Below are 57,671 nucleotides of genomic sequence, written 5' to 3'. Positions count from 1 at the left end.
AACATGGGGCAAACGATTGTTGATAATATGAAAAAGACATCAAAATCAGAGGAAGAACCTGCGGTGAAGTGGGTAGAAGTGAAAAATAAAGAAGCAGTTCAAAAAGGCTTAAATAATCAAGAGTATTACGCAGCGTTAGTTATTCCGAAAGACTTTAGTACAAAGCAGGCATCATTACGAACACCACAGCCATCTTCGCCAGAGGTGGAAATATTCATAAATCAAGGAATGAATACAGCGGCATCAACTATGGCAGGACAAATGTTAAATGCTGTAGTTGATAATATGAACAATACTGTTCGCACGCAATTATTAGAAGGATTGAAAGCAAAAGGAGCTACAGTAACAACAGATGAGGTTTCAAATGTAGTCACACCGATTGCAAAGAAAGTGAAAAATGTAAATGAAACCGGCAAAAATAGCGCGAACGGTAACTCGCCTATGTCTTTATTCCAGCCGTTATGGATTGCAAGTTTAGCGAGCGCAGCAATTATTTTTATTGCGATAAGTAAAATGCCAGTAAGTACAAGAAAAGAAAGCTTCGTATTAAAACTAAAACAAATAGTAACTGGAGCAGTGGCGACAATTGTCATTGGGTTTGGTCTTACATGGATCGCAGATGGCATGGTAGGTTTAAGTATTTCGAATTTCACGGATACAGCGTTGTTCTTATCTATTACATCCTTTAGTTTCTTCTTAATGATATCGGCGGTACTTTCAATAGTTGGACTAAAGGGAATCGGTGTATTTGCTCTCTTACTATTTTTCGGTGCACCGTTATTATCATTAGCACCTGAAATGTTATCACCATTTTATCAAGACTGGGTGTACGCATGGTTGCCAATGCGATTTATGATTGAAGGACTTAGAGAAATCTTCTTCTTCGGAAAAGGGTTAAGCTGGAGTACACCTGTAACAGTGCTCGTTTGGATTGGCGTAGTAAGTATGATGATTATTTTATCGACGGCATTCAAACGTAGTGCAGTAAAGGAACATAAACCGGAAGTAAATGCATAAAAGATGAAAACGTTTCACTAGGAGTGAAGCGTTTTTATCTTTTATTAACTTATAGCTTAAAGGAAATAGAAGAGTTCGGATTTGTGTTTTCCTGTTATATACATGCTCCTGCTATTTCAAATTGCATAAAATGTTATGCGGAATAATGGAGGGGATACGATGTATAATTCGAATTATTATGATTGGTATAGGCAAAATGATAAGTTGATTCGTGATATTGAGAAAGCAATTAATGGAGAATTTAGTGCAATAAGTTGCTATGCGAAATTAGCTAACATGGCTCCGAATGAAGCGGAACGAAATCAAATTCTTGAAATTCGTAATGATGAAATAAAGCATTTTCATCATTTTGTACAAATCTATACAAATTTAACTGGTCAGCAGCCAAAACCACAAATTACGGAAGAATGTCCAAATACGTACTTACAAGGATTAGAATTTGCGATACAAGATGAACAGAAGACAGTAGATTTTTACTTGGAAATTTCAGATGAAACATCGGATGCACATTTGAAAGAGTTGTTGCGCAGAATAGCTGCAGATGAACAAAATCATGCGGTGTGGTTTTTATATTATTTTGTGAAGACGAAGTGAATACCTAGGGGATTAAGACCGTTTCACTAGTAGTGGAGCGGTTTCTTTGTGGAATACAAGCTGTAAAATAGAAATCTTGAAGTGGTGGTGATTAATTTTGGTATATAATGTATAAAACGAAAATGAATAAAGAGAGAATTAAGTTTTGAAAGGGGAACGGCAATATGGATCGAAACATAGTTAAAGAATATACAATTCGAACTGCTACTGAAGCGGAAAGTGATAGCATAATCATTCTATTAAAAGAAGTAGCAGAGTGGCTACAACATAAAGAAGTGGATCAGTGGCAGTATCTATTAGGCGGAGAAGCTAAGGCTGAAATACTAGAATGTATAAGAGAGAAATATACATATGTGGTTATGAAAGAAAATGAAATTGTCGGTACAGTTACAGTATCTCCTAAACAAAATGAATGGGATGAGCGTATTTTTGGTAAGGCGGAAGTTTCTGATTCTTTATATATTCATAGATTTGCGGTGAAACGAAAGTATAAGGGGAATGGAATCGGAGAGTGGCTTTTACAGTGGATAGACGAGAATGTACAATGTGATAAAGAGTACTTGAAGTTAGATTGTGTGGGACATAATCGTACGTTGAATGACTTTTATAAGAGTAATGGTTTTGATTATATTGGAAGTACGGAGGGACTTAGTAAGTTTCAAAAGAAAAGGAGAAATTAAATGACTCAAATACATACAGATTTAGCTAAAAGGTTGATAGGGGAACAGTTTCCAAAATGGGCACATTTAGAAGTGAAGCCTGTAAAGTTTAGTGGGCATGATAATAGAACGTTTCATCTAGGAGATGAGATGAGTGTAAGATTGCCAAGTGAAGCGGCATATGCACCGCAAGTAGAGAAGGAAAATAAGTGGCTACCTATATTAAGTAAGGAGCTTTCTTTACCGATTTCTGCACCAGTTGCGAAAGGAAATCCAACTGAAGAGTATCCGTTGCCTTGGTCTATTAATAAGTGGATAGAAGGAGATACTGTTACGAAACAAAATGTCCGTGACCTAAATGAATTTGCGGCGGACTTAGGCTCATTTTTAGTGGAATTGCAAGCTATTGATGCGAGTAACGGACCGGTCGCTGGAGCACATAATTTTTACCGAGGCGGGCTTATATCTATATATGATGAAGAGGCGAGAGGTGCGATCGAAAATAATAAGGACGTTTTTGATGAAACAGTATTAAAGCATCTTTGGAATTTAGCCCTTCAGTCAACGTGGGAGCGTAAACCAGTTTGGGTTCAGATGTTGCACCAGGAAACTTACTCGTTAAGGACGGAAAGCTTTGTGCCGTAATTGATTTTGGTATTTTAGGAGTAGGCGATCCGGCTTGTGATGCAGCGATGGCATGGACATTTTTTGATAAGAATAGCAGAACCGTATTTAAAGAAGTATTGCGCATAGATGAAGAAACATGGAATAGAGCAAGAGGATGGGCGCTTTGGAAAGCGTTAATTACATATGATGCGAATAAGACTAGTAATAAAATAGTGGCAGACGAATCGTATCGTGTCATTCAAGTGATTGTGGATGATTATGAGAAGTAGTAGAAAAAGCCTATTTTAAAATAGGCTTTTTTATATGCTGAAATATTAGAAACTGAAAGAAGGAATCTAACATAATTATACAGAATATTTAGATAATAGGAGGTGTCGAATTTTGAGTGAAATTGAATTAAAAAGGAATGTAATTAAGACAGGCAGTGAGAAGGGGACCGTTCTTCGGTTTATACTCGCTAGTCTAGTTGGGGTGTTTATGTTTTTCGTACCAGTTACGATAAACGGTGCTTCTTCCATTATGATTGATCATATCGTATCATGGATCAGGACTTCGGTTCCGAGCGTAGTACCTTATTACGCTCTACTCGTTATGATAATGGGTGCAATCTATCCGTTTTATACGAAAAGGTGGAATGCATCTATCGTAGATATTTGTTTTTCTATTTTAAAAGTAGTTGGCGTCGTTTTTGGTGTATTATATTGTTTGAAAGTAGGGCCGGCTTGGTTCTTTGCACCAGATGTAGGGCCGTTTTTGTATGAGAAACTAGTCATATCGGTAAGTTTACTCGTGCCAATTGGTTCGGCTTTTTTAGCGTTATTAGTCGGGTACGGATTACTTGAATTTATCGGTACGTTTTGCCGTCCCATTATGAGACCGTTATGGAAAACACCAGGACGATCAGCAATTGATGCGGTTGCGTCCTTTGTGGGGAGTTATTCACTTGCTTTATTAATTACGAACCGCGTATATAAAGAAGGAAAGTATACGACAAAAGAAGCAGCTATTATCGCTACAGGTTTTTCTACAGTATCCGCAACATTTATGATCATCATCGCAAAAACATTAGACATTATGCATTTATGGAATGTTTATTTTTGGACTACTCTCGTTGTAACATTCATCGTAACTGCTATCACCGTAAGAATCCCACCACTTAGTAGAAAACCAGATACATATGTAACGAAAGAAGGGTTCCCAGAGCCTGTTTATAAAGAGAAAATGTTAGAACGTGCTTGGGAAGATGCGCTAGAAGTATCAAAATCTGCACCGAGTATTATGAAAAATATCGCAGTGAATTTAAAAGACGGTTTTATTATGACGATGGGAATTTTGCCATCTATTATGTCAGTAGGATTAATTGGTATCGTCTTAGCGAAATTTACGCCAATATTTGATTGGATCAGCTATATTTTCTATCCATTTACGTGGGCTTTACAATTACCAGAAGCAGAACTAGCTGCTAAAGCCGCATCTGTTGGTATTGCGGAAATGTTTTTACCTTCTCTTTTAGTTGTAAGTGCACCACTTGTGACAAAGTTTGTCATTGCGGTTGTTTCGGTATCATCCATATTGTTTTTCTCAGCTTCCATTCCTTGTATTCTATCAACAGACATTCCGCTAAAAGTATCGGAACTTATTATTCTCTACGTACAAAGAACGATATTAACGTTACTTATTGTTACACCGATTGCTTATTTGTTGCTGTAAATTTTTAGAAGATAAAGTTATAACAAAAGAAGCCTTCTGTAAAAAGAAGGCTTCTTTTGTTTAAAAGCGGGTATTCCCACATCACTATCAAGCTAAGAAAATCAAATATCCTAAAACGTAAAAATGTACTATTTTCTGTTTTTGGGATGTTTTTATTTGTTTTTTGAATATGACGTCATGCTTCTTAAGAAGATTCCTAGTCCTGCAAAAAAGAATCCTAAGCATAATAAGCTGCCAGGTGTTCCCCAAGTAATTTGATCTAGCATGTTTATCCCCTCCCGTTTATTATTATATAGTATTTATTGGAAAATATCTAAATTTTCTTTTTAAGAGGTGCGATATTAACGATTATTGATGAGCCTTCCTACCATATAACGGAAGAGTATATTCGAAAAGTAATTCTATCAATTACATTCTTTTATTCTTATAATCTGTTTTTGTTTCGTATGATATAGTAACAACAAAGGGGGCTTACAAATGGAAATGATTCATGAAAGAGTAAAGTTACGGTTAATAGATAGTGATGATGTCGAAACTTTGTTTTCGATTGTAGAAGGAAATCGGGATATTTGGGCGTATTTAATCTCTAAAATGGATAGTGTGCAAGATATGCAGCAATATGTTCAAAAAGCGATTCAGGGTTATGGGAAGGGAACTCAAATACCTTTCGTTGTAGTAGATCAACAGACGAATACGATTGTAGGAAGTACACGTCTATATAATATTTCAGTAGAAGATAAAACAGTCGAATTAGGACAAACGTGGTATCATCCAAGTGTGCAACGTACGAGTATCAATACAGAGTGTAAGTATATGCTTCTCCAGTATGCTTTTGAAAAACTGCATATGCTGAGAGTACAAATTAAGACGGATGCAAGAAACGAAAAGGCACAACGAGCAATTGAAAGGTTAGGTGCAGTAAAAGAGGGTGTGCTTAGAAATGAAAGGAAATTGCCAAGTGGTCATGTGAGAGATGCGGTTGTGTATAGTATTATCGCAAGTGAATGGCCAGTTGTGAAAGCTCGTTTATTGGAAAAATTAGAATTGTATAAAGAAAAGTTATAATTCGTGTTTTGAAAGGTATATTGTTCGTGATGTAAGAAAAATATACCTTTTTTCTTACAAAATGCTACTTTATTTTAATTCCTTTTGTTTCATCGTTCCCTTCTGAGAAAAAATTCGTTACAATGTAGTTGTATGGTAATAAACTTATGAATTTAAAACATGTAATGAAAACCGCAAATAAAAATGAATTGATAATCCTCAATTTTAAATGAAAACCCTTTTATACATAAATAACAAGTAAAGTTCCTTCTTTTAAATAAACTCAAACAAAACGATTTGATATAAATGTTTTTTTATAGAAGTATGGATGATGTACGGAGGCAATTACAAATGAAAGAAAATAAGAAGAGTAAGAAAAGACGAATCTTTCAAGTATTTTTACTAATGATTTGTTCTGCTATTTTATATGTAAGTTATGCAGCTTATGATATTTGGAGTTATCGTTTTAAAACAAATGATGGCGTGAAAACGGATGCTGGTATCGTACTAGGAGCAGCTTCTTGGAACGGAAAACCATCTCCTGTATTTAAAGAAAGAATTAATCATGCGATTTCTTTATATAAGAACGGAGACATTAAAAAGATTATTTTTACAGGTGGTACAAAGTTCGAGGCAGAACTTGAGGAAGCGCGTACTGCAAGAGTATATGCAATGAAACAAGGTGTAAAAGACGAAGATATTTTAATTGAAACAAAATCCCTTTTCACTGAGGAAAACTTAAAGAATGCGAAGGAAGTTGGACTAGAGAACGGAATACGCACATACACGATTGTAAGTGATCCACTTCATATGAAACGCGCAATGAGAATCGCAAAACATATTAATATTGAAGCGTATGCTTCACCAACGCCGACATCAGCATATAAAACGCTAGACACAGAAATACCATTCTTCTTTAAAGAATTATTCTCGTATATTGGATATGTAACCTCTTTGCCATTAAAGGCATTGAAGGGAGACTAATATAAGAAAAGAACCTATCTTAAAATAGGAACTTTTCTTATTGGTCAAAAACATTGTATTTTTATCGGAATAGTGAAACAATAGAGAGGTAGCTTCATATAATCATAATGAAAAAGTGAGCGGTTGATGAATCGAACATAAAGGAGATTATAGTATGGCACTCTCATTTGTTGAAACAGAAGAACAATCCTTCATTATTGCACAAATAAATAAATTGATTCCAAAGTTCATGGAAAGGGAGCATCAACTAAGTGAATTAGGATCATTTCCGTATGAAAATATAAGTGATTTGAAAGATATCGGATATACGAAATTAACGTTACCGAAAGAATTTGATGGTAGTGCGATTTCTTTATATGACTTCGTTTTATTTCAAGAAAAAATTGCAGAAGGCTGCGGAGCTACTGCATTATCGATTGGCTGGCATCTTGGTATTGTGAAAGAGTTAGCGGAAAATCGCTCTTGGAATGATGAGATGTTCAAATGGTTTTGCGAAGAAGTGCGTAAAGGTGCACTCTTTAACCGGGCAGCAACCGAGCCAAAAACAGGGAGTCCGACGCGTGGCGGTAAACCAGAAACGATAGCGGTTCAACAAGGCGAGAAGTGGATTATAAATGGAAGAAAAACTTTTACAACGATGGCGCCAATACTTGATTATTTTATTATTTCAGCAAGTATGGAAGGCCGAGAAGAAGTTGGTGAGTTTGTCATTCCAAGAAATACGCTCGGTGTATCCATTGAAGAAACGTGGGATAGCGTTGCGATGCGAGGGACTGCAAGTCACGACCTTGTCTTACAAAATGTAGAGATAGAAAGTCGCTTTTTTACGAATGTATTGGGCGGGAAAGTAAAACAAAAGGGTATTGGCTGGTTGCTACATATACCAGCATGTTATTTAGGAATTGCACAAGCAGCAAGAAATTATGCAGTTCAGTTTGCGGGATCATACAAGCCAAATAGTTTAAATCATTCTATTAGTTTATTGCCGAATGTTAGAAGATTAGTTGGAGAATTAGAACTTGAGCTTATGCAAGCTCGCGTCTTTTTATATCAAATTGCGAAAAAGTACGATGAGGCAGAGGATAAACTATCATTGCAAGCCGAATTAGCAGCAGTGAAATATGCCGTAACGAATGCGGCAATATCAATTGTAGATAAAGCAATGCGCATCGTAGGAGCAAAAAGTTTATCAGAAAAAAATCCACTTCATCGCTACTATTTAAACGTCAGAGCAGGATTGCACAATCCGCCGATGGATGATGCAACACTGTCTATATTAGCGGATGCGGCGTTTCGGTCGTAGTAATTTTAAACTTGCATTTTATTGTTTGTGAGTAATATAGTTGTTTTGAAAGCACGTGTTTGAGTAGTAATCAAACACGTGCTTTTTATGTGTTTAATATACTAGTTTAAAATGAAGCGTTGTAAACATTTGTCATATCTAATCCCAAATTAAAGGTCTTTCCAAGTTTACCATTCGTAAATATTGTAAAAATTGACCTGCATGGACCGCATCATGATAGGCAATTCGTAATAGCATGTCGCCTAAATATCTTTCATAGCCAACATCACTTCGATCAATAAGGCGTGAATCTAGCTCAGCGATGCTTATGGATTGAACGTATTCTATGAAGTCAGTAAAGTATAGTTGTGCCAATTCAATTTCTTTTTTTACACAAGTAATTGGCTCGTTATCATACGGGATATGTATGTCATGTATTGAGCCGTTGTTTTTTAAAATCATATGATAGTAAAAAGTTGAGGTACAAACATGACGAATCATCTCACCAAAGGACATAGCCTCATGATCAGGCTTCCAATTAAGAAAATTATCAGGAAGAGAATTCCATAATTTTTCTGAGCGCCTTCTCGTTTCTTTCAAATTTAATATACTAAGATCAATTGCATTCATAATACATTCTCCTTTACTATTAAGCTTAAAATAATTGTATCAATTTAACAGTTAGGGTATCATCGAAATATGAATGTATATCCGAATATCTCATATATAGCTAAACTAATTGCTGAACCTACAAGAGCGATTATCTTAGATTGTTTAATGAACAATCAGGCACTACCTGCTAGCGAATTGGCTTATAAGGCAAAAGTGTCACATCCAACGATTAGTTCTCACCTTTCTAAATTAGTAGAGGGGAATCTACTTACAGTTGAACAACATGGTAGACATCGTTATTATCGACTTGCTAATCAAGAGGTAGCAGAAGTTCTTGAAAAGTTAGGAACAATTGCACCAACAGTCCAAGTTCGTTCTTTAAAACAATCGGATCAACTAAAACGAATTCGTTATGCTCGAACTTGTTATGATCATCTTGCAGGCAGACTCGGTGTAGAGATAACTGAAAAATTACTACATAGGGAATTTATAATTTTAAAGGAAGGAGAATACATTGTAACGGAACAAGGTAAACAATGGTTTCTGAATTTTGGGATAAATATTGAAACGGCAAATATAAAGAGAAGGATATTTGCAAAACCTTGTCTTGATTGGAGTGAACGACGCTACCATATTTCTGGTTGGTTAGGATCTGCAATAGCAAAACTATTTTTTGAACAGGAATGGATTACAAAAACGGATAAAAATCGGGCTGTCCATCTTACAAAAAAAGGTATGAAGTTATTGAAAGACCAATTAGGCATTGACATGGAAGATAAAAAAGTCCATCAAAATGCAGTGCCTCCTGTCGAGTAAACAGTATGAAATAACCTGAGTTCTATATTTATATAGACTCAGGTTATTTAATTTCTTTTAAAATCTTTGATAATATTTGCGCACGGCAACTTTAACCTCATTTGCCTTACGGAAAGAGGTTAAATGAAAACATAGTAGTTGAGGCAATTCTATTAAATTAGTAATCATATTACTTAAAAATTATGCGTAAGAATATAGTAAATGAAGGGAGATATAAAATGAATAAAATTAAACTGAAAGTATTAAATGTAAGATATGTAGTGATATGTATTTTATTCACTATTATATGTATCCTCACTTCATTCTTCATTTCTAGTAATTCCAGCGTATTTAAATCATTTTATATGAATCAGTTATTAGGAACGAATTCTACTAAAGGTCTTATGTACATGATAGGAAGTGAAAATCGTTATTTTGCAGAAGAATTTCATAAAGAAAAAGGACGAGCGTCTTTGGAATCTTTTTTACTGTCACTTTCTACAAACATTAATGTAAATGATCTTCGAAGTTTATTAACTCGAGAACTTCCTAATATGAATCAATTTTATTCGGAAATATTAATTGCTGGGGAAGGGACAGATTATACGAACATTCCGGAAGAATCCAGTATTCCTTTAGATAATATTAAAGATAAAGGTACTGCTATTGAACACCCAAAGAGTGGGAAAGAAAACAATTCTACTGGTGAAAATTCAAATACACAAAATAACGGTGAAAATAAAGTTTTTATTTATCATACACATAGTTGGGAAGCGTTTATTCCTCTCATTCCAGGTGCTACTATACCCGATGATGCTTCCAGTACAAATAATGAAGTGAATATTACGTTTGTTGGAAACTATTTAAAACAAAAGCTAGAAGAAAAAGGTATAGGTGTTTCACATGATACGACAAATATGAGGGATTTTCTACGAAATAAAAATTTAAATTGGGCCCAATCTTATAAAGGGTCCCGTCAAATATTACAAGATAAATTGGCACAAGATAAAAATATTATGTTTCCGATGGACCTTCATAGAGATGATGCACGAAAAAATATTACAACAAAAAATATTAACGGAAAGAATTATGCTCGGCTCTATTTTATTTTAGGGCGAGAGAATCCTAACTTTGAAAAAAATAAAAAAATAGTAACGGCAATTAATTCATATTTAGACGAGAAGTATTACGGTTTAAGCCGAGGGATTTTTATTAAAGATCGTAAAAGTGGGAACGGAGTATATAATCAAGATCTTTCTCCCAATGCATTACTTATTGAAATGGGAGGGGTAGATAATACACCAGAAGAATTGTATGCGTCAGTTGACGCATTAGTAGAAGCATTTAGCCACTATTATAATGGAGTGACTAAGAAAAATAACTAAAATAAAAAGGAGTGATACCCAGTCAGAAGTGCTAGGGGATTACTCTTTTTTTTGTAGAATATAAAATCACCAATGAACGTCATCGATTGAAAAAATCTTTCTTTTCATTCTTCTTTTTACAGTTTTATAGGAGAAAGCTAGGTTTCTTATTTTTACTAATGTTATAATAAGAAAAAAGCACGAAAAGAGGTTATCTCATGCTAGAGGTTATTGCAACATGTTTAGAAGATGTGAAACGAATTGAACGAGCTGGCGGGAAGCGAATTGAATTAATTACATCTTATACAGAAGGCGGTTTAACGCCGAGTTATGCATTTATAAAAAAAGCGGTAGAAGCAGTACAAATACCGATTCACGTGATGATTCGTCCGCATGCGAAGTCTTTTATATATACAGAAGAAGAAATTGAAATGATGAAGGAAGATATTATCATTGCGCAGAAGTTAGGTGTAGCTGGTGTTGTGTTAGGCGTATTAAACGAACAAAATGAAGTGGATGAAGAGAAATTAGCGAATTTACTATCTGTTGTAGAGGGAATAAATGTAACGTACCACCGTGCGATAGATGACATAGAAAATCCAGTAGAAGCGATGAAAACTTTAAAGAAGTTTCATAAAGTGACTCACGTTTTAACTTCAGGTGGACAAGGAAATATAGTAGATAATATTCCGGTACTTGCAGAAATGCAAAAGGTAAGCGATGGCCAAATTCAGCTTGTAGTTGGAGCTGGCGTGACGAAAGAAAATATAAAGCGATTGTTAGATGAAACTGGAATTACGCAAGCGCATGTCGGCACAGCGGTAAGAGAAGGGAAATCATGTTTTTCTGAAATTGATCTTAATTTAGTACAAGAATTAGTTCAAATCATACAATAAACACGTAAGAAAGAGGAGAAACGATGAAGGAAAATACGAAGAAAGAATTATTCTCATGGGCTAAAACGATAGGATTTACTCTTGTATTAATTGCTATTATTCGCGGTGTTTTATTTACACCTTCATTAGTACAAGGTGAATCGATGATGCCTACTTTAGAAAATAACGAACGAGTGCTCGTGAATAAGATTGGTTATAGTATAAGTGGATTAGATCGCTTTGACATTATCGTGTTCCACGGTAAAGAAGGATACGATTTAGTAAAACGAGTAATTGGTGTACCAGGCGATACAGTTGAGTATAAAAACGATGTTTTATATGTAAATGGAAAAGCGATGGAAGAACCATATTTAAAAGAGTTTAAAGAAAAAGCGGCAGGCCGTGTATTAACTCCAGACTTTACGTTAGAACAAATCACAGGAAAAACGAAAGTGCCAGAGGGCCAAGTGTTTGTTTTAGGAGATAACCGTGAAGTTTCAAAAGACGGTCGTATGTTCGGATTTATTTCAGAAGATGAGATTGTCGGAAAAGGACAAGCTGTTTTCTGGCCATTGAAACAAGTAAGAGCGTTATAAAGCATATATGGGAGAAATATTCTTCCGGTGGATTTAAATTACATTTTTTATAAAACTGAATGTTCATTTAAGAAAGACAGAGGTCATTTTGATTATTATTTTTCAAAATGGCCTCTGTTTATTTGAAGATAGTATTGCAAGGAGGGAATTTAAATGATAATGAAAGAAACAGAAGTTATCTTAAACAGGAAAGGAGCCAGGAAAGTAAACGAAATTCCTAAAGAGGTCTTACAATTACTACAGCAAGGGAAAGTAGAAAGTGTAAATCTAACAGAATGGCTAGCAATAAATCATATTGAACTACTTAAAAATGTCTTACCTTCAATAGGACTCAAGAAAAGTTTGGAATGTATAGTAGCTGAATTAGAAAAACAGAACGTTGAAACAGGAATGAAAGCCATACGAATAACAGGAACTTTATTGGATGAAATTATACTCAAAGAGTATGAAGGAAAGAAGGAAGACATACTGTTAAAATTATCTGATCATATTTCAGATAGTGTACGATGTTGGGCAGCGTTTATGAATAAAAAATCAAATAGCACATTAAAAGATACATTAACGTACATTCGACCTTTTGCGGCGGATCATCATTTTGGTGTTCGAGAAATTGCTTGGATGTCTATTAGAGAAGATCTTTCACAAAATATAGAAGAAAGTGTGGAATTGTTAGTAGAATGGGCAAAAAGTGAGGATGAGAATATTCGTAGGTTCTCTGTAGAATCTATTCGTCCTCGAGGTGTATGGAGTAAACATATTGAAGTATTAAAACAAGAACCTGAAAAAGCACTTCCCATTCTTAATTTACTTAAATCAGATCCATCAAAATATGTACAAGATTCGGTTGGGAACTGGTTAAATGATGCAAGTAAAACGAAACCAGATTGGGTATTGAACCTGTGTGAAGAATGGGAAAAGGATACTGATATAAAATCAACTAGTAGAATTATTAAAAAAGCTAAAAGAACGATTTTGAAAAATAAGTAATATGTAACTAATAGATTTGTTAGTTGTAAGAAGGAACAATCAATCATGTTAAAAAAGAATATTTTGAATAACTAGGAGAAGAGCATGTATTAATCAATACATGCTCTTTATATATTCTTTTATATTAGTGTTATGAATGAAAGGTGATCAAATTTCATTTTAAATCTAAACTTCCGTACTTTTTATTTACGTTTTTTAAGTTACTGACAAATATATCGGATTATGAGCTTGAAAAAAATATTGATAGAATTGAAAGAATATTTTATAATTTTAAATTATACATTTGTTTCGAAATACGGAATTAAAGTTCCGAAATTCGGAACAAGAGGGAGATAGAATGAGTATAAATAAAACGGCAGTTAAGACAATGGATATTTTAGAGTTGTTTTATGAGCATGAAGAGCTAAGTTTAACAGAGATGGTTCAGCTTACGAGTATGCCGAAAACATCTGTTTATCGTTTAATTGGCTCGTTAGAAGAAATGGAGTTTTTACAAAAAAACGAGAAGGGGAAATATCGTCTCGGAGTCGTTTTTTTACGATTTGGACAACTTGTTTCACAAAGATTATCAGTAAGAAATATTGCGATTCCTTATATGAAAGAGCTTAGAGATAATTTAGGGCAGGCAGTTAATTTAATTATTCAAGATGGTAATGATGCGATTTATGTGGAAAAGATGGAAGGGGCTCAGCCTGTACGCGTGTATACAGCGGTTGGTAGAAGAGCTCCACTTTATGCGGGTGCATGTCCGAGAATTTTACTATCGTATTTCTCTGAGGAAGAGAAAAGAAAATACATAGAGGAAACGGATTTAAAACAGTTTGCGGATGGAACAATTGTGGATAAGGAGCAATTGCTAGAAGTGTTACAAATGGCGAAAAAGGAAGGACACACGATTAGCTACTCTGAGTTAGAAAATCATACAGCCGCTATAGCAGCTCCCATTTTTGCAAGTGATGGAGCGGTTGTAGCAGGTATTAGTATTTCGGGATTAGCAATTGAGTATAGCGAAAGTAACATTTCATATTTTGTTGCGAAGGTGAAAGAAACAGCACATCGCATTTCGAAAGAACTCGGCTTTTTGGCATAGAAAGAGGGAGTGGGATGAAATTTTCTGCGTTAGGGGATCAAGCAATTCTTGTTACATTTGGTGAAGAAATTGAGATGGAGACATACGAAAAAGTGCAGCGATTATTTCAAGCATTGAGACGGCACCCGTTTACAGGAATGGTTGAGTGTGTGCCGTCTTTCACTTCATTAGCGGTCTACTACAATGTATACGAAGTATGGAAGCGAAATGGGAGAAGTGAAGGGCCGTATCATTACGTTTGTCAATATATACAAGAGTTGTGTGATTCATATAAAGAAGAAGTGAATCAAGATGTGAAACATATTTCCATACCTGTTTGCTACGGGGGAGAATATGGACCTGATTTAGAAGAGGTCGCGCATTATAGAGGATTACAGGTAGAAGATGTCATTCGTATACATAGTGAAACAACATATTTTGTGTATATGTTAGGTTTTACACCAGGATTTCCGTATTTAGGAGGGCTATCAAAAGAACTAGAAACACCTAGAAAAGAAACGCCAAGATTGCAAATATCTCCTGGTTCGGTAGGTATTGGCGGAAATCAAACAGGTATATATCCGCTTGAAACACCAGGAGGATGGAATATTATTGGCCGAACCCCAATCTCCTTATTTAATCCAGAAGAAGAAACACCAACCTATATTCAAAGCGGTATGTATTTACGATTTATCCCAATAACGAAGGAAGAGTACGTATCACTTGAGGGGGCTAAAGAATGGATGTAGAGGTTTTACATGCAGGAATGTTTACAACAGTCCAAGATTTAGGGCGATCTCATTATCAACAATACGGTGTACCAGTTGGCGGGGCCATGGATCAAAATGCACTTCGAATGATCAATATGTTGGTCGGTAATGAAGAGAATGAAGCAGGACTTGAAATGACGATTATGGGACCTAAATTGTTAATAAAGAAAACGACCTTACTTGCGATTGGCGGAGCGGATATGGAACCGTTACTGAATGGAGAGCGTATTCCATTATGGCGTCCCATTTTAGCAGAAGAAGGTAGCATGCTTTGCTTGGGAAAAGTGAAAAGTGGTTGCAGAGCGTATGTAACTTTTGCAGGTGGTATACAGATTGATCATACGATGGGAAGCAAAAGTACTTACATACGTGCAGCGATTGGTGGTATTGAAGGGAGAATGCTGAAAAAAGGCGATTATTTTCAAATTGGTACGCACTCAGAAATAGCGAGTCGATTCATTCAAGGCTTACAAAAGAGAGAGCGAATCAAAACGAACTGGGCAATTATCAGCAGTGTACTGCCAAAGTATAAGAAATATCCTAAGCTTCGCGTCATAACTGATTTTGAATATGATCAATTTACAGAAGAAAGTATAAGGGCATTTTTTACGAAAGAGTATAAAGTATCTAATTACGCTGACCGTATGGGCTATAGAGTTGAGGGAGAAGTTTTAAATAGAGTGGAAGAAAAAGAGATTTTATCGAGTCCCGTTACATTTGGGACCATTCAAGTTCCGAATGGTGGACAGCCAATTATATTAATGGCAGATAGGCAAACGACAGGTGGCTATCCGAGAATGGGCAATATTATTTCAGTAGATTTACCACTTCTTGCTCAATTAAAACCGGGGGACTACGTTTCTTTTGAGAGAATTACGCTTGAAGAAGCGGAACAATTGTACATAGAACAAGAAGTAAATATGAATCTATTAAAGAAATTCGTCGCTTTACGAGGCTGACAATAGGAGGGAAACATCGTGACGAAAATCGATTTAAACTGTGATCTAGGAGAAAGTTTTGGAGCTTATAAAATGGGGAATGATAATGAAATTCTTCCGTTCGTTTCCTCTATAAACGTTGCTTGTGGTTTTCATGCGGGTGATCCGACTGTAATGAGGAAAACGGTCGAAAAGGCACTGCAGCACAACGTAGCAATTGGTGCGCATCCTGGTTTTCCTGATTTAATTGGATTCGGAAGAAGAAATATGAACGTTTCACCAAATGAAGTATACGACTATGTATTGTATCAAATCGGTGCATTAGATGCTTTTGTGAAAGCAGCAGGCGGGAAAATGCATCATGTAAAACCACACGGTGCTCTATATAATATGGCGGCGACTAATCCGGAAATTGCAGATGCAATCGCAAAGGCAATTAATCATAGTAATCCAAATCTATTACTTTACGGATTAGCAAATAGTGAGGCGTTTATACAGGCTGCGGAAAAATACAATATAACTCTCGTACAAGAAGTTTTTGCTGATCGGACGTATAAGCAAGATGGGACATTAACGAGCCGGACAGAAGAAAATGCACTCATAAAAAATGAAGACGAAGCGATAAAGCAAGTGATTCAAATGGTGAAAGAAGGCTATGTAAGAGCGGTGAATGGAGAGAAAGTGACAGTTCAAGCGCAAACGATTTGTTTACACGGTGATGGAGAGAAAGCGGTCCAATTTGCGGAAAGAATATACAGAACATTCGAACTTGATGGTATTTCAATTTGTGCATCGAAATAAAGTGAAACTTTAATCAGTGGGGAGGTTCATCCCCCGCTGATTATTAGTTGAACCAATCGGGCAGTTGACTTCCCATCTAAATTTTTTTGACTTAGTTGAATTTTGAGGTGGGAGTTTTACTGCCCGTTAAAGTGGGATAAAGAATAGGGGGAAGTGCTGGAATGATTAAATTAATCGGGATACTACTTGTTGCAGTGGGCTTTTTATTTAGATTAAATACACTTTTAGTAGTTATGGTAGCAGGTATTGTTACTGGTATGGTTTCAGGATTAAGCTTTTATGATGTGATTAGCATGTTCGGTAAATTTTTCATAGAAAATAGATATATGTCTATGCCGATAATACTAACTTTACCGGTAATCGGAATTTTAGAGCGTTACGGTTTAAAAGAAAGAGCAGAAGCACTAATAACGAAATCAAAAGGAGCAACAACTGGAAGAGTATTAATGTCATATTTTACGATAAGAGAATCATCAGCAGCACTTGGACTGAACATTGGTGGTCATGCACAAACAGTAAGACCGCTCGTAGCACCGATGGCAGAAGGGGCTGCGCAAGGTAAATATGGTAAGCTCCCTGAAAAGTTAAGAGAAAAGATTAAAGCAAACGCAGCAGCTGCGGAAAATACAGCTTGGTTTTTCGGAGAGGATATATTTATCGCGACTGGTGCGATTTTATTAATGAAAGGATTCTTCGATTCAGTAGGTATGCATGTCGGTGTGTGGGATATGGCGCTTTGGGGCATTCCAACTGCAATATCAGCGCTTATTGTGAGCTGGATCAGATTTAGAAGATTTGATAAATATATAGAGAAAACGATGACATCAAAAGAAAAAGAAGAGAAGGAGGCAATATAAAATGAACATTATCACAATGGATACAATTTATTACGTATTAGGTATAATCGTTGCCTTTATCGCTGTTCGTATTGCATTTGATCGTGAACATCCAAACCGATGGGGTTCTAGCTTATTTTGGGCGTTATTTGCAGTTACATTTTTATTCGGAAATGCAATCCCTTCGTTTTACGTTGGCTGTATCGTGCTCGCTATGGTCGTGTTAGCTTCATTAAATAAAGTAACAAAATCAGAGGAGAAAGAAGTACCGGTACAAGAACGTGTGAAACATGCTGAGAAATTAAAAAATAAAATTTTTATGCCTGCACTATTAATTCCTATTTTTACAATTATCGGTACGTTAACGTTAGGCAAAATCAAATGGGGAAATGTTTCCCTTGTTGATCCAGATAAAGTAACGCTAGTAGCATTAGCACTAGGGGCATTACTTGCATTCGTTGCAGCGATGCGTATTACAAAATCGAAAATAACAACGCCTGTACAAGAAGGAAGCAGACTATTACAAGCTGTCGGCTGGGCTGTTATATTACCACAAATGTTAGCAGCACTTGGCGGTATTTTCGCAAAGTCTGGCGTTGGACAAGTCGTTTCTGATTTAGTCGGACAAGTATTACCGACAGAGTATCCGTTCGTTGCTGTTATGGCATATTGTTTAGGAATGATGCTCTTTACAGTCGTAATGGGAAATGCATTCGCAGCGTTTGCCGTAATTACTGGCGGAATTGGTTTACCTTTAATTGTACAAATGCACGGAGGAAATCCGGCAATTATGGCAGCACTCGGTATGTTTGCTGGATATTGCGGAACGCTACTTACGCCAATGGCAGCAAACTTTAATATCGTTCCGGCAATGCTTTTAGAGCTAAAAGATAAAAATGCAGTTATTAAAGCGCAAGTACCAATTGCTCTTTCAATCTTTATCATCAATATGTTTATCATGTACGGCCTTGTATATCGTTTCTAATTAGGAGGGAAAACTATGAAAACAGTATTACTAACAGGGTTCGATCCGTTCGGCGGAGAAAGCATCAACCCAGCTTGGGAAGTCGCAAAAAGTTTGCATGAAAAAACAATCGGAGAATACAAGATTATTAGTAAACAAGTACCAACTGTATTTCATAAATCAATACAAGTTTTAAAAGAATATATAGAAGAACTAAACCCTGAAATGATTATATGTATCGGACAAGCTGGAGGCAGACCAGATATTACGATAGAGCGTGTCGCAATTAACGTTGATGATGCGAGAATTGCTGACAATGAAGGGAATCAACCGGTAGATGTACCGGTTGTAGAAGAAGGACCGGCTGCCTATTGGTCTACGCTTCCGATGAAAGCAATTGTAAAAAGACTTCAAGAAGAAGGGATACCAGCTTCCGTTTCACAAACAGCAGGTACATTCGTTTGTAATCATTTGTTCTATGGTCTCATGTATGAACTAGAGAAACATGATAAGAAAATAAAAGGCGGATTTATTCATATTCCGTTCTTGCCAGAACAAGCGAGTAACTACCCAGGGCAAGCGAGTATGTCTCTTTCTACTATTAGCAAAGGGATAGAATTGGCAGTTGCGGTAACGACGACAGTTGAGGTGGATATTGTGGAATTTGGGGGAACTACGCATTAAGTAAGATTCTGAAGTATTACCGAAGTGCGTATGTAGTTTTTATTTATGTTTGGAAGATGGGGATATCGTTAACTTGATAATGATAGGGTACATTGCATATTTTAAATTCGCTCATTTTCATGTATAATTATTGTAAAAATTGGAATTTTTGAAATCGGGGTGGATATCTTGAAAAGTTTTGGTATGGTAGTATTCTCTACTGTGCTTTCAGCGGGGCTATTATATTATAATGCTCAATCCTTTTATAATAGGTTTACTTCTGGAAATACATATTACTGGGTAAACGGTATCCTAGCAGTCATCTTCCTTGTATTCCTGTACAATAATGCAAAAGATATCATCAAGAAAAACTATATAAAATAAGGAAGTTTAAAGAGTTCTTTATACAAAGACAACACCTCCTGTAAACAACTGGTATAATAAGTATAGCAATATACATAGAGGTGATTTTTGTGCAACAATTTAAAGAAGTACGTTCAATTTTAGAAAAAGCGAAGAAAATTACAGTTTTAACAGGCGCAGGAGCAAGTACGGAAAGTGGTATTCCAGATTTCCGTTCAGCAAATGGATTGTATGCTGATGCGAATGTCGAGATGTATTTATCAAGAGGATATTATAATAGAAGTCCGAAAGAATTTTGGAAGCATTATAAAGAAATCTTTCAAATTAATACGTTTCATCAATATAAACCAAATCGTGGCCATCGCTTTTTAGCTGAATTAGAAGAACAAGGGAAAGATATTACGATTTTAACGCAAAATATTGACGGTTTACATCAACTAGGCGGTAGTAAGCATGTCATTGATTTACATGGAACACTTCAAACAGCACATTGTCCGAAGTGTAAAGCGAGATATGATTTGCAGTATATGATTGATCATGAAGTGCCTCGCTGCGGGAAGTGTAATTTCATTTTAAATCCAGACGTCGTTTTATACGGAGATACATTGCCGCAATATCAAAATGCGATTACACGTTTATATGAGACAGATGTATTTATCGTTATGGGCACGTCATTAAAAGTACAACCTGTCGCTTCATTCCCACAAATCGCAAAGAGGGAAATCGGGGCAACGACCATTTTAGTAAATGAAGAGTTAACAGGGCAAGAATATAACTTTGATTTTGTTTTTCAAAATAAGATTGGTGAGTTTGTTGAAGGGGTATCTTCAATGAAATAAGTTATCGAAAAAACTGAGGTGTAAAGAGAGCACCTCAGTTTTTTGTTTGAAGAAAATTCATGTTATGACGATTTAAGGGAATGGTAATAAATAGGTTGTGAAATTAAAATACTGAAAATTAAATCTTTTATTTCTTTAGTAATTAATATAAAATTCTATATATATCATATAAATAAATTTGATACATAATGATTTTGCGTAGAAATGTTAATAGAATGAAGCGAGGGAGCGAAATGAGACAGAAAAAGGAGCAGAAGAAACAATCGAAAAAGAAAAAGACTCATATTCCATTTCGATTAAATGTACTATTTTTTATCGTCTTTCTTTTATTTTCAGCTATTATAATTCAATTAGGTAAAGTACAAATCATTGATGGAGAAACGTATAGAAATGAAGTGAACAAAAAGGAAGATGTAACGGTAAGCACTCCTGTTCCTAGAGGGAAAATGTTTGATCGGCAAGGTCAAGTGATTGTAAATAATAAACCACTACGAACCGTTACATATACGAAAATGAAAGGAGTAGATTCGAAAGAAGTTTTACAAGTAGCAAGAAATTTAGCTCAGCTTATTGAAATGTCGCCAGAAGATATCAATAAGTTGACAGAAACCGATAAAAAAGATTTTTGGATGCAGTTAAATGAAAAACGAGCAGCAGAAAAAGTAACGAAAGAAGATGAGAGTGCATTTAGGAAGCAAGAGATTGAGGGGAAAGAATTAGATAAAAAAGTTGAAGAGTTGCGCCGTGAAAGAATTACGCCAGAAGAATTAAGCGAACTATCAAAAGAGGATCTAGAAGTACTAGCAATTAAAAGTAGGATGAATGCGGGATATAAAATGACGCCGCAAATTGTTAAAAAAGATGTAAGTCAAAATGAATATGCAATCGTAAGTGAAAGATTGGCAATTTTGCCAGGCGTGGATACGACAGTGGATTGGGAACGTGAATACCCAAATGATAAGATACTTCGTTCTATTCTTGGTAGCGTTTCTACTGAAAATGAGGGCTTGCCAAGAGAACAGTTAGATTATTATTTAGTGCGTGATTATAACCGAAATGATCGCATTGGTAAGAGCTACATCGAGAAACAGTACGAAGATGCATTACATGGAACGAAAGAACAGTCTAAAAATATTACGGATAAAACGGGAAATATTATTCGGACAGAAAAAGTGACTGAAGGAAAAAGTGGAAATAATTTAATGTTAACAGTGGATATGGAGTTACAGAAAAAAGTAGAGGAAAGTCTTGAAAAGAATTTACGAGCATTTCATTCTGCAGAGCCGATGATGGATCGTGCGTTCGTTGTAATGATGAACCCGAAAAACGGGCAAATCTTATCAATGGGTGGCAAGAAAATTGTAAATAAAGATGGCGGCATGCAAATAGAAGACTTCGCTTTAGGAACGATGACAAGTTCTTATGAGTTAGGGTCAACTGTGAAAGGGGCTACGTTATTAGCCGGATATCAAACTGAAGCGATTAAACCGTATACGCACTTCTTTGATGCACCAATGTATTTTAAAGGAAGTTCTAAACCAAAGAAATCGTGGAAAGACTTTGGTGATATTGATGATTTAAGAGCTTTACAAGTTTCATCGAATGTTTACATGTTTAACACTGCTTTAAAAATGGCAGGTATAAATTATGTACCAAACAATCCGTTAGACATTAAACTAGAGACATTTAATAAAATGCGCTACTACTTTAGACAGTTCGGATTAGGTGTACCGACTGGAATTGACTTGCCGAATGAATCGATTGGTCAAATGGGTAGAACGGATAACATACCTGGTTTTTTACTTGATTATGCGATTGGGCAGTACGATACATATACACCGCTGCAACTTGCTCAATATATTTCAACAATTGCAAACGGCGGTTACCGAATGAAACCACAAATTGTACAAGAAGTGAGAGAGCAACCACATAAACCAGAGGATGTTGGAAAAGTTGTTCGCTCTATTGAACCGGTTATTTTAAATCGAGTGGATATGGACACTTCATATATTAATCATGTAAAAGAAGGATTTAGAAGAGTTTTTCAAGAAACTGACGGGACAGGTACTGGGACGTTTAAAGGATTACCGTATAAACCAGCTGGAAAAACAGGAACAGCTGAAACAGTATATGGTGGAGAAAGTGATATTGGAAGAGATGAAAACTATAACCGAAAAAAATGTTATAATTTAACTCTTGCCGGTTATGCACCATATGATGCTGATCCGGAAGTTGCTTTTTCAGTTGTTGTACCTTGGGTGAATGATGACAAATCAGGAATTAATTCTGCGATTGGTAAAGAGATTTTGGATGCGTATTTTGAATTGAAAGCGAAAAGAACGGGTGGAAATCCAGTCCCAGTAGAACAACAGAACAAGCCACAGTAAAAATAGTATCACTGCATGGAGACTTATTGTGCAGTGATCTATTTTTTGAGTTAAAAAGCGTTTAAATAAGGTGGGAATGGATATGAAGCAGGAGATGAAAAGAGGCTGGGGGAAATACATACTCTTCGTGTTTGTTTTAGTAGTAGCCTATCATTCTTTTACTTTATGTAAAGTGGAAGGAAAATCAATGCAACCAACTTTATATGAAGAAGACTACGTATTTGTAAATAAAGCAGCAGTACATTTTTCTAATTTAGAGCACGGAGAAATTGTCATTATAAAGGAAGAGGATGAGTCGAAATATTATGTAAAACGAGTAATAGGACTTCCTGGTGACGTAATTAGCATAGCGAATGGATCAGTATATGTGAATGATAAAAAGCAAGAAGAACCGTATACAAATAAAGATTTATTCAATAATACGCAAGTGTTTTATAACTTTCAAAAGACAAAAATCCCGCCAAATAAGTTATTTGTAATGGGTGATAATCGTGAACTTAGTAGAGATAGTCGAAACGGGTTAGGGTATATTGAAGAAGATAACATAATAGGCAAAGTGGAATTTGTATATTATCCTTTTTCAAAAATGAAGATCATAGAATAAGTGGGGTTTTGTATAACCCCACTTATTAAAGTTTCACTTTATCTTCTTTAAATAACCTTTTGGATTAAATGATATGAAAAATTTATGTTTAGATTCATCGATTATGAAGTTGTTATTTTTAGCTAAAAACTCTTCTACAGCTTCCATTGGACCAGGGCCCCAATCAGGATAGAGTGGATTTCCGTTAATACTTGTATCTTCTACAATCAAGTAACTGCCTTTTGTTACAATAGATTTATAAAGTAACAGTTCTTTTGAGACATGCTCTTTACTATGATCAGAATCTAAAATAACTAAAATCACATCATCAGGTTTGCGCATATTTAAAATTGTTTGGACGGCCTGTACAGAAACAGAAGAAGCTGTTAAATACGTAATTCGATCATGTGATGGTCGATTTGGTTGAGGGAATATATCGATAGTAAGTACATGACCTTTTCCAATTAAATCTAATAAAGAAGCTAAATACAGTGCGCTACCGCCATAACACGTACCACATTCAATAATTAAATCGGGTTTTAATTCGTAAACAATTTCTTGATACAAAAAAAGGTCAGAGGGAAGTTTGAAAATGGGGACACCGAGCCAGTGTGTGTCATGTAACCAAACGTTGCTGTCGTAATAAAGTTTTAGAAATTCATTGCTTATAGTATCGATGTTAATTCTCCTTTCTAAAAAGGATTCTTTCGCTTTACGTAAAGTGTTTACGTATGAAAGTTGTACTATATATTATGTAGTAAGGAATTGTAAGGCGAGTGTTTTTACTTAAAAATAAGCTAAATAACTCATGTGTAAATGAAAGAGAATAAACATATGTATAAGTACACAATTTGCTTCATTAGAGAAGGAAATGAAAATGATGTGAAGGAGATAACTTAAATTATGGCATTCAAAAGTGAGGAAGAACTAAATGAAGCTATCCAAGAAGCTGAAGCAAGTCTAGCAATAGAGAGTATGATTATTACAAAAGAAATGGAAAAAATTATTAAAGCGAAGGTAACAGGAAAGATAACGCACGAGCAATTTATCGCATTAGCTGATGCGATTGCAAGGCATGAACTTACTTAACAATCTAGAAGGCACCACAAACTTTTGCTAAATAAACGGGGAAAAAGAGATGGTAGATCCAACTCTCAGGCTGTAGACAAACTATTTTTGGAGAGTTCAGATGCTAAAAAATAGTTTGTCTCTTGCTGTATGGCGAATTTATCCAACAATATATATACGTAGTACGTTCTATGCTACAATTTAATATAAGAGAGGAAGGAAGGTGTCTTATGAAAATATCTGTTTATGTTGCAAGTGCATTTAGCAAGGATCATAAAGGCGGAAATAAAGCAGGAGTGGTATTTATGGAGAATACATTGACTACTACTCAAAAGATGGCAATAGCCAAACAACTGGGCTATGCGGAAACCGCATTTATATCAGAATCTAAAGTTGCTGATTATAAAATTGAGTATTTTACACCAAAAGAGGAAGTTGATTTATGTGGTCATGCGACAATTGGCTCTTTTGCGATACTGATGCATGTAAATAAACTTTTCAAGAATCGCTATACGATTGAAACGAACAGCGGTGTTCTTACTATTACCATAAAAGATGACATCATATTCATGGAACAAAACGAACCGATATTTTATGATGTTATATCTCCAAATGAGTTTATCGACTGCTTTGACATTAAAGATATAGACAATACATACCCAATTCAAATTGTCTCTACGGGCTTAAAAGATATTTTAGTTCCTATAAAAAGCGAAACACAATTACATACACTGGAACCTAATTTTGAAAAAATTAAAGAAATCAGCAAGTATTATAATGTTGTCGGGATGCATCTATATACTTTTAATGACAATCGAATTATATGCAGAAACTTTGCTCCGCTATATGACATTAATGAAGAAGCAGCGACTGGAACTTCAAATGGTGCATTAGCTTGCTATCTTTATGAACAGCACTACTTACAAAAAGAAGACTATGTATTTGAACAAGGTTATTCTTTACACTCGCCTTCCGAAATATTAGTTAAATTAGCAACCGATAGCGAGAATAAAATAGAAAAAGTTTATGTTGGTGGCAAAGGCTATTACTGTGAAACGAAGTGTTTAAATATAGAAAATATTGAGTGAAAATAAAAAAAGAGATGGTAGATCCATCTCTTTTTCATATGCTCCATGATTAACTGCGAATCGCCTTAATCATAAAACGATGTTGCTTCACATCAAAATAACCTTTTTGTAAGATGATTTCATGTATACGATATAATTCCTCATAATACCTTTCAACAGTGAAATCAGGAATTTGCCACGGAATCGCTTTTAAATAATAGACGATAGCGCCAATGTCATAAAAGCGTTGAAAAGGGAACTCTTCTTTTTTTTCTAAAATAGTAAATCCATTTTCATTTAACTCACAACATGCAGTTTCAAGCGACCAACTTACAAATTCGCTATTTAGCGGCGTGTTAAACTGCTCATTAAGTTCCGCGCAATCGAGACCGCCAACTTGTTGGGTAAGAAATATTCCATTAGGAGCAAGGAGTCTGTTTACCTCAGGTGCAGCATATGATTCATGTTGATTTATGTTCAAATCAAACTGGCTATCTTGAAATGGTAAAATAGTATCATCCGTTACCTCTACAACTGTAACCCCTAAAGGTTCTAATTTCTTCCGAGCGATTGGCACGTTTGGAGCGTAGCCCTCAGTAGCATAAGTAGTTGACGGGAACGGTTGTAACATAGATAAAAACTCTCCGCCACCAGTACCCATATCGAGCATTGATTCTGCATGCTGCATAAGCTGAAAAGCAGTGCTGCCGTACGACCACGATAAAGGTTCGCTCTTCATTCGACCCGTTTCTGAAATGAAAGAGAAATCCCAACCGCTAAAATTTGTATAAGCACTTTCTAATAAAGTTGAAAATAATGGATCAAGTTTCATAATTGTATCCTCCTATTTTGTAAGTAAATGATATGATGAAAAAAAAGGAGGATACAATTATGAAAGGGGAACGGTTTTACGTTTCATGTTCGAATAGATTCATATAAATTCGCTCCTTGTGAGAATGGTTATTTATATATTCGGGATAAGTACGTGAAAGTCCTTGAAATTATTAGGGAAGGTAGTTGTTTAATGGAAAACTGGATGGAGTTTACAGACAAAGAGGACGATCAAATTTGGAACAAGATATATAGTGAACTTGAGTTTTCACCAAGTGATTCTATATTCCCATCATTTAAGGTGCCAAGTCCTTTTGTTACATATGATATTTCTCATTATTTTGGAGAGTCGATAGATTTAAATATATATAGCGATCTGGAAGATAAGGCGTTACAAGCTTTTAAAGAAAATACGTCATCGAATGAATATATCATGGCACTGGATTGGCAACATGAGTGTTATTGGGTGAATCCACATGTAGAGTTTGAAAGAAATGAATTTGATGAGTGGATGATACCTGTATTTCCAAATGGAGATTACTACTTCTTTATTCAAAAAGACTTTAAGTGGGGTTATATAGGTCACCCTTGGGAGAAGAGTATAACGATATTTGGAAAAGAACTTATAGAAAGCTTTGAACGAAATAAGCCGGAAATGTTTCAAAATATTTTAAGGCGAGGGTAATATTTGAAAGAGAAAACCGCTTATACTTCATTCTTGAAGCATAAGCGGTTTCGTTTAAAATACTTAAAAAGAAAAATCTCTTGGCAAAGTACCACTTTTTATCACCGTTCTTAACCCATGTTTTATAATCCAAGGGTTAACAGGTTGCTGTTTATCACGTAACTGCTGTAACCATTGAAAAACGAGTTCTTTATCTTCTTTCGTAATATCGTTCATATGATTGGCTACTGATTTTTGGACATATTTAGAAGGATCATTCATTAATGGTTCAAGAAGTTGTAAATTGTTCTTAAAGTCACCTTTTAGAGCTCCCATTTTTTTAGCCCAAGGAAGTCTTGGTCTTGTACCTTCGGAAACTAATCTCCTAATGTGGCTGTTTTCGTCATGAATCCACTGTTGCAATACGCCCAGTGTGTCTTCATGGTATGTTTCAAGAAAAGGACGAATGGCATATTCAGCAGTATTCCTTTTTGTTATTTCATACATGGCGTTACATGAGGATTCAAAATCGTTAAGCCCATATTTTTCAACGTATTTTGCAATAGGCATGTACATATATCCGTTTGTAAATGTACCTACTTCTGTTGTATTTTCTGGTCCCAATGTTTTCAGTAAAATATGTATTGCTTCATTAAAATCTTTTTGTAATGCAGTATGTAATTCATCTGCTATTACTTCAATACGCTGCTTTAACTCTAAATTTTCAACTTTACATGTTACAGAATCTACAAAGATTCTTTTAGAGAAAGTAGGATCGTGTTTACAAATAGAATCAGCCATTTTTTCTGCTAATTCTTCATTAAATAAAAATTTTAACGGAACATATTTACCCATTTTTTCACCCCAATGGTTAGCTAAAACAATTTTTATTTTTTAATCGACAATCCATAAACTAAAGTCTCATTTGGAGTCGTAATACTAAAACCTGTCGTCTTATAATCAAGTTTCACCGTATCACCAGTGTAGTCTTTCGTAAATGAATCCATTTGCACAGTAAAATCAGCATCTTCATATACAATGTCATCTGCATTATATGTATCCCAAATTAAATCCACATCAACGAAAATACTACAAGAGTTTGTCATTGTCCCTCTAATGCGAATGATCTTTTTGTCTTTGCGTTCTAATCTATGTATAGCTGCTTTTGCTTCATCAGTAATGCGAATGTTCATCGTATCCCAACCTTTATTTATATTTCCTTTATTATTGCAAAAACAGGAGCAATAGGGAAGGGAGAAGCATTGGAATAAAAAACGAGCAAACAAATTTGTTTGCTCGTTTTACTTTATTTTAGTTCACATTTATCAAGCGGAATCACTTTCGTTTTCTTCGTAAATTTATATCCTAACCATAATACTAAGAAGAGTGGTAAACCGATGTAAGAAACGAGTACGCCGTTCCAATCGATTGCTTCGCCCATAAATGCGCCGTAGTTTTGACCTAAAATGACGATGACACAAAGTGCAAATGCGAAGATTGGACCGAATGGGAACCATTTTGCTCTATATGGTAAGTCTTTTAAATCTTTACCTTGTGCGATATATGCTTTACGGAAACGGTAATGACTTATTGCGATTCCGACCCATGCAATAAAGCCAGACATTCCAGATGCGTTTAATAACCAAATGTATACAACGCCGTCACCGAATAAAGAAGCAATGAAAGCGATACTACCGACAATTGACGTTACGATTAATGCGTTAACAGGTACACCACGGCTGTCTAATTTTCCTAAGAATTTTGGTGCTTTTCCTTGGCGAGCTAAGTCCCAAAGCATACGAGTTGATGCATACATTCCAGAGTTACCAGCAGATAGTACTGCCGTTAAAATAACAGCGTTCATTACAGAAGCGGCAAAGGCAACGCCCGCCTTTTCAAAAATAAGTGTAAATGGACTTACTGTTACATCACTTGCAGCAAGGCTTTCTGTTGTATAAGGAATTAATAAACCGATAACGAGAATCGCAAGAATATAGAATAAAAGAATACGCCAAAAGATAGAACGAATCGCTTTCGGAATATTACGCTCTGGATCAGACGTTTCACCAGCAGCAACTCCTAATAATTCAGTTCCTTGGAAGGAGAACCCAGCAGCCATAAATACACCGATGATTGCCATGATGCCGCCGTTAAATGGTGCATCTGCAACAGTGAAGTTTTTGAAGCCGACAGTTTCGCCGCCCATAATTCCAAAAATCATCATAAAGCCGACAATTAAAAAGATAATAATAGTAACGACTTTAATAAGTGCAAACCAATATTCAGATTCACCAAACCCTTTAACAGATAAATAGTTTAAAAGGAAAATAATAGCTAAACATAATCCGCTCCAAATGAGGGAAGGGGTATCTGGGAACCAAAATTTCATAATTAATGTTACAGCAGCGAGTTCAGCAGCAATTGTAATGGCCCAGTTATACCAATAGTTCCATCCAAGTGCAAAGCCAAGGGACGGATCAACAAATTTTGTTGCGTATGTGCTAAAAGAACCGGTAACAGGCATGTAAGCAGCGAGTTCAGCTAAGCTTGTCATTAAAAAGTAAACCATAATCCCAATTGCGGCGTATGCAACTAATGCACCGCCAGGACCAGCTGAATGGATGACACCACCGCTGGCAAGAAATAATCCGGTACCAATTGTACCACCGAGAGAAATCATCGTAAGGTGCCTTGATTTTAAACTACGTTTTAATTCACCTTTTCCTTTTGTAGTTTGCGTTTCAGAGGTAGTTTGATTCGTTGCGCTATTCATGTTCAACACTCCTTTTCTTGTAAGATAGGAAGGAGCGGGGGAGAAAAATACAAAAAACCGCCAAAGGAATTTGGCGGAACGTTTCACAAATAACCACCCCATCATACCCTTCCGTTAAGATAGCACCCCACGTTTACACGGTAATTTTGTAAACGTGACAGTTCTGTTCCTTTCGGAGACAGCCCCAGCTCATATTTCCAGAGAAGAAATAGAAACTTCGGCAACTTTTCCTTTCAAACGGAGTCGGTGACATTCTCTGCGTCTCGTCCGTCTTACTATTAAAAGTCGCAACCTCTACCTCATCGGATTGATGAGGATTTGATATATTGCTAAGATTTTTAATATATGGCAATTGTAATGACTTTCTGAATATATTGCAAGATATTTTGTTAGGAAAAGTCAAAAAATATCGGTTATTGTATAGGAAACGCTTGCAAAACTCCACCCGAACCTACTGTTATGTAACAAAAAATAAAGAAAGAAATTGTTATACAAATGTTTCGCAAAAAATATTGAAAAACCCTTTAAAAATAAAAGAAAATTCTGAAAATATAATTCGACACAACTATTAAAATAGGATTATTCTTTAAATCCGTTTCAAAGAAGTAAGTATAAATCTGATAAATAGAATGAATATTCTTTTTATTTCTGATAAAATTGAGGTATTGTTTAATTGAAAAGGGGAAATAAATATGAAATTAGAAACAGAAAGACTCTATATAGTACCGTGTACAGAAGAGAGGATGCAAGTTGCTAACGAGCAAGGATTTAATAGTGGTCTACATATTGTAGGGCATGTAGAAACTGTAAAACAAGATGCGGCTTTATTACCTTGGGGAGCGTGGTATGTCATTCGAAAAGAAGATGACATCGTTCTAGGGGATATAGGGTTTAAAGGGAAACCAAATGAGGAACATACAGTAGAAATTGGTTACGGATTTGTTGAGAAATATTGGAATAAAGGATATGCGACAGAAGCTGTAAGTGAACTAATAAATTGGGCTTTTCAAACAGGAGAGGTAGAAACGGTTATTGCAGAGACACTTCTTGAAAATAACAGCTCGATTCGTGTATTAGAGAAATTACATATGAAGAGAATTGGCACTACAGAAACGATGATCAATTGGAAAATAGAAAAATAAAAAATACCGCTCGAAGTATATCGGGCGGTATTTTTATCATTATGGTAGCATTTGTTTTTGATCATTCGGATATCCAGCTGTCGGTGTGTTAGAACGCTTGGAATGATTACGAACAGCAATGAAAATAGAAATAATAACAACAAGGCCAACTGCCACGTAAGAAAGTGAAATAATAGTTGGATCCACTTTAAATGTAGTAAGCAGTGTACGAATGTTTGTAAAGATTATGAGGCCCCCAACTAATACGCCAAGTAAATGAGAAGGAACGATGCGTACTAACCATGCAGCGATTGGTGCTGCAACGATGCCACCGAGCATGAGAGAAAATACCCAAACCCAACTTACTTGTTCCCAGCCAAGTGAAATGAAAAATCCGATTGTTGCAGCGAGTGAAACAGGAAACTCACTCGTATCTACAGAGCCGATAACTTTTCTAGCTTCATTTCCTCTTGCCAAAAGTACAGGTGTTGTAATTGGCCCCCAGCCACCGCCACCAGTTGAATCAACGAATCCAGCGAATAAGCCAAGCGGAACAAGCTGTTTAGCAGACATACGTTTATTTGAAGTGACAATTTGTTTTTGAATGAGGAATCGTAATAAAATATAAACCCCTAAAGTAAATAAAAATACGGAAATGTACGGTTTAATTACATCACCAGGTAAATTGCTTAAAAAACATGCCCCAATAAATGCGCCAATTGCTCCTGGTAATGTAAGCCTGGAAACGGTATATTTATCCACGTTTCCAAATTTGATGTGTGATGCACCAGAAGCGGCAGTTGTAACAACTTCAGCTAAATGAACTGATGCAGATGCAACGGCTGGTGCAATACCAAACATTAATAAAAGCGAGGTAGATGTTACCCCGTACGCCATTCCAAGCGCTCCATCGATTAATTGAGCGAAAAATCCGATAATAGCAAAGACAATTAATTTCTGCATAAATAATCCCCCTGTAATAATAAATGAAAAAGACACTTTTCCCGTATGAGAAAAGTGCCTTTGGTTTTTCCAATCAGCAATAATTAAATTTGTTTTATTATAATACATATTAATCGTATAAATCAACTAGGTTTTAAAGTTTTTGAATTGAATGAAAGAAAAATAAAATATACAATAAAAGAATGGAGAGAAAGGGGAGAAAGACATGTTACGATTTGATCATCTCGTACACGCAGTACATGGTACACCGGAGGAAGCGGCAAAACAAATGCAGGAGCATGGATTTCATACTGCAGTAGGCGGAGAGCATACTACTTGGGGTACTTGGAATAGTTTATGTTATTTTGATTTATCATATATAGAATTTTTAGCAGTTCAGCATGAAGAAAAAGCGAAGAAAGCAGAAAACCCATTAGTACAAGAAACGGTAGTGAAATTACAAGATGGAGAAGGGATGCTACAAATCGCCATTCGAACAGACGCAATTGAAGAACTAGCAGTTAAGTTTAATAAACATGGATTACATACGATAGGACCATTTGAAGGGAAACGAATGAGAAAAGATGGCCGCCTTTTAGAGTGGAAAATGTTATTTGTAACGCAAGAAGAGAATGGGCCGAAATTGCCTTTCTTTATACAGTGGAACGAAACGGATGAAGAAAGAAGAAACGATTTACGTAACATAGGAACAATCACTGAACATAAAAACAAAGTACAACAACTTGATACAATTCATTACGCAGTGAAAAATGTTCGAGAAACAGTACAAAAATGGAAAGAAGTAATGGCGCTAAATGCAAGTCCGGTCGTGAAAAATGACGAATGGAATGCGGAATGTCAAAGTGTAGCGTTTGGTGACGTTCATGTACAGTTTTGTGAACCAATTGGAGAAGGGCTAGTACTAGAACGATTGAAGCATCATGGCGAATATCCATTTGCAGTGGAGTTTACAGGTGAAAGTAAACGAGAGAATGAAGTGCTAGGTAGTTTGTACATATATTGATAGAGGTGAGCGTTGTGAAGGAAATACTTAGAGAGATAGAGAGAAAACTAGAATGGCCTCGTATTGTAAAGTGTACAGCTATTTCAAAAGGTTTTTCACATGAAGAGAAATATAAAATTGAATTAGAAAACAGAGTAACATATTTTGTGAAGGTATGTGATGCTGTTCATTTTGAACGTAAACAAGAAGAATATACGTATATGAAACAATTAGAGTTATTACATATTCCAACGCCCAAGTTAATTCATTTCATAAAACTTGAGGAATTAAATAAATGTATTCAAGTATTTGAATGGATATACGGTGTAAACGGTGAAGAAGGTTTAGGGAAGCTATCAGTGGAAGAACAGTATCATGCAGGAAGAAAAGCAGGAGAAGTATTAAAGAGGATTCACTCAATTGAAAGAGAAAGTGCAAGCAATAAATGGGAAACGGTTCGATGGAATAAGTATGAAAGATATGTAGAAGCGTTAGCAAACTATGAAATAGATTTCCTTGATTTGAAGCCAGTATTAAGATTTGTAGGGGAGCATAAACAATTATTGAAAAATCGTCCAATCACATTTTTACACGATGACTTCCATCCAGCGAATAGTATGATTCATAATAAGGAGTTTATCGTTATCGATTTTGGTGGATATGATTTTGGCGATCCAATACACGATTTTTATAATGTAGCGATTTTTACGACAAGAATAAGTAAACCATTTGCGGTTGGACAAGTTCACGGATATTGCGGAGGTGAACCATCGCTTCATTTTTGGAAACTGTACTCCTTATATGCAGCAATGACATTCCCAGCGGATATCGTATGGACAAACCGAAGCACACCGCATTTAGTAGATGATATGAAGGAAAGATTAAACGGAATTTTAGAAGATCATAATCATTTTTCATCCTATATTCCAAAATGGTATCAATCACAACATACGGATATAATAAACTATAAGTAATGGAGGGATTCATATGGATAAAATAGCAGTAATTTCAGATATTCACGGTAATATTCCGGCATTAGATTCTGTACTGAAAGATATTAAAGTAAGAGGAATTGAGCGCATTATTTGTCTTGGAGATTTAGTCGGAAAAGGTCCTCATTCTAGCGAAGTGATTGAAATCATTCGTAAAGAATGTGATGGAGTTGTAATGGGGAACTGGGATGATTTTATTACAAAACCGACTGAATTTGAAGCGTTAAAATGGCATCAAAAACAATTATCGGAAGAACAAAATGACTATTTAAGAAGCTTACCATTTTCAATGGAATTTTATATGAGCGGTAAACTAATCCGTATGTTCCACGCTTCACCGAGAAGTTTATATGAAAGAATTCAACCACACGCTTCAAGAGAAGAACGAGTTAGTATGTTTGAAAACAGTGAGCTCACAGAGAATATAGAAGGAGAAAGAAAACCAGATGTCGTTTGCTACGGTGATGTTCACCAAGCGTTCGTTCAAAATTTTAAAGGGAAAACGTTATGTAATGCAGGTAGTGTAGGCAATCCACTTGAAATTACACAAGCTTCCTATTTAATATTCGAAGGAACATACAATGAAAAAGAAGCCGCAAGCTTTTCCATTCAACTCGTACGTGTACCGTATGATATTGAATTAGCCATCAGACTAGCAGAAGAACTCGATATGCCAGAAATAGAGGAATACAAACAAGAGTTACGGACTGCTTTATATCGAGGATTTAAGGGGAAGTAAGCCAATCATAATATATCAACGATTTTTCAAATATATCTATCATAACTTAAAATATATCGGCGATTTTTTCGATATATCGACGATTCGACAAAGGATATCGACTTACCGACAAAAAGTGACATAAACTATTTCTCATAATAATATTATGTAAACCGATTGCGGATGTTGTTTTTCGGAATAGTGATTTTGATGATCCGGTAGTTGTATTTATAGGAATTTAATATGGTTATATAGAAAAATCATGAAAGGAGATGCTTTTGGTGGATAAAAAAGATAATCCGAGCGATTGGCCTGTATGGGCGAATGAGTCAGTAGAGATAGTGAATGCAAATCCTGATTGGCAAGATAAAGGCCGATGTGAAGAACAGCAACTATATGAACTGCTTGCTCCTCACGGTATAAGCAAAGTAATACATATAGGAAGTACATCCATACCTGGTTTACCAGCAAAACCTATCATTGATTTAATGGCTGAAATAGACTCGTTTGATAGAGTACTACATATTTCAGTGGAATTGGCCATGTATAATTGGCATTATGTAAGCCCAGAATTAGATGAAAGACCTTGGAGAAGGTTCTTTGTGAAAGTTAAGAATAATAGGCGTGTAGCGCACCTGCATTTGATGGTTAAAGGAACTGAGCGATGGAAGCAACAACTTTTATTTCGTAACCGCTTACGAGAAAATCCACAATTAGTTTATGAGTATTCAAATCTTAAACAAGATTTAGCTAAAAGATTTAACAAAGATAGAGAAGCATACACAAAAGCTAAAACAGAATTTATTAAGCAAGTTCTAAAATGATTTAATTTTTGATTGTAAGTACGTTTGATTATAAAAGAAAAAACATACTTTATTTTATAAATTAAACTTACATGAAATGCATGTAAACAAAGTGAGAGACTACGATGCTCTAATGTATTTCCTTTTATTTATCATGATAAATTTTATATAATTGAATCAAGTTCATAGAAAGATAGGTACTAAAACGATTCTAAAAATCGACTTGATTTTATGAAAAAAATTAAAGGGAATAAGGCGGAAATATGTTAATAAAGTAAAAAGGGGACAGGGAATATAATGAATGAAGTACTAGAACTAAAAGAAGAACTACTACAAATTAAAAATAATAATTATGCTGTACCAGAAGACGTAGATGCATATCCATATGCGCAGTGGATGCTAGATTATATCGGATCACCTGATGCTGAATTACGTGATGATTTAATTTATAGTACGCTTCACACATGGATTACAAATGATGTATTTAGACAAAAAGAATTACGAGGATTAATGCTACAAGCAATTAGTCCTGATTATTTATTTTATAAAATTGGTGAAAAGGGAACAGACTCTGTTTTTAAACGTGCGTTCTCTGTATTAATCCCGCCACTTATTTTATCTGTTCATGAGAGAGAACCGTTGTTATCTGAAGAGCAACTGTACAGTGTGGCAGAACAAGTACTGGAATATGTATATTTAGAAGAAGATGTAAGAGGCTACATAGAAGGAAAAGGATGGGCACATTCTACAGCGCATGCGGCTGATGCGCTAGATGCTTTAGCACGTACAATACGAAATCGTGAGTTTTCATATGCAATACTAGCTGCTGTTCGTCAGAAGGTTCGATTGAGTGATTACGTATATGTACACTTTGAGGATGAAAGATTAGTAGCGCCAATTATGTCGTTACGTAACCAAAATCTTTTAACTGAAGAAGAGTGGAGCAATTGGCTACATAGCATAGCAACTGTTGAAGACATCCGACATCCGCAGCATGCTATTTTAGTACAAAATATTAGAACTTTCCTAAGAAGTTTTTATTTCAGAGTTTTAGAGACAGAAGGTAGTACAGTCTTTACAGATGATATATTGGAGACTTTGAAGGGTTTGCGTAGGTATTAATAAAGAGGAATTTAAGAAAAGAATAAGATTAAAAAACCGATTATACCTGTAGGCTCCCTACAAAAATAATCGGTTTTTTAGTTGAATTGAATTATTAGACTTAACTACACACGAGCATATTAAATATGTAATTTTGGATTTTCTTCATATAAACTATTCACATACTGTTTTAAATTCTTGATGAATAATAGAATATCTTGACTAGGCATTCTAGCATGTAGAAGATGAAATATATTTCCTTTCCCAATTTCAAATTCATCTGAAGTTAAAGTAATAGGGATATTTCTAAAGATATGCCATGGGAAATATACGTGTACAAAAGTTTCTCTAAAATATATACCTGATTGACAAATTAATACGCCATCAGATCCTTTCCCCATATTCCCAAGAACAGATGTATCTAAAAAAGCGATGATCTGTTCTTCTTTTGGAACGATAAACCGTGCCTCAATTGCTTTTAACTTTTTGTCTGAAATATGAGTGTCTACAAATAATCCGTTATCAGGCTCTAATAATTCATTGTGCGTTTCAAATAAAGAGCAAATTGATTTTATTTCATTAATTTTTATAACTGGATGTATATCATGTTGTTTTGAATTTTGGAATGAATTCGTAAGAGCTATAAGTAATTCTTTAAATAACAGTGGAGGATAATCACTTCCGTTAATATTGAAACTTTTTTGTGCATCAAAAGATAAGAAACCATCTTTATCAATTTCAATTTGTTGTACTTCATTTAATTGTTCCCATTTCAAATTTCCTTGACCTAATAACCAATTTTTCCAGTATAAACCCGAACTCGTAAAGTAAACACCATACTTTCCTGATCCGAATAAATTACAACTTAAAAAAGCAATAATTTGATCTTCCGTTGGGATAGAAAAACGCTTTTGGGCAATTGATAAGAAATCTTTAGGAATTCTAGTAACATAAAATCTAGATTGCTGAAACTCTATACAAATATCAGTTAAACGATTAATATCTATATTCATCTTAACCATTCTCCATTTCAAATTTCGTTTCGATATATTAAATTATAAAGTTGTCAGGAAAATATTAACACTTAAATTTACCTTAAATTAAGAAGATAAGGAACTATAAATAGATTTGTATTAGGTTACAAAGAATGATCTGTATTCTTTATTTGGAGTAGTAAAGTCTTGTTAAGTTAGTAAAAAGGTACATAAATCCACCATCTCCCAACCATACTAATAAAATATGCTGGAGGTGAATGTTATGGACAATAAAGACTTTGAAAAAGTTTATAATGATTACTTACATCAAGGAGAAGAGCAAGCTCAATTTGAAGTTGACCATGAAGTTAATACAGGTGCAGAACAAATAGTTGCCGTTCGTAAAAATGATGATGGGGATTTAATAGCGTTTAAAACAAGTAGCGGAAGAGAGTTAGATTATATGACTGCTCTTAGTGAAGCAAAATCAGGGAAGTTAGCTCATGTGGACGTATTTCATAAGTATGGTAGAGATATTATACGTAGTGAACCGGATGGAATAAAAGAAAATAATTTAGATAATTTACCTTCATTTTAAACGGGTAAACCCCAAGAAGAGAATGTTCATTTTGATATTCTCTTCTTTTCTTCCTCTACAAATAGAAGGTTTATTTCTGAAGTGCAATCATACTTTTAAAGAGCGCTCTAAATTTATCTTTATCTTCTGCTGTAAATGGTTTCGGTCCCTTTGTACGCTTACCGCTTTTTCGAACCATTGCACTTAAATATCGTGTTTGTAATAATTGTTCAATGTTATCATTCGTATACTTATAGCCTTTATGATGTAGTACGATACAGCCTTTTGCTAGAGCGAGCGAAGCAAGACCGTAATCTTGTGTTACGATTAAATCTTCTTTTTTTGCTAACTGCATAATGCGGTAATCTGCAGCATCTGCTCCGGAATCAACATAAATTGTTTCCACACCTTTAGGCTGCTGAGCATTAGAATAATGAGAAAAGCTAGTAACGAGGGTTACAGGGATTTCTGCATTCGTAGCTTCAAAAATAATTACATCTTTTACAGGACAAGCATCTGCATCAACGTAAATTTTCATCTTTATCACTCCTATAAATAGGTTCGTGTTGATAATAATGGTAGATTTTTCTTTTGTCAAACGATAAAGCTTTATGTAAAGTCATTTACTACAAACTAAAATAGCCTCACGTAAGCGAGAAATACCTTCCTCAATTTGATCAATATTCACTTTTCCATAAGATAAACGAATATAACCATCTTTCGCGCCGAAAATACTACCTGGCATAAATGCAATTTCTTGTTTTAAACTTTGCATAATAAGTTGTTTTTCGTTTATCGGTTCTTTTAATTTTCCCCATATGTATATACCGCCGGTCGGGTTTGAAAAAGAGATTTTATCGTGAAGTTGCTCATTTAAGGCGCGAACGATAACGTCTCTTTTTTCTGCTAGTTGTTTTCGTAACGGTACGATATGAGACTGAAAGGGTACTGTTTCGAAAAATTGTTGCATAAGCCACTGCGGGAAAATGCTCATACCTAATTCCATTTGGTGCCTTGCGTCGGATAACCTTTCTACTACAGACTGAGGAGCGACAAGCCAGCCAACTCGTAAACCTGGTGCAATCATTTTTGATAAGGAATGTACATAAATGACTGTCCCATTTTCATCAATTGATTTTAAAGTAGGGCAAGGTTGTTTCTTTTCTAACGTAAGTAAACTGGACGGATCATCTTCCACAATCGCAATTCGTAAATCTGCGCAAAGTGATAACAGTTTTTTTCTACGGTTTGGATGAAGCATGGTACCCGTAGGATTTTGGAAGTTTGGATTTAAAAAGATCATTTTAATACGATGCTTTCTATATAATTCGTGCACATCGTCGGGATTAATGCCATGTTCATCGACAGGTAACGGGAAAATACGAATACCTGCTGATTGGAATAACGGTAAGGAATAACAGTGTGAAGGACTTTCGAAAGCGACCGCATCACCTGGATTTAATAAGCATTGAACGATAAGGTGAAGTGCTTGCTGTGCGCCGGATGTAATCATGATGGATTGTTCAGTCGCTTCAACTTTTAAATATTCCTTCATATATTTTACGACCGCTTGCCTTAGCGGGAGATACCCTTGCGGATGATCGTAACTTAATGAATGCGTTAACGGTTGTTCTCGTAAAATTGTTTGTAGTTGATCATGAGGATAGAGGTTACAACCGAGCTCTCCATTTGCAAAATCAATAATATTTTCATTTTGTTGTACTTCTGCCCGAATATGGCGAAGTAACGGTAAGTTTGGTAAGAAAGTACCACCTTCTACGAAATTTCTCCAGTTCGGTGTTAATGTTGGAGAAACGCCCCACATATGTGTACTTACACGTGTACCTTTACCAGTCGTACTTTCTACAATTCCCATAGCGCGTAGTTCATTATAAGCAGTCGTTACTGTACTACGGTTTACATTTAACTGCGTAGCTAATTTCCGTTCAGAAGGGAGGAAGCTACCAGGTGGAAGTTCTCCGTATGTAATACGTTTTTCAATAAAGTCAACAACTTGCTGATAAATTGGGATTTTACTGTCGTTATCTAGCTTCCATTCCATACAAACACCTCCGCATCTCTTGTATATATTTAGTATAACAAATTGGCTGGGTAAAAAAACAGCCAATTGGACGGTGTTATATCCAGCCAATTTTACTATGCTAAATATGGAAGGGGAGATTCGGATGAAAAGATGGCAAATGGAATGGCTCCTAGTATCAGTTGCATTAGTATGGGGAGCAAATTATACAATAGGAAAGTATGGCGTGGCATATATGTCATCCATTCAATTTAATAGTTTACGATTTTTAGTAGCATCACCGGTATTATTACTTATTACATTTATGATGGAACGCTCATTACGTATTGAAAGAAAAGATTGGTTACGATTAGTAGCAGTCGGTATCGTTGGTACGGCGATGTATCAAACGATGTTTATGCTATCTGTGAAATATACTTCAGCAACGAACGCCTCATTATTAATTGCGATGTCACCTATTTTTACAGGGATATTAGCAGTATTACACAAACAAGAACGTTTTTCGATGAAAGTACAAATTGGTTCAATAGTAGCGTTTATTGGTGCAGCATTCGTTTTATTAACAGGACATACAGGAGGAGCTACTTATGAATATGCGTGGCTTGGAAATGTAATTGGATTAGTCGCAGCGATTGCGTGGGGGTGGTATCCAATTTTAGCGCAACCTCTTATTACAAAATACTCCGCAATGAGAGTCACATCATGGTCTACTTTAATTGGAATTGTACCGCTAGTTATATACTGTTTATTCAACGTAAATACTTTAACGTGGCCAGTAGATACGCCAAGCTGGGGATCGCTTGCATATTCAATCATCTTTGCGACCATCTTCGGGCTAGCAATGTGGTATGTCGGTATTAGTCAAATCGGCTCAACGAAAGTAATGGTTTATATGTATCTCGTACCATTGTTCGCAGTTATCTTTGCAGCTGTAACAATTGGAGAGCAAATTAATATGATGCAACTCGTTGGCGGGCTGATTATATTTATCGGTTTATATGTTGTAAAAAAAGGCGGAATGAAAAAGCCTGCTCTCAATTTGAAAAAAGTAAGTTAGTAGTAAAAAGGATCTCTTTCATATAGAAGGAGATCCTTTTTGTTTTCGTAATAAAAGTGCTTGTTCAACAGCCCATTTTTGATGATCGTGAAGGAGAAGCTCGACAGCAAGTAAAGGAGACATCCATCGTAAAACATGATCCTCCTCACAATTTTCAGTTTGTTTTTGCACCATGTTCGCGATATAAAAGAACCCATCGTTTAAGTAATATGTATCTTCCTTTTCAGCATAAAAATATCGTGCGGCATTACCGATATACTGATCAATTTCAATTGCCCATCCTAATTCCTCTAGTAGTTCACGGTGCACACATTCTTCTTTAGTTTCATTACCTTCGATACCGCCACCAGGTAAAAAGTAACGGTCACCTTTTTGGATAACAGCAATCATTGAAGAAGAGGAATAGAAAATAATCGCATAACAACTAGGCCTTAATACATAATGAACAGTAGATTTTTTCGAGCCAAATGTGAGTTTCGAAATCATAAAACACAACCTTTCTCTATAAAATACATAAAAGGGATATTAAGGTAAATGAAGAATGATATAAGTATAATCTTAATAGATTGGAGTGGTAACAACATGATAAATCGAAAATGTTCAAGATGTAAAGAAATAACGGGTACAATACATGGTGGTAAAAAAATTAAGGAAGAATTTCTATGTGAAGACTGTTTACAAAAAGGAATTGCGAGCGGAGAAATCGAATTATCACAAGTGGAAGAAAAAGAAAGTTCGTATCTTTCTATAAAAATATTAAAAATAATGAGTGTGATTTATTTAATAGCATCTATTTTTATGGCTTTTTCAACCGGTCCATTTATACATAATATAGGATTTGATGAAATCTCCATTTCAGGCCCAGAATTAGGTCTAATAAGTATTGTTATGTTAGGTTCTATATTTCAGTCTGTTCTTGTATTTTGTGGGATTTGGGTATTCATCCTTTTAGTAGAAACAGTCATTAAAATTTACGAAAAAATGAAGTGAGTGAGAGGGAGAAATATATGCGAGTAAGAAACATCCAAGGGGAAGATTATGTAAAGATTCATGCTGTTTTAAATGATTGGTGGGGCGGAAGAGATATGGCTGATATGTTGCCAAAACTGTTCTTCGTTCATTTTCAAGAAACGAGTTTTATCATTGAAGAAGATGGCGAAACGTTAGGTTTCTTATGTGGATTTTTTTCACAAACATATAAAGATGAAGCATACGTTCATTTTATCGGTGTAAATCCGAAGTATAGAAGAAGAGGAATAGCATCGACATTGTATTCTTATTTCTTTGATGTTGCTCGTGCAAATAACCGTAAAGTTGTAAAAGCAATTACGTCACCAACTAATAAAAAGTCGATACAGTTTCATCAAGAAATCGGTTTTCGAATTGATGCCGGGGATGATGAGATAGAGGGTGTATCGGTACATACAAATTATGATGGGAACGGCGGTAGTAGAGTTTTGTTTTTGAAAAATGTGTAAAAGTAGGCTAGCTTAACGTTAGCCTTTTTGTTGTGAGGAGATAAAAGTATGGAGAGTAAACGAAGTAGAAATGAGTACTTACGACGCATTTATAAAGTGCAAGATTATATAGAATCAAACATAGATAATCCACTTTCAATTGAAGAGTTAGCAGATGTAGCAGGATTTTCAAAGTTTCATTTTCATCGGATTTTTAAGGGGATAGTAGACGAGCCATTATCACGGTATGTAAACCGATTGAAATTAGAAAGGGCAACACATTTACTTACATATCGCACAGATATGACGATTACACATATTGCGTATCACTTCGGATTCACAGATTCAGCAGTTTTCTCCCGAACATTTAAAAATTATTACGGAATAAGTCCATCTCAATATCGAAACGACAATAGCAAGAATTGCAAAGACGTAAGCGGAATTTCTCAATACAATGAGTGTAAGAAGGTTCGAGGAAATGTTGAAACTGCATCAGCGGACGATATACACGTCGCATACATAAGACATATCGGTACATATGAAGAGTTAACGATAGCTTTTCCAAAAATGATAGAGAAATTATTTCATTACGTAGCGGAGGAAAACTATCATGTATTTGAGGATACGAAAGTATTAACCATTTACCACGATCATCATGAATTTACTGAGGACAATCATTTAAGAACTAGTTTATGTATAACAATTCCGAATGAGTCCGCAGTTGAAACGAGCGACATTGGAATCATGGTAATACCTTCTGGAAAGTATGCGGTAGGTCATTTTGAAATATTCCAAGATGAATATAAAGGAGCATGGGAATTCTTATATGGTGAGTGGCTTCCAAATAGCGGATATAAACCGAGAGATTCGTATCCTTTTGAAATGTATAATAATGATCCAAAGCAGCATCCGGAAAATAAACATATAGTTGATATATATGTACCTATCGAACCTTTTTAATCATGGGTTAAAGGGGAATGAATAATGAAAACAGCTGAAAAGTTAGATCTAATTATAAAAGAAGAATACAAAAATATTAATGGGATGATAGTAGTACAAAAAGGTAATGTTATTTTTGAAAACTATTATAATGATCACGGTCCAGATGATGCATTTCATATAGCGTCAGTTACAAAAACGATAATCTCTGCGTTAATTGGGATATGTATAGATAAGGGCTATATAAAAAGTGTGGGTCAAAAAGTAATAGAAATTTTCCCAGACTATAATTGTAATTCATCTGAAATAACAGTGCGGCATCTACTTACTATGACAGCTCCATACCCTTATGCAGATTGGCAGGAACCGCTAGAAGAATTATGCACACAAAAGGATTGGATAGAATATACGTTAAATAGAATTGGACAAGGCGGAGAAATTGGGGCTTTTAAATACTCATCTGCAGGAGCGCATGTACTATCAGCAATCATAACGAGCGTAACAGGAAAAAGTGCCCGGGACTTTGCGAATGAGTATTTATTTCGACCACTCGGCATGAGAGAAATTCCAAACTACAATATGAAAGCATTTGGATTCGATGACCTATTCGGAAAAGATGTGAAAGGATGGGTTCACGATCCAAATGGTATTTCAACAGGCGGCTGGGGACTTACGTTAACAGCTAGAGATATGGCTAAGTTTGGACAGCTGTATTTGCATGAAGGTATTTATAATGGAGAACAAATTCTTTCAAAATCATGGGTAAAAGAATCAACAACAATGAACCAAAATCAATATGGTTACTTATGGTGGTTACGAGAAGAAGATGGAATCTTTTCATACTGTGCAATGGGTGATGGTGGGAATGTGATTTGTTGTATTCCAGAGAAGGAATTGGTAGTGGTGATTGCGTCTGAAATTACACCGAATGCAGGGGATAGATGGGAATTTATTGTGAAATATATTCTTCCTTATATACGGTCAAATAAATAATTTTAGTAAAAAGATGGTGTAAATGGGAGTTTCATAACATCTTTTTGTTTTATGACGGAAAGTTCAGGGGAATATAAGAGTTGTGTTAATAAATGTAAATATTAGGTTTTATCGGTGTACGGTTATTTTCTTTATGTATAATAAGGACAAGGCCTAAAAATACTTAAATATTTAAGTGAATATTTTAAAAAGGGAGATTAAGGATATATGAAAAGCTTACTTCAAAAAACTTTAGCTGTTACAGGACTAACTGCTTCTTTATTAGGTATGGTTTCTTCCGTTTCATTTGCTTCGATTAGTTGGGATAATAATGCAACGTGGACAGGAAGCGGAGCAAAAGCTAAGGCAACTGCCTATACTGCGAAAAAGAACGAACCTCATTTTTACAAGATGACTGTAAGAGCTAGCTTTGATGATGGGACTTCTAAAGAGTTAGCATTGTATGATGCTAAAATTTCAGATCGTATAAACGTTAGCATTGCATCCAAAGGACCGGTGACCAGGGGTTATTCGGGTCATGAATGGATAATGGTAGGGGATAGTGCGTACACTTCTAAGGAAATGGTAATTAAATAAATATCAACAAAAACCGTGAAAAAGGATAAATACCTTTTTCACGGTTTTTAAAATGAGGAGGATATATGAATCTAGTATTAAAAGAAATAGTGGTGAATAAAACAATATTCATTATGTTATTTATTGGATTTGTATTGACAATATGGTCAATCCTGATCGCAATGTCGACGCGAGATTATTATGATGAGAAATTTTATGATAGTAAAAATGGTTATTTTAATTATTACTATTCTGTTCAACTTACTAATATGGGGGAAATCAATTTCGAACAATTTCAGACGTTAGTAGAGACTGATTTTAAAAATGCTAGTGTTATTACAAATGATATTCGTATTACTATTCCGGATATCGGCCACGTAATAATGAATGGTCTCCTTAATAAAAATTGGTCTCCACCTTTGCTAAAAGGTTCTCAGATGGGACAAGATGAAAAAAATAGTGTAATAGTGGGGAAGAAAATTTATAAGGATATGGAAACAATAAAATTATTTAATAAGGAATATACAGTTAAAGGCGTAGCTGGAGAAAATACTGGATATGAGTATAATATTAAAATTTACGTCTCTCTAAATGACATGCCAGATGAAGTGAAACAGATGATACAAAAAGATAATACATTCCAAATGATTGTTCGCTCTAACGAAAATCCTATCAAGGAAATAGAAACTTTCATACAGCATATGAAACAGAACAATAAAGATATAAATGCCAAAGTGATTAGTGAAAAAGAGAACTATGAGAAGGAAAAAAAATCAAGTGAAGCCGTAGAAGAGTTACTCAGTTTTCCATATAGGCTTTTATGTATAGCTTTAATTACCAGTATAATAGTAAGTTATTATTGGATTTATACGAAGAAAAAAAGTTTGTCGTTAAGGAAAGCTTTGGGAGCAAGTAATGTAAATCTTTTTATTTTTATATTTAGTCAATTATTTTTATGTGCAATCACTGCATCAGTCTGTGCAATATGCATACAATGGATTTTTAGCATTTTGAGTGAAAATATTATAGAGTTTACAAGTTATAATATTAGTTTACAGTCTACTCATATTGTAATGTGTGTATTTCTTTCATTTACTATAGCTTTCATCCTCTCTGTAATACCATTTGTATATGTGCTTAAAAGTGAACCTGCTAAAGCATTAAAGGAGTAAAAATGATGAGAATAAAAAGTGCGTTCCTAGCATTAAAAAAGAGATTTCTATTTTCCGTACTTCTTCTAATACAGATTACATTTGGATTAGCAACTATAACGAGTTCAATTAATGTATTTTATAATTTACACTATCTAAACGATAAATCCAGCTCGGTATTAAATGTGGATAAAACATATTTAGTTACTTTTGAAATGACGACAGATAGATTACAAAGCAATCAATTTAATAAAGAGAAAATTCAAGCGGTTTATAATACAATTCATCAAAATAAAGATGTGATTTCGTATGGTACATACGAGGAGCGAGTTATTGAAATAGAGTCAAGTAATAGACCATTTCAAAACAGTATGATTACTGATTTGAAACATAAAACGTTTCACGATGAAAGACCTACTATTAAAACAATTTTTGTAGATGAAAATTACTATAAAATGTTACATTTACCTTTAAAACCTGAAGAAAGTTTCTCGCATGATGACTTTCAAAAAAATAGTGAAGAAAAAACAAAAGTTTTAATGGGTTCTTACTTTAAGAAATATTTTCAAGTTGGGGATACAATTAATAATCAATATACAATTACAGGTTTTTTGCCAGAAAATAAATTTATTGTAAATAATAATACGACGAACACATATTTGAAGTTGGATTACGCAATGATAATGCCTATGTCATTTGATAGATTTGAAAAATATGAAGCAATGTTTTTAAGACTACATCAAAGTACAGTTTTATATTTACAAAAAGGTGCAGATGTAAAGAAACTAGAAGAAGAAATTCAACTTAAAGGAAACGGCGGTACGTTTCATTTAAAAAGTTTAGGTGATGAAATAAATGAAGATGTTACTCTTAACGGCTATTCTGAAATACCTCAACTTATAGTAGGAATCTTGTTCATTGTATTTTCGATCGTCGGAATTGTAGTAACGACCATTGTTTCTATCTTGATGAGAAAGCGGGAATTTGGTATAAAAATAGCTTTTGGCGAAAGTAAATTTGGTATGTTTATTCAAATTGTTTTAGAGAACATTATTGTAGCAATAACTGGCTTAGGAATGTCAATAGCTTACTTTTCATGGAGGTATGGGGTTCTATTACAAATGTCGAAAGATTTAAAGGAAGCAACGGTATTAGACTTTAAATTGGATATGCCTATATTGCTTTTAGTATTTCTTTTCTTATTATTGATTATCATTGTCTCAAATGTAATTGTCTTCTTATTTATTAGAAAACTCGAGCCGAAAACATTAATAGGTGGGATGGAATAATGAGTTTAATTGAATTGAAAGACATTAAGAAGGTGTATAGTAACAAGAACCATAGCACGTTCGCGTTAAACGGTATAAACTTAACGATAAATAAGGGCGAAATTATAGCGATAATGGGTCGATCTGGCTCGGGGAAAAGTACGCTATTAAATGTTATAGGGTTAATTGATTTGCCAAATGAGGGTGAATATACGTTAAATGAAAAAACATTAACTGAAATTAGAGCAAATAAAGTTCATAAAACAAGAAATGAAATGATTGGATTTATATTTCAATATTTTGCATTGTTAAAAGAACATACTGTACTAGATAATGTAGCACTACCACTCACATATAGAAAGCTAAAGCAACGAGAAAGAGAAACTAAGGCAAAGTTCTATTTAGAAAAAGTAGGTTTAAAAGAACATATGCATAAAAAAACGGACGAGCTTTCAGGTGGACAACAGCAGCGAGTCGCAATTGCTAGAGCATTAGTAGGCGAACCAGAAATAATTTTGGCTGATGAACCGACAGGGAATTTAGATAGAAAAACAGGAGAAGAAATTATGGATTTACTATTACAACTGAATGAAGAAGGACGAACGATTATTATTGTAACGCATGATATTGAGGTAGCGAATAAGTGTAATAGAATTATTGAGTTAGTTGATGGGGAGATTGTGTAAAGGTAAAGAATGAGCGCTAATAATTACTTATTATTTTAGAAACCGTGATGATTAACTTTTCAAAATGGTTTCTTTTTATTTTATAGAACTAAGATTATAGTGAAAATCTGCATCCACCCGTAACTTTTAAGAGCAAAAAATCGTTTAACAAAAGAAAGGATTTTCAATCACGAATGGGGGAGAACTATGAAGATTCTAATTTTAGGTGGTACACGATTTTTAGGAAGAGCTTTTGTAGAAGAGGCATTAAAAAGAGGGCATGAAGTTACATTATTTAATCGCGGAACGAATAAAGAAATTTTTCCTGAAGTAGAGCAGTTAATCGGTGACAGAAATGATGATGTTTCAAGTTTAATAAATAGAAAATGGGATGCGGTAGTCGACACGTGTGGATTTTCTCCACTTCACATTAGAAATGTTGGAGAAGTCTTACGGGATAATATAAAGCATTATATATTCATTTCAAGTCTTTCCGTATATAAAGATTGGATTCCGCATCATATAAAAGAAGATTATATATTACAACCCGAACCTACGGGTGATCAAATAAAGGCTGTGGAGAATGGTGAAGTTTCTCCTTATGAGTATTACGGTGCGCTGAAAGTATTGTGTGAAAAAGAAGCAGAGAAGTATTGGCCGGGGCGTGTTTTACACGTAAGAGCAGGACTTCTTTCGGGAATGTTTGATTATACAGATCGGCTTCCATACTGGATTGGTCGTGTAGCAAAAGGAGGAGAAGTATTAGTTCCAGGAAGAAAAGACCGTCCAGTGCAGATAGTTGATATAAAAGACGTCGCAAACTGGGGACTAAACATGGCAGAAAACAATAAAGCAGGTACATTCAATGTTACAGGTCCAAGTTATGAATTGACGATGGAAGAGCTATTAAATACTTGTAAAAAGATTACGAATAGTGAGGCTGCATTGGTTTGGGCAAATGAATCGTTTTTGAATGAACATAAGGTGCAGCCTTGGACAGAAATGCCTTTATGGCTTCCAGAAACATTTTCATTAGAAGGTGAGACGAAGCCGTGGAAAGGTGGGTTTTCTATTAGTGTCGAGAATGCTGTTAAAGCGGGACTTACTTTTAGCAGATTAGAAGATACTGTGACGGATGTGTATGAGTGGATGAAGAGTATGGAGGAATGGGAATTAAAAGCAGGGATTTCAGGCGAAAGGGAGAAGGAATTGTTAGAAAAATGGTATCAATAAATTTAGAGGAGCTCTTTGAATATAGTTGATTGCACATAAGGAGGAGAAAAGGTTATGTGGAAAGAAACCATTCATAGTATTTCATCAAACTTAAGCTTAAAAAATCCCGCTATGAAGGAAGAGCTTATTGAAATACAAAAGTGTTTACTTGTGGAATTACCGAATGACTTATCACAGCTATTACAAGAAACAAACGGTATAGCAGGTCAATACGGGGACTTTGTTTGGTCTGCCTCGAAAATAAAAAGAGAAAATATGAATATGAGAAATATAGTTGATTTCAAGGATTTATATATGCCTTTTGACTGTTTATTATTTTTTGCTGATGGCGGAAATGGTGATTTGTTTGGTTATTCCATTTTGAACGGAATCGTGCAAAGAGATGATATATATGTATGGAATCATGAAAATGATAGTAGAACTTGGGTTGCTCCTTCGTTAGAAACGTTTATGAAGTGGTGGGAAAGTGGGAAGATAACAATTTAAACATAGTATCATGAAAAACGCCTTGTTACGAAAGAAACAAGGCGTTTTTGGCAATTAACAAATCTATCAAACTATCGATTCTTCCCCATACATGTCCCATAACTTAGGAAACATCTTTTTTATCCTTCTTCGTCATCTTCATTCCAGTCTAACTTGATATCAACTTTCTCAGATTGTTCTTCTGTTTCAAACTCTTTTTCTTTCACATTACCAGCTGAGCCAATTTCTCCGTAAAACACAACGTAGTCTTTATACCGCATTAGATAGTAGTAAGACCTCCACCTCAAAATCGAGCAAATACGAGGAAGACCCGTATAAATAAGTAGTATGAATTACATTTATTATTAGATTGTGCTTGCGACTGTATTTTGGGAATTTTCTGTTGATTTACAATGTGCGATAGTATATATTGTATATAAAGTATATATACAATATTTTTAAAAAGAGGTATTTGCATGCAAATCGTTATTACGAACACTTCAAAGGAACCTATTTATGAACAAATTGGTGTCCAAATAAAAAAACTTATTTTACTAGGTGATTTAAAGCAAGGAGATGCTCTTCCTTCAATGCGTCAGTTAGCAAAAGATTTAAGAGTAAGTATTATTACAACGAAAAGAGCATATGAAGAACTGGAAAAAGACGGTTTTATTTATTCAATTGTCGGAAGGGGGTCCTTTGTAGCAGAACAAAACATTGAAACTATGAAAGAAAAAAAATTAAAGACAGTTGAAGAAAAGTTGTGTGAAGCGATTCAAAATGCTAAACAAATGGATGTTTCTTTAAATGATCTAAAAGAAATGCTTACAATTTTATACGAGGAGGAAAACTCTTGGAAAACGTAATAGAACTTCAAAATGTCAGTAAATCTTTTAAAGGATTTCAAATTAAAAATTTTTCGATGGAAGTAAAAAAAGGATTTGTTACGGGTTTTATTGGGGGAAATGGATCAGGTAAATCTACAACGATTAAAATGATTATGAATCTAATGAACCCGGATAGTGGAAATGTCTTCTTATTTGGCATGAACTATTCGACTGATGCGAAGCGAATTAAAGAAAGAATTGGTTTCGTTTATGATGATAATGTGTTTTATGATGAACTCACATTAAAGGAAATTACTAAAATTATTGCGCCTGCTTATAAAAAATGGGATTTTAACCAATTTACATATTATAAAGATCTGTTCGAATTACCATTAAATAAAAAAATGAAAACATTCTCCAAAGGAATGAAAATGAAGGCCTCTCTTGCAATTGCCCTTTCACATCATGCTGAACTAATTATTATGGATGAGCCTACTTCCGGACTCGATCCGGTATTTAGAAGAGAATTATTGGATGTTTTACAAAATATTATGCAGGATGGTGAGAAAACAATCTTTTTTTCATCTCATATTACAACGGATTTAGACCGCATTGCCGATTATATTACATTTATTCAAAATGGGAAGCATATTTTTACAAAAGATATTTATGCCATTGCAGAAGATTATATTTTGGTCAAAGGACCACTAGATATGTTAGATTTTGATACTGAACGTGAATTTATATCTGTATGTAAGGCAAATACAGGTTTCGAGGGATTGATTGAAAATGTAAATTCTATCGAAACTTTATTTAATAAAGAAGTGGTGATTGAAAAACCAAGTTTAGAGGATATTATGTATTTCATGAAAAAGGGGGAGTCAAGATGCTTAATTTAATTAAAAAGGATTTGATTTTACAAAAAAACTTTTTACCTGCTTATCTCTTATTTCTAGTTACCTATTTGTGGGCCGGCATGGATGTAGCATATGTCATAATCATTTGTAGTGCCGTTTTTGTAATTAACACATATCAATCTGATGATAAAGATAATGCTAATATTTTAGTAAACTCATTACCATATACTAGGAAGGAAATTATAAGTTCAAAATACGTTGGAACCTTATTTTTTACAATAGTAATCATCCCATTTTGTTTGGTTGGAAAATATTTCATTTTAGACAGCATGGAATTTCAACTTTCCTTAGAAAGTTACATCCTAGGCTTCTTGGCAGTCATGCTGATTACTGCATTTTACATCCCATTTTTTGTTACATTTAAAGTGAAAACACTTGTACCAGTTTTTATATTTTTATCTATTGGAGTTATATATTTAATGCGAAATACTCCATATTTATTAAATAAATATGCTAATGGCGTACTGACCTTTTTAAAAGAGATTTCAAATTTGAAATTATTTCTTATATTTGCTGTCATAGCAGTGGGGTGCTATGGGGTTTCATGGATATTATCTATTCGTATCTATCAGAACAAGGCTCTTTAATAGCAAGTTCTAAAAGGAGGATCATTTAAATGACATCAAAAAAAGGGCGTCCTATTCGAATACGAAATTGGCTGAAAACTCTTGGAGCATTTTTCGTTATGCAACTAATTTTTATCATCCTTGATATGACTTCGTGGATACCGAATTTCAAGGAAGGAGGAGTTGGGGAGCGTCTCGTTAATTCAGAGTTCTTTACGGAATGGTTCGCTCCTTATAAAACAAAGCAATTTAACGTATTAACGCTAGTTATGGCTATTTTATTATTCCTAAATGTATTAACAAGTGCAATAAAAGACGCTTTTTCTAGAAAAAGAATTAATTAGCACATAAGTTGACCTTGCGTTTTTTTATAATGTCTTAACAATATTTAAAAACAACAGGGTAAAGAAAAAAACTCCATTTATTGAAGTTTTACTTTATCTTTTATAATGATTTCTTATAAATTATTTGATTTTTCAGTTTTGTGCATTGGCAATGTTTCCATTCGTCCCCCATAATGCTGCTCTAGTGTGTGCAATGATTGTGACATATGTATTTATACTTGTGATGACAAATGATGCGTATTGTTTTTGGAAAGTTAAAAAATTATTGAATGGAATAGAAAAATTGAGTAATCTTATTTGTACATCACATACATAATAGTTTTATAGTGATTTTTAAATAAAGTATAGGGGGAATGAGGGGGGGATCTTACATTTAAAGTAGAGGAAACATGTTTTAATTACCGAGTCGGAGCAATTTGTAAACATGATAATAAAATTCTTATTCTACAAGGTGACGGTGAAGATTTTTGGTACGTACCAGGCGGAAGAGTGAAAATGCTAGAAAATAGTGAAGATGCGTTAAAACGAGAGCTTGCTGAAGAGTTAGCAGTTCCTATCGAGATAAATAGATTAATATGGTCAGTAGAAAATTTCTTTACACTTTCTGAGAGGAAATTTCATGAAATTAGTTTTTATTATGAAGTAGAGCTTCATGAGTTACCTGCAAATGGGGCAGAGGAATATATTTTGGAAGAAGAAGGTAGAACATATTTCTTTAAGTGGGTGCCGGTAGAAGAGTTAGATACATATAACTTACAGCCAGCGTTTATAAAAGAGAAAGTAAAGGATGTATCAGTTCATACAGCACATATCGTTTTACAAAAGTAAATGTATTAGGAGGGGATAAGGGTGAAGGGGACAAAAAAAGAGATTCATATAGAAGGAAAAGTAATTCCATATACACATATTGAAAAAGATTCAAATAAGATATGCTTTATGTTCTCAGGTTCAGGATATAATTACGATAAACCGTTATTTTATTATGCGACGATGTTAATGCTTGAACATAAAATAGATGTAGTACATATTCATTATTCTTATGACGAACAAGTAATGAATAAATCAATGGAAGAAATAACGAAAGTAATGATGGATGATATTAATCCTATAATGAAGGAAGTATTAAAGGGTAAGCAATATAACGATACTATGTTTTTAGGGAAGTCACTTGGAACAATTCCGATTGCAAATGATTTAATGAAGAGAGAAGAGTTTTTACAGTCAAAAATGATACTACTTACACCTTTACTAACTTTTGATTCTATTTTTGAGGCGATTTTACATAGTCATCATGAAGGGATATTAGTAATTGGAGATAAAGATCACCAATATAATGCAGATCAAATTGATCAGTTGAATAAAACGAATCTAACGATCGATGTTGTTAAAAATGCAAATCATTCTGTAAATGTTGGGGAATATGAAACAGAGAATTCAATTGAGGCGATAGCAAATATAATAGAAAAACTTAAAGAAGTTATTAGTGTTAAGAGATAATAAAGTTGTTTAATTTACAATAAAGTCCTTTGAAAAATAATATAGTTGTTTAATTCTTATTGAACTAACGGTGCAGGATAGTTAAATAAGGATGATATAATTAAGAGGAAATTTACTTTATTTTATAATTTATGAGGTGGAAAATGGACTCTTTAGAATTAAATAAATCTAAATATATTGTCTCTAATATCAAAGAAATTTTGCATAAAAAGCTTATTCTTGATAAACCGTTAACTAAAGATGAGGTGAAAAAATTAAACCTAGTTAATCCCCCTGTATACGAAAATGAAAAGTATCTCATTCAAAAACGGTGGTTTTATAGTATTAATATCGGAGAATGGGAAGATGTGGATATTGTTATTCAGGGGAATAATGAAAATCCCGATGTGGAGATTATCGAAATGGCAGAAAAAACATTCGATGAACTCCATCTACATATAAGCTGTGCATTAAAATATTTACAGAAATTCTTCCCAAATCAAGAAATGAAGAACTACTATCTATCCACAATATGTTTTGGAAAGATGGTTAATTTTGACGATTATATATTTTCTGGGTTTAGTTTAGCTTTTATTTATGATGGTCACTTTGAGTTTCAGTATAAAGTAAAATTTAAAGTCGATGGATGGCCTATTGGTTTTGAAGGTGGGCCACTTTAATAATAATAGATAATTTTTTCTAATTGAACTAACGGGTGCTTTAGTTGAACAAGATTTAAACAACTTTATTATTAATTTTTGTCTACAAGCACATTTAAATGCTTAGAAATTAAACAACTTTAAAGAGCCTTACTACAATGTGATTTGTAGCCAGGCTCTTATATTTTTAAATCAGAATTAAATAACTTTATTATGACTTTACAATTAGGACAAACTAACCTATCAATACATGCAAAAAGAGGTGCAATTTGCACCTCTTTTTTACTTAATAAGCCCTCAAAACATGAAGTAAATAATCCTTACGATTCAGCGGATTATAATCGACACGTTTTCGAGTAGGAAAGGGAGCCTTCAGTTTTGTGTAACCAGTGGGATTCACTGTAAATATACCGTCTCCTTCTGTAAATGAATGGAGTATTCGCTTAAAATTCTCTGTTTTCGCAACAGGTAATGAGCCTGTTAACTGGTAAGAATCATTGTATAATTTAGGCTCGCTAAAAGTTGCTGGAATAGCAGCTAATTTATACATCGCGGTACTAATTGCGTACTCCGGTACATTCAATTCAAACTCGTTTACTGGTTCATATACATATGTTTCAGCTTGAATTAAAGCATCCATTAAAACGAGTGGTGTTAAGTTCCTAAAGTCACTCGCTGTTGTAACAGGACTAGCATAACCTGTATGTGTTAACGTGACGATAATGTCCGTAACTTCCCATCCGTATAAACCTTGTTTTAACGTTTGAAATACAGTATCTTCAATTGCTTTATGAAATGCTAATGGAAGTGATCCCAGTTCAACACCTAACTTATATGTTACGCCAGAATTAAGTTCATCACGTTCGATTTTAAAACCAATTGTTGCGTAAAATGGATTCGCTTTTTCGCCCATTACTTCAACGCTATTCCCTATGCCAATGGGTTTTTCAATACATACGACACGCGTATTTGAGAAAGTAACTTGCAAATTATATTTCTCATAAAGAGTTGTTTCAATTACTTCTTTTTGAACTTCACCGAAAAGGCGAATATATAGTTCATTATGAATATCATCTTTCCACACTTTAATAAGCGGATCTTCTTCACATAGCTCCATAAGTGCAGCGTATAGATCATGAATACGTTCTTTTGGTAATGCTTCAATAGCAGCTTCCATTTGTGGTTCGGCAAAGTGAATATCTTTTATATAATCCGTTCTTTCACCGATAATATCACCAATTTTAATATCACTCAGTCCCCACACTTTGCAAAATTCTCCGCTAGGAACGATAGAAGCTTGAACCGCATTTCCGTTATGAAACATGCATATTTTCTTAATCTTTTCTTTATGAGCTAGAGCATCATCACGCAGTATATGAACATATTTTCTAACGTGTAAACGACCAGAAAAAACTCTTACATATGCAATCTTTTCCCCAGAAGGTTCACGTTCAATTTTAAAAACAACACCGGATAATACTTCATTTTCTGCCGACTTATTAGCGGGAATTAAGTCTGAAATATTTTCGAGCAGTTCAGTTACACCTGTACCTGTCATGGCTGAACCGAAAAAGATAGGGAACACATTTGCTTGCGCTATCTGTTTAATGAGTTCCTCTCTTAATAGTGCGCCCGGTACGATTTCATTATTTACATATGACTCAAGTAATGATTCATTATATGGTGCTAACAGTTCCATACAATTTTCATATGATTTGTATTCAATGATTCGGGCTTCTTTCGTTCCTTCGTTTTCTACAGAGTAGAAAGGGAATGCTTCATTTGAAAGAACCTCTTTTATTTGTTTCATAACTTTTTCAGTATTTGCACCGCTACGATCAATTTTATTAACGAATAAAATAGTCGGTATGTTTAGTTTCTGTAATGTTCGCATTAAAATTTTTGTTTGCGCTTGCACACCTTCAGCAGCAGAAATAACTAAAATTGCACCGTCTAGAACACGAAATGATCGCTCCACTTCAGCGATAAAATCAGCGTGTCCAGGTGTATCAATGACATTTACTTTTATGTCATTGATACAGAAAGAGACGACAGATGCTTTAATCGTAATTCCGCGTTGTCTTTCTAATTCCATTGAGTCAGTTTGCGTATTACCACTATCTACTCGGCCAATTTCTTTAATCACATTCGTTTCATAAAGAATACGCTCAGTCAAACTCGTCTTGCCAGCGTCTACGTGCGCGACAATCCCTATATTTATTGTTGTCATATGTGAATATCCTCATTTCATTTTCCATTTTTAATTCCTCATTTCTATTTGTGTATTGCCGCATTACAATCACTCTCCAGTCATTTAAATTAGTACTATTATAGTGCAATTAACATTATTTGTAACGCGACAAAGCGCCTTAATTTGGAAAAATATAAATGAAAAAAAATGCTTGCATTCTAAATAGATATAGATTATATTAATTGACATATCAACTATTGATACATCAAACGTTTTTATTTTGTGTATAAAGGAGGGATAGTTTGACAAGTTCATGCTCAAAAGAAGCGATTATTTTATATAAATTACACTTTCTAAATAAAGAAGTAAGTTCGAAGTTTGAAGGTTGTACGGGTATGAGCCAGTCCCGATTAGAGCTTATACTTCAGTTATATGAAGTAGGTGAAATTAGTCAAAAAGCACTTCAACAAGAAGTGAATATTGATAATGCTGCGATAACGAGGCATTTAAAGCAGCTTGAGGCAAATGAAATGATTACAAGACGTAAAAATCCAGATGATAATAGAATTACGTTAGTTTCTCTTACTGAAGAGGGACGAAATAAAATTCAGGCGTTTCAAGAGGAAAAAGAACGTTTTGCAGCTTCTGCATTTAAAGGATTAAGTGAGGAAGAACGCGATAATCTTTTAACTATGTTAAATCACATTCAAGAAAATATAAAAGAATTGTAAAAAAGGGTAACTAACTGTTACGATTTATTTAACCAATTATAACGAAAGTTAATTAAATATATCAGTAAGCCCTGCTAGTCAAGTGATTGGCTAGTAGTGAGGGTTAACTGCGGGCAATCCCTAAAGCTGATTGAACTACAACG

The 57,671-nt window shown here is 34.7% G+C and carries 65 protein-coding genes, 1 pseudogene and 1 riboswitch (1 of these 67 running past the window's edge); of the genes and pseudogenes, 53 read left to right on the top strand and 13 right to left on the bottom strand.

The window, feature by feature from the left end; translation table 11 throughout:
* From FOT98_RS24855 to FOT98_RS24820, 8 genes and pseudogenes are all read left to right on the top strand, one after another.
* A protein-coding gene (locus tag FOT98_RS24855; RefSeq protein WP_144291168.1) for a YhgE/Pip domain-containing protein crosses the window boundary here: on the top strand, positions 1–1,017 show its 3' portion. 204 nt of this gene lie to the left of the window's left edge; only the last 1,017 of its 1,221 coding nucleotides appear in the window; the start codon falls outside the window, past its left edge; it ends in the stop codon at positions 1,015–1,017.
* 159 nt (positions 1,018–1,176) lie between these two features.
* On the top strand, positions 1,177–1,611 hold the full coding sequence (locus FOT98_RS24850; RefSeq protein ID WP_063260369.1) for a ferritin-like domain-containing protein: 435 nt from the start codon (positions 1,177–1,179) through the stop codon (positions 1,609–1,611).
* Positions 1,612–1,775: 164 nt separating this feature from the next.
* A complete protein-coding gene (locus FOT98_RS24845) occupies positions 1,776–2,291 on the top strand; it encodes a GNAT family N-acetyltransferase (RefSeq protein ID WP_063260368.1) in 516 nt (171 codons plus the stop codon).
* Positions 2,292–3,166: pseudogene (locus tag FOT98_RS24840) on the top strand (aminoglycoside phosphotransferase family protein).
* 112 nt (positions 3,167–3,278) lie between these two features.
* Complete coding sequence (locus tag FOT98_RS24835) at positions 3,279–4,607, top strand: YjiH family protein (RefSeq protein ID WP_063260367.1); 1,329 nt, start codon at positions 3,279–3,281, stop codon at positions 4,605–4,607.
* A 477-nt stretch (positions 4,608–5,084) separates the two neighbouring features.
* Positions 5,085–5,672 carry a GNAT family N-acetyltransferase gene (locus FOT98_RS24830; RefSeq protein ID WP_063260366.1) on the top strand — a complete coding sequence of 196 codons (588 nt, stop codon included), beginning with the start codon at positions 5,085–5,087 and terminating at the stop codon, positions 5,670–5,672.
* A 330-nt stretch (positions 5,673–6,002) separates the two neighbouring features.
* Positions 6,003–6,635: a YdcF family protein gene (locus FOT98_RS24825; protein ID WP_063260365.1), complete on the top strand. Its 633-nt coding sequence runs from the start codon at positions 6,003–6,005 to the stop codon at positions 6,633–6,635.
* 154 nt (positions 6,636–6,789) lie between these two features.
* Positions 6,790–7,938 (top strand): acyl-CoA dehydrogenase family protein, encoded by a 1,149-nt coding sequence (locus FOT98_RS24820; RefSeq protein WP_063260364.1) that lies wholly within the window; start codon positions 6,790–6,792, stop codon positions 7,936–7,938.
* Positions 7,939–8,076: 138 nt separating this feature from the next.
* Here FOT98_RS24820 and FOT98_RS24815 read toward each other — a convergent pair whose 3' ends face one another.
* Positions 8,077–8,547, bottom strand: coding sequence for a DinB family protein (locus FOT98_RS24815; RefSeq protein ID WP_063260363.1), 471 nt, complete (start codon positions 8,545–8,547; stop codon positions 8,077–8,079).
* A gap of 69 nt (positions 8,548–8,616) precedes the next feature.
* On the opposite strand from FOT98_RS24815, the gene FOT98_RS24810 reads away from it, so the two are divergent.
* The 16 genes from FOT98_RS24810 to lepB (FOT98_RS24735) all read left to right on the top strand — a co-directional run bounded on the left by FOT98_RS24810 (position 8,617) and on the right by lepB (FOT98_RS24735) (position 23,380).
* On the top strand, positions 8,617–9,345 hold the full coding sequence (locus FOT98_RS24810; protein WP_063260362.1) for an ArsR/SmtB family transcription factor: 729 nt from the start codon (positions 8,617–8,619) through the stop codon (positions 9,343–9,345).
* A 218-nt stretch (positions 9,346–9,563) separates the two neighbouring features.
* A complete protein-coding gene (locus FOT98_RS24805) occupies positions 9,564–10,709 on the top strand; it encodes a stage II sporulation protein P (protein ID WP_063260361.1) in 1,146 nt (381 codons plus the stop codon).
* Positions 10,710–10,906: 197 nt separating this feature from the next.
* Positions 10,907–11,584 carry a copper homeostasis protein CutC gene (locus FOT98_RS24800; protein WP_063260360.1) on the top strand — a complete coding sequence of 226 codons (678 nt, stop codon included), beginning with the start codon at positions 10,907–10,909 and terminating at the stop codon, positions 11,582–11,584.
* Between the two features lie 23 nt (positions 11,585–11,607).
* A complete protein-coding gene (lepB, locus tag FOT98_RS24795) occupies positions 11,608–12,159 on the top strand; it encodes a signal peptidase I (RefSeq protein WP_000662492.1) in 552 nt (183 codons plus the stop codon).
* Positions 12,160–12,312: 153 nt separating this feature from the next.
* Positions 12,313–13,146, top strand: a complete 834-nt coding sequence (locus tag FOT98_RS24790; RefSeq protein WP_063260359.1) for a DNA alkylation repair protein — start codon at positions 12,313–12,315, stop codon at positions 13,144–13,146.
* A gap of 337 nt (positions 13,147–13,483) precedes the next feature.
* Positions 13,484–14,236 (top strand): IclR family transcriptional regulator, encoded by a 753-nt coding sequence (locus FOT98_RS24785; RefSeq protein WP_063260358.1) that lies wholly within the window; start codon positions 13,484–13,486, stop codon positions 14,234–14,236.
* Positions 14,237–14,250: 14 nt separating this feature from the next.
* Positions 14,251–14,964 (top strand): 5-oxoprolinase subunit PxpB, encoded by a 714-nt coding sequence (gene pxpB, locus FOT98_RS24780; RefSeq protein ID WP_063260357.1) that lies wholly within the window; start codon positions 14,251–14,253, stop codon positions 14,962–14,964.
* Positions 14,955–15,944 (top strand): 5-oxoprolinase subunit C family protein, encoded by a 990-nt coding sequence (locus FOT98_RS24775; RefSeq protein ID WP_063260356.1) that lies wholly within the window; start codon positions 14,955–14,957, stop codon positions 15,942–15,944. Before pxpB ends, FOT98_RS24775 begins: the two co-directional genes overlap by 10 nt.
* 18 nt (positions 15,945–15,962) lie before the next feature.
* Positions 15,963–16,724 carry a 5-oxoprolinase subunit PxpA gene (gene pxpA, locus FOT98_RS24770; RefSeq protein ID WP_063260355.1) on the top strand — a complete coding sequence of 254 codons (762 nt, stop codon included), beginning with the start codon at positions 15,963–15,965 and terminating at the stop codon, positions 16,722–16,724.
* Positions 16,725–16,885: 161 nt separating this feature from the next.
* Positions 16,886–17,581: a DUF969 domain-containing protein gene (locus tag FOT98_RS24765; RefSeq protein WP_061676954.1), complete on the top strand. Its 696-nt coding sequence runs from the start codon at positions 16,886–16,888 to the stop codon at positions 17,579–17,581.
* Between the two features lies 1 nt (position 17,582).
* A complete protein-coding gene (locus FOT98_RS24760) occupies positions 17,583–18,545 on the top strand; it encodes a DUF979 domain-containing protein (RefSeq protein WP_063260354.1) in 963 nt (320 codons plus the stop codon).
* 15 nt (positions 18,546–18,560) lie between these two features.
* Positions 18,561–19,208, top strand: coding sequence for a pyroglutamyl-peptidase I (pcp, locus tag FOT98_RS24755; protein ID WP_063260353.1), 648 nt, complete (start codon positions 18,561–18,563; stop codon positions 19,206–19,208).
* A gap of 168 nt (positions 19,209–19,376) precedes the next feature.
* Positions 19,377–19,571 (top strand): hypothetical protein, encoded by a 195-nt coding sequence (locus FOT98_RS24750; protein ID WP_080467523.1) that lies wholly within the window; start codon positions 19,377–19,379, stop codon positions 19,569–19,571.
* 89 nt (positions 19,572–19,660) lie between these two features.
* Positions 19,661–20,389 (top strand): NAD-dependent protein deacylase, encoded by a 729-nt coding sequence (locus FOT98_RS24745; RefSeq protein ID WP_063260352.1) that lies wholly within the window; start codon positions 19,661–19,663, stop codon positions 20,387–20,389.
* Positions 20,390–20,622: 233 nt separating this feature from the next.
* Positions 20,623–22,776: a peptidoglycan D,D-transpeptidase FtsI family protein gene (locus tag FOT98_RS24740; RefSeq protein WP_063260351.1), complete on the top strand. Its 2,154-nt coding sequence runs from the start codon at positions 20,623–20,625 to the stop codon at positions 22,774–22,776.
* Between the two features lie 82 nt (positions 22,777–22,858).
* The gene (gene lepB / locus FOT98_RS24735; protein WP_063260350.1) at positions 22,859–23,380 is read left to right on the top strand and encodes a signal peptidase I; all 522 of its coding nucleotides are present in this window, start codon (positions 22,859–22,861) and stop codon (positions 23,378–23,380) included.
* A gap of 33 nt (positions 23,381–23,413) precedes the next feature.
* Here the strand turns inward: lepB (FOT98_RS24735) and FOT98_RS24730 are convergent, their stop codons facing one another.
* Entirely contained in the window at positions 23,414–24,037 is a 624-nt protein-coding gene (locus FOT98_RS24730) for a cephalosporin hydroxylase family protein (protein WP_071723845.1), read from the bottom strand.
* A gap of 225 nt (positions 24,038–24,262) precedes the next feature.
* On the opposite strand from FOT98_RS24730, the gene FOT98_RS24725 reads away from it, so the two are divergent.
* The gene (locus FOT98_RS24725) at positions 24,263–24,448 is read left to right on the top strand and encodes an antitoxin VbhA family protein (protein ID WP_063260349.1); all 186 of its coding nucleotides are present in this window, start codon (positions 24,263–24,265) and stop codon (positions 24,446–24,448) included.
* Positions 24,449–24,657: 209 nt separating this feature from the next.
* Positions 24,658–25,515 carry a PhzF family phenazine biosynthesis protein gene (locus tag FOT98_RS24720; RefSeq protein ID WP_063260348.1) on the top strand — a complete coding sequence of 286 codons (858 nt, stop codon included), beginning with the start codon at positions 24,658–24,660 and terminating at the stop codon, positions 25,513–25,515.
* 49 nt (positions 25,516–25,564) lie between these two features.
* On the opposite strand, the gene FOT98_RS24715 is transcribed toward FOT98_RS24720, so the two are convergent.
* Positions 25,565–26,326, bottom strand: a complete 762-nt coding sequence (locus tag FOT98_RS24715) for a methyltransferase domain-containing protein (protein WP_063260347.1) — start codon at positions 26,324–26,326, stop codon at positions 25,565–25,567.
* A 192-nt stretch (positions 26,327–26,518) separates the two neighbouring features.
* On the opposite strand from FOT98_RS24715, the gene FOT98_RS24710 reads away from it, so the two are divergent.
* Entirely contained in the window at positions 26,519–27,010 is a 492-nt protein-coding gene (locus FOT98_RS24710; protein WP_063260346.1) for a DUF2716 domain-containing protein, read from the top strand.
* A 63-nt stretch (positions 27,011–27,073) separates the two neighbouring features.
* Here the strand turns inward: FOT98_RS24710 and FOT98_RS24705 are convergent, their stop codons facing one another.
* From FOT98_RS24705 to FOT98_RS24695, 3 genes are all read right to left on the bottom strand, one after another.
* Complete coding sequence (locus FOT98_RS24705; protein ID WP_063260345.1) at positions 27,074–27,844, bottom strand: DNA alkylation repair protein; 771 nt, start codon at positions 27,842–27,844, stop codon at positions 27,074–27,076.
* Between the two features lie 32 nt (positions 27,845–27,876).
* A complete protein-coding gene (locus FOT98_RS24700) occupies positions 27,877–28,182 on the bottom strand; it encodes an iron-sulfur cluster biosynthesis family protein (protein ID WP_063260344.1) in 306 nt (101 codons plus the stop codon).
* A gap of 113 nt (positions 28,183–28,295) precedes the next feature.
* Positions 28,296–29,762 (bottom strand): amino acid permease, encoded by a 1,467-nt coding sequence (locus FOT98_RS24695; RefSeq protein WP_061676943.1) that lies wholly within the window; start codon positions 29,760–29,762, stop codon positions 28,296–28,298.
* Positions 29,763–29,874: 112 nt separating this feature from the next.
* A riboswitch (Lysine riboswitch) is annotated at positions 29,875–30,067 on the bottom strand.
* Positions 30,068–30,454: 387 nt separating this feature from the next.
* Between FOT98_RS24695 and FOT98_RS24690 the strand changes: the two genes are divergently transcribed.
* Entirely contained in the window at positions 30,455–30,904 is a 450-nt protein-coding gene (locus FOT98_RS24690) for a GNAT family N-acetyltransferase (RefSeq protein ID WP_063260343.1), read from the top strand.
* 39 nt (positions 30,905–30,943) lie between these two features.
* Here FOT98_RS24690 and FOT98_RS24685 read toward each other — a convergent pair whose 3' ends face one another.
* Positions 30,944–31,954 (bottom strand): sulfite exporter TauE/SafE family protein, encoded by a 1,011-nt coding sequence (locus tag FOT98_RS24685; RefSeq protein ID WP_063260342.1) that lies wholly within the window; start codon positions 31,952–31,954, stop codon positions 30,944–30,946.
* A gap of 97 nt (positions 31,955–32,051) precedes the next feature.
* Between FOT98_RS24685 and FOT98_RS24680 the strand changes: the two genes are divergently transcribed.
* From FOT98_RS24680 to FOT98_RS24660, 5 genes are all read left to right on the top strand, one after another.
* Positions 32,052–32,849, top strand: coding sequence for a VOC family protein (locus FOT98_RS24680; RefSeq protein ID WP_063260341.1), 798 nt, complete (start codon positions 32,052–32,054; stop codon positions 32,847–32,849).
* Positions 32,850–32,863: 14 nt separating this feature from the next.
* Complete coding sequence (locus FOT98_RS24675) at positions 32,864–33,802, top strand: aminoglycoside phosphotransferase family protein (protein WP_063260340.1); 939 nt, start codon at positions 32,864–32,866, stop codon at positions 33,800–33,802.
* A 13-nt stretch (positions 33,803–33,815) separates the two neighbouring features.
* Positions 33,816–34,559 (top strand): metallophosphoesterase family protein, encoded by a 744-nt coding sequence (locus FOT98_RS24670; protein ID WP_063260339.1) that lies wholly within the window; start codon positions 33,816–33,818, stop codon positions 34,557–34,559.
* A 260-nt stretch (positions 34,560–34,819) separates the two neighbouring features.
* A complete protein-coding gene (locus FOT98_RS24665; protein WP_063260338.1) occupies positions 34,820–35,362 on the top strand; it encodes a GrpB family protein in 543 nt (180 codons plus the stop codon).
* A gap of 276 nt (positions 35,363–35,638) precedes the next feature.
* The gene (locus tag FOT98_RS24660; protein WP_063260337.1) at positions 35,639–36,463 is read left to right on the top strand and encodes a DUF2785 domain-containing protein; all 825 of its coding nucleotides are present in this window, start codon (positions 35,639–35,641) and stop codon (positions 36,461–36,463) included.
* A 119-nt stretch (positions 36,464–36,582) separates the two neighbouring features.
* Here the strand turns inward: FOT98_RS24660 and FOT98_RS24655 are convergent, their stop codons facing one another.
* Positions 36,583–37,455, bottom strand: coding sequence for a hypothetical protein (locus FOT98_RS24655; protein WP_063260336.1), 873 nt, complete (start codon positions 37,453–37,455; stop codon positions 36,583–36,585).
* A gap of 244 nt (positions 37,456–37,699) precedes the next feature.
* Between FOT98_RS24655 and FOT98_RS24650 the strand changes: the two genes are divergently transcribed.
* Entirely contained in the window at positions 37,700–38,014 is a 315-nt protein-coding gene (locus tag FOT98_RS24650) for a DUF3892 domain-containing protein (RefSeq protein ID WP_063260335.1), read from the top strand.
* Between the two features lie 70 nt (positions 38,015–38,084).
* Here the strand turns inward: FOT98_RS24650 and FOT98_RS24645 are convergent, their stop codons facing one another.
* Positions 38,085–38,531: a YaiI/YqxD family protein gene (locus tag FOT98_RS24645; RefSeq protein WP_063260334.1), complete on the bottom strand. Its 447-nt coding sequence runs from the start codon at positions 38,529–38,531 to the stop codon at positions 38,085–38,087.
* A gap of 81 nt (positions 38,532–38,612) precedes the next feature.
* On the bottom strand, positions 38,613–40,055 hold the full coding sequence (gene pdxR / locus FOT98_RS24640) for a MocR-like pyridoxine biosynthesis transcription factor PdxR (RefSeq protein ID WP_063260333.1): 1,443 nt from the start codon (positions 40,053–40,055) through the stop codon (positions 38,613–38,615).
* Positions 40,056–40,179: 124 nt separating this feature from the next.
* Here pdxR and FOT98_RS24635 point away from each other — a divergent pair, with 124 nt between their 5' ends.
* On the top strand, positions 40,180–41,091 hold the full coding sequence (locus FOT98_RS24635) for a DMT family transporter (RefSeq protein WP_063260332.1): 912 nt from the start codon (positions 40,180–40,182) through the stop codon (positions 41,089–41,091).
* A gap of 18 nt (positions 41,092–41,109) precedes the next feature.
* Here FOT98_RS24635 and FOT98_RS24630 read toward each other — a convergent pair whose 3' ends face one another.
* Positions 41,110–41,577 carry an NUDIX hydrolase gene (locus tag FOT98_RS24630; protein ID WP_063260331.1) on the bottom strand — a complete coding sequence of 156 codons (468 nt, stop codon included), beginning with the start codon at positions 41,575–41,577 and terminating at the stop codon, positions 41,110–41,112.
* A 96-nt stretch (positions 41,578–41,673) separates the two neighbouring features.
* Here FOT98_RS24630 and FOT98_RS24625 point away from each other — a divergent pair, with 96 nt between their 5' ends.
* The 10 genes from FOT98_RS24625 (at position 41,674) to FOT98_RS24580 (ending at position 49,838) form a co-directional block, all read left to right on the top strand.
* Positions 41,674–42,081: a DUF3980 domain-containing protein gene (locus tag FOT98_RS24625; protein WP_063260330.1), complete on the top strand. Its 408-nt coding sequence runs from the start codon at positions 41,674–41,676 to the stop codon at positions 42,079–42,081.
* Positions 42,082–42,098: 17 nt separating this feature from the next.
* Positions 42,099–42,569 carry a GNAT family N-acetyltransferase gene (locus FOT98_RS24620; RefSeq protein WP_063260329.1) on the top strand — a complete coding sequence of 157 codons (471 nt, stop codon included), beginning with the start codon at positions 42,099–42,101 and terminating at the stop codon, positions 42,567–42,569.
* A gap of 48 nt (positions 42,570–42,617) precedes the next feature.
* Entirely contained in the window at positions 42,618–43,508 is an 891-nt protein-coding gene (locus FOT98_RS24615; RefSeq protein ID WP_063260328.1) for an AraC family transcriptional regulator, read from the top strand.
* A gap of 24 nt (positions 43,509–43,532) precedes the next feature.
* The gene (locus FOT98_RS24610; RefSeq protein WP_063260327.1) at positions 43,533–44,480 is read left to right on the top strand and encodes a serine hydrolase domain-containing protein; all 948 of its coding nucleotides are present in this window, start codon (positions 43,533–43,535) and stop codon (positions 44,478–44,480) included.
* 207 nt (positions 44,481–44,687) lie between these two features.
* The gene (locus FOT98_RS24605) at positions 44,688–45,056 is read left to right on the top strand and encodes a hypothetical protein (RefSeq protein WP_063260326.1); all 369 of its coding nucleotides are present in this window, start codon (positions 44,688–44,690) and stop codon (positions 45,054–45,056) included.
* A gap of 65 nt (positions 45,057–45,121) precedes the next feature.
* Positions 45,122–46,207: an FtsX-like permease family protein gene (locus FOT98_RS24600; RefSeq protein ID WP_063260325.1), complete on the top strand. Its 1,086-nt coding sequence runs from the start codon at positions 45,122–45,124 to the stop codon at positions 46,205–46,207.
* Between the two features lie 2 nt (positions 46,208–46,209).
* Entirely contained in the window at positions 46,210–47,475 is a 1,266-nt protein-coding gene (locus FOT98_RS24595) for an ABC transporter permease (protein ID WP_220389061.1), read from the top strand.
* The gene (locus FOT98_RS24590) at positions 47,475–48,140 is read left to right on the top strand and encodes an ABC transporter ATP-binding protein (protein ID WP_063260323.1); all 666 of its coding nucleotides are present in this window, start codon (positions 47,475–47,477) and stop codon (positions 48,138–48,140) included. Before FOT98_RS24595 ends, FOT98_RS24590 begins: the two co-directional genes overlap by 1 nt.
* Before the next feature lie 186 nt (positions 48,141–48,326).
* Positions 48,327–49,352, top strand: coding sequence for an SDR family oxidoreductase (locus FOT98_RS24585; RefSeq protein ID WP_063260322.1), 1,026 nt, complete (start codon positions 48,327–48,329; stop codon positions 49,350–49,352).
* 54 nt (positions 49,353–49,406) lie between these two features.
* Positions 49,407–49,838 (top strand): SMI1/KNR4 family protein, encoded by a 432-nt coding sequence (locus FOT98_RS24580; RefSeq protein WP_063260321.1) that lies wholly within the window; start codon positions 49,407–49,409, stop codon positions 49,836–49,838.
* A 119-nt stretch (positions 49,839–49,957) separates the two neighbouring features.
* On the opposite strand, the gene FOT98_RS24575 is transcribed toward FOT98_RS24580, so the two are convergent.
* Positions 49,958–50,098: a hypothetical protein gene (locus tag FOT98_RS24575; protein WP_235607917.1), complete on the bottom strand. Its 141-nt coding sequence runs from the start codon at positions 50,096–50,098 to the stop codon at positions 49,958–49,960.
* Positions 50,099–50,293: 195 nt separating this feature from the next.
* Between FOT98_RS24575 and FOT98_RS24570 the strand changes: the two genes are divergently transcribed.
* The 7 genes from FOT98_RS24570 (at position 50,294) to FOT98_RS24540 (ending at position 54,627) form a co-directional block, all read left to right on the top strand.
* A complete protein-coding gene (locus tag FOT98_RS24570) occupies positions 50,294–50,683 on the top strand; it encodes a GntR family transcriptional regulator (protein ID WP_001167593.1) in 390 nt (129 codons plus the stop codon).
* Positions 50,671–51,543, top strand: a complete 873-nt coding sequence (locus tag FOT98_RS24565; protein WP_063260320.1) for an ABC transporter ATP-binding protein — start codon at positions 50,671–50,673, stop codon at positions 51,541–51,543. The genes FOT98_RS24570 and FOT98_RS24565 overlap by 13 nt, the downstream gene beginning before the upstream one ends.
* The gene (locus FOT98_RS24560; protein WP_063260319.1) at positions 51,531–52,148 is read left to right on the top strand and encodes an ABC-2 transporter permease; all 618 of its coding nucleotides are present in this window, start codon (positions 51,531–51,533) and stop codon (positions 52,146–52,148) included. Before FOT98_RS24565 ends, FOT98_RS24560 begins: the two co-directional genes overlap by 13 nt.
* A 29-nt stretch (positions 52,149–52,177) precedes the next feature.
* Entirely contained in the window at positions 52,178–52,471 is a 294-nt protein-coding gene (locus FOT98_RS24555) for a YfzA family protein (protein WP_000202090.1), read from the top strand.
* 414 nt (positions 52,472–52,885) lie between these two features.
* Positions 52,886–53,299 (top strand): NUDIX hydrolase, encoded by a 414-nt coding sequence (locus tag FOT98_RS24550; protein WP_063260318.1) that lies wholly within the window; start codon positions 52,886–52,888, stop codon positions 53,297–53,299.
* A 21-nt stretch (positions 53,300–53,320) separates the two neighbouring features.
* Complete coding sequence (locus FOT98_RS24545; RefSeq protein ID WP_063260317.1) at positions 53,321–53,968, top strand: hypothetical protein; 648 nt, start codon at positions 53,321–53,323, stop codon at positions 53,966–53,968.
* A gap of 143 nt (positions 53,969–54,111) precedes the next feature.
* On the top strand, positions 54,112–54,627 hold the full coding sequence (locus tag FOT98_RS24540; RefSeq protein WP_063260316.1) for a hypothetical protein: 516 nt from the start codon (positions 54,112–54,114) through the stop codon (positions 54,625–54,627).
* 265 nt (positions 54,628–54,892) lie between these two features.
* Here FOT98_RS24540 and FOT98_RS24535 read toward each other — a convergent pair whose 3' ends face one another.
* Entirely contained in the window at positions 54,893–56,836 is a 1,944-nt protein-coding gene (locus FOT98_RS24535) for an elongation factor G (RefSeq protein ID WP_063260315.1), read from the bottom strand.
* A gap of 263 nt (positions 56,837–57,099) precedes the next feature.
* Between FOT98_RS24535 and FOT98_RS24525 the strand changes: the two genes are divergently transcribed.
* Positions 57,100–57,528, top strand: a complete 429-nt coding sequence (locus FOT98_RS24525) for a MarR family winged helix-turn-helix transcriptional regulator (protein ID WP_063260314.1) — start codon at positions 57,100–57,102, stop codon at positions 57,526–57,528.
* Positions 57,529–57,671 lie beyond the last annotated feature (143 nt).

Source organism: Bacillus sp. HY001, assembly GCF_007558965.1.
GTDB classification, from domain to species: Bacteria; Bacillota; Bacilli; order Bacillales; family Bacillaceae_G; genus Bacillus_A; species Bacillus_A mobilis.
Note: the sequence above shows the minus strand (reverse complement) of the source record. Positions and strands in the feature narration are given on the sequence as shown.

Excerpts from the sequence above, each read along its gene's own strand:
- FOT98_RS24820 (WP_063260364.1), top strand. The coding sequence starts at position 6,790 with ATGGCACTCTCATTTGTTGAAACAGAAGAACAATCCTTCATTATTGCA.
- FOT98_RS24585 (WP_063260322.1), top strand. The coding sequence starts at position 48,327 with ATGAAGATTCTAATTTTAGGTGGTACACGATTTTTAGGAAGAGCTTTT.
- FOT98_RS24590 (WP_063260323.1), top strand. The coding sequence starts at position 47,475 with ATGAGTTTAATTGAATTGAAAGACATTAAGAAGGTGTATAGTAACAAG.
- FOT98_RS24830 (WP_063260366.1), top strand. The coding sequence starts at position 5,085 with ATGGAAATGATTCATGAAAGAGTAAAGTTACGGTTAATAGATAGTGAT.
- FOT98_RS24645 (WP_063260334.1), bottom strand. The coding sequence starts at position 38,531 with ATGAAAATTTACGTTGATGCAGATGCTTGTCCTGTAAAAGATGTAATT.
- FOT98_RS24720 (WP_063260348.1), top strand. The coding sequence starts at position 24,658 with ATGAAAATATCTGTTTATGTTGCAAGTGCATTTAGCAAGGATCATAAA.
- FOT98_RS24725 (WP_063260349.1), top strand. The coding sequence starts at position 24,263 with ATGGCATTCAAAAGTGAGGAAGAACTAAATGAAGCTATCCAAGAAGCT.
- FOT98_RS24810 (WP_063260362.1), top strand. The coding sequence starts at position 8,617 with ATGAATGTATATCCGAATATCTCATATATAGCTAAACTAATTGCTGAA.
- lepB (WP_000662492.1), top strand. The coding sequence starts at position 11,608 with ATGAAGGAAAATACGAAGAAAGAATTATTCTCATGGGCTAAAACGATA.
- FOT98_RS24760 (WP_063260354.1), top strand. The coding sequence starts at position 17,583 with ATGAACATTATCACAATGGATACAATTTATTACGTATTAGGTATAATC.
- FOT98_RS24610 (WP_063260327.1), top strand. The coding sequence starts at position 43,533 with ATGAAAACAGCTGAAAAGTTAGATCTAATTATAAAAGAAGAATACAAA.
- FOT98_RS24705 (WP_063260345.1), bottom strand. The coding sequence starts at position 27,844 with ATGGGTAAATATGTTCCGTTAAAATTTTTATTTAATGAAGAATTAGCA.
- FOT98_RS24535 (WP_063260315.1), bottom strand. The coding sequence starts at position 56,836 with ATGACAACAATAAATATAGGGATTGTCGCGCACGTAGACGCTGGCAAG.
- FOT98_RS24615 (WP_063260328.1), top strand. The coding sequence starts at position 42,618 with ATGGAGAGTAAACGAAGTAGAAATGAGTACTTACGACGCATTTATAAA.
- FOT98_RS24700 (WP_063260344.1), bottom strand. The coding sequence starts at position 28,182 with ATGAACATTCGCATTACTGATGAAGCAAAAGCAGCTATACATAGATTA.
- pdxR (WP_063260333.1), bottom strand. The coding sequence starts at position 40,055 with ATGGAATGGAAGCTAGATAACGACAGTAAAATCCCAATTTATCAGCAA.
- pxpB (WP_063260357.1), top strand. The coding sequence starts at position 14,251 with ATGAAATTTTCTGCGTTAGGGGATCAAGCAATTCTTGTTACATTTGGT.
- FOT98_RS24580 (WP_063260321.1), top strand. The coding sequence starts at position 49,407 with ATGTGGAAAGAAACCATTCATAGTATTTCATCAAACTTAAGCTTAAAA.
- FOT98_RS24650 (WP_063260335.1), top strand. The coding sequence starts at position 37,700 with ATGGACAATAAAGACTTTGAAAAAGTTTATAATGATTACTTACATCAA.
- FOT98_RS24595 (WP_220389061.1), top strand. The coding sequence starts at position 46,210 with ATGATGAGAATAAAAAGTGCGTTCCTAGCATTAAAAAAGAGATTTCTA.
- FOT98_RS24825 (WP_063260365.1), top strand. The coding sequence starts at position 6,003 with ATGAAAGAAAATAAGAAGAGTAAGAAAAGACGAATCTTTCAAGTATTT.
- FOT98_RS24765 (WP_061676954.1), top strand. The coding sequence starts at position 16,886 with ATGATTAAATTAATCGGGATACTACTTGTTGCAGTGGGCTTTTTATTT.
- FOT98_RS24575 (WP_235607917.1), bottom strand. The coding sequence starts at position 50,098 with ATGCGGTATAAAGACTACGTTGTGTTTTACGGAGAAATTGGCTCAGCT.
- FOT98_RS24540 (WP_063260316.1), top strand. The coding sequence starts at position 54,112 with ATGGACTCTTTAGAATTAAATAAATCTAAATATATTGTCTCTAATATC.
- FOT98_RS24620 (WP_063260329.1), top strand. The coding sequence starts at position 42,099 with ATGCGAGTAAGAAACATCCAAGGGGAAGATTATGTAAAGATTCATGCT.
- FOT98_RS24555 (WP_000202090.1), top strand. The coding sequence starts at position 52,178 with ATGACATCAAAAAAAGGGCGTCCTATTCGAATACGAAATTGGCTGAAA.
- pcp (WP_063260353.1), top strand. The coding sequence starts at position 18,561 with ATGAAAACAGTATTACTAACAGGGTTCGATCCGTTCGGCGGAGAAAGC.
- FOT98_RS24600 (WP_063260325.1), top strand. The coding sequence starts at position 45,122 with ATGAATCTAGTATTAAAAGAAATAGTGGTGAATAAAACAATATTCATT.
- FOT98_RS24710 (WP_063260346.1), top strand. The coding sequence starts at position 26,519 with ATGGAAAACTGGATGGAGTTTACAGACAAAGAGGACGATCAAATTTGG.
- FOT98_RS24715 (WP_063260347.1), bottom strand. The coding sequence starts at position 26,326 with ATGAAACTTGATCCATTATTTTCAACTTTATTAGAAAGTGCTTATACA.
- FOT98_RS24635 (WP_063260332.1), top strand. The coding sequence starts at position 40,180 with ATGAAAAGATGGCAAATGGAATGGCTCCTAGTATCAGTTGCATTAGTA.
- FOT98_RS24845 (WP_063260368.1), top strand. The coding sequence starts at position 1,776 with ATGGATCGAAACATAGTTAAAGAATATACAATTCGAACTGCTACTGAA.
- FOT98_RS24805 (WP_063260361.1), top strand. The coding sequence starts at position 9,564 with ATGAATAAAATTAAACTGAAAGTATTAAATGTAAGATATGTAGTGATA.
- FOT98_RS24740 (WP_063260351.1), top strand. The coding sequence starts at position 20,623 with ATGAGACAGAAAAAGGAGCAGAAGAAACAATCGAAAAAGAAAAAGACT.
- FOT98_RS24850 (WP_063260369.1), top strand. The coding sequence starts at position 1,177 with ATGTATAATTCGAATTATTATGATTGGTATAGGCAAAATGATAAGTTG.
- FOT98_RS24685 (WP_063260342.1), bottom strand. The coding sequence starts at position 31,954 with ATGTATTATAATAAAACAAATTTAATTATTGCTGATTGGAAAAACCAA.
- FOT98_RS24660 (WP_063260337.1), top strand. The coding sequence starts at position 35,639 with ATGAATGAAGTACTAGAACTAAAAGAAGAACTACTACAAATTAAAAAT.
- FOT98_RS24605 (WP_063260326.1), top strand. The coding sequence starts at position 44,688 with ATGAAAAGCTTACTTCAAAAAACTTTAGCTGTTACAGGACTAACTGCT.
- FOT98_RS24680 (WP_063260341.1), top strand. The coding sequence starts at position 32,052 with ATGTTACGATTTGATCATCTCGTACACGCAGTACATGGTACACCGGAG.
- FOT98_RS24560 (WP_063260319.1), top strand. The coding sequence starts at position 51,531 with ATGCTTAATTTAATTAAAAAGGATTTGATTTTACAAAAAAACTTTTTA.
- FOT98_RS24815 (WP_063260363.1), bottom strand. The coding sequence starts at position 8,547 with ATGAATGCAATTGATCTTAGTATATTAAATTTGAAAGAAACGAGAAGG.
- FOT98_RS24785 (WP_063260358.1), top strand. The coding sequence starts at position 13,484 with ATGAGTATAAATAAAACGGCAGTTAAGACAATGGATATTTTAGAGTTG.
- FOT98_RS24690 (WP_063260343.1), top strand. The coding sequence starts at position 30,455 with ATGAAATTAGAAACAGAAAGACTCTATATAGTACCGTGTACAGAAGAG.
- lepB (WP_063260350.1), top strand. The coding sequence starts at position 22,859 with ATGAAGCAGGAGATGAAAAGAGGCTGGGGGAAATACATACTCTTCGTG.
- FOT98_RS24695 (WP_061676943.1), bottom strand. The coding sequence starts at position 29,762 with ATGAATAGCGCAACGAATCAAACTACCTCTGAAACGCAAACTACAAAA.
- FOT98_RS24790 (WP_063260359.1), top strand. The coding sequence starts at position 12,313 with ATGATAATGAAAGAAACAGAAGTTATCTTAAACAGGAAAGGAGCCAGG.
- FOT98_RS24625 (WP_063260330.1), top strand. The coding sequence starts at position 41,674 with ATGATAAATCGAAAATGTTCAAGATGTAAAGAAATAACGGGTACAATA.
- FOT98_RS24570 (WP_001167593.1), top strand. The coding sequence starts at position 50,294 with ATGCAAATCGTTATTACGAACACTTCAAAGGAACCTATTTATGAACAA.
- FOT98_RS24775 (WP_063260356.1), top strand. The coding sequence starts at position 14,955 with ATGGATGTAGAGGTTTTACATGCAGGAATGTTTACAACAGTCCAAGAT.
- FOT98_RS24670 (WP_063260339.1), top strand. The coding sequence starts at position 33,816 with ATGGATAAAATAGCAGTAATTTCAGATATTCACGGTAATATTCCGGCA.
- FOT98_RS24630 (WP_063260331.1), bottom strand. The coding sequence starts at position 41,577 with ATGATTTCGAAACTCACATTTGGCTCGAAAAAATCTACTGTTCATTAT.
- FOT98_RS24800 (WP_063260360.1), top strand. The coding sequence starts at position 10,907 with ATGCTAGAGGTTATTGCAACATGTTTAGAAGATGTGAAACGAATTGAA.
- FOT98_RS24655 (WP_063260336.1), bottom strand. The coding sequence starts at position 37,455 with ATGAATATAGATATTAATCGTTTAACTGATATTTGTATAGAGTTTCAG.